This window comes from Streptomyces sp. NPDC005799 (genome assembly GCF_040630525.1).
Taxonomy (GTDB): domain Bacteria; phylum Actinomycetota; class Actinomycetes; order Streptomycetales; family Streptomycetaceae; genus Streptomyces; species Streptomyces griseorubiginosus_B.
Genome location: NZ_JBEXXQ010000067.1, coordinates 1 through 55784, shown reverse-complemented (window position 1 = coordinate 55784; position 55784 = coordinate 1). Strand labels below are relative to the sequence as shown.

General features: G+C 70.9%; 51 protein-coding genes and 1 riboswitch. Of the genes, 35 read left to right on the top strand and 16 right to left on the bottom strand.

The genetic code is table 11. The features are described from left to right. Positions 1-73: 73 nt before the first annotated feature. On the bottom strand, positions 74-304 hold the full coding sequence (locus ABZ453_RS43240; RefSeq protein ID WP_266961483.1) for a hypothetical protein: 231 nt from the start codon (positions 302-304) through the stop codon (positions 74-76). 442 nt (positions 305-746) lie between these two features. Here ABZ453_RS43240 and ABZ453_RS43235 point away from each other — a divergent pair, with 442 nt between their 5' ends. The 6 genes from ABZ453_RS43235 to ABZ453_RS43210 all read left to right on the top strand — a co-directional run bounded on the left by ABZ453_RS43235 (position 747) and on the right by ABZ453_RS43210 (position 8287). Beyond that, positions 747-2870, top strand: coding sequence for a DNA topoisomerase IV subunit B (locus ABZ453_RS43235; RefSeq protein WP_359024287.1), 2124 nt, complete (start codon positions 747-749; stop codon positions 2868-2870). Between the two features lie 852 nt (positions 2871-3722). Next, entirely contained in the window at positions 3723-4238 is a 516-nt protein-coding gene (locus ABZ453_RS43230) for a DUF1453 domain-containing protein (RefSeq protein ID WP_359024285.1), read from the top strand. Further along, positions 4235-5386, top strand: coding sequence for a histidine kinase (locus tag ABZ453_RS43225; protein ID WP_359024283.1), 1152 nt, complete (start codon positions 4235-4237; stop codon positions 5384-5386). The genes ABZ453_RS43230 and ABZ453_RS43225 overlap by 4 nt, the downstream gene beginning before the upstream one ends. After that, a complete protein-coding gene (locus tag ABZ453_RS43220; protein ID WP_359024281.1) occupies positions 5383-6066 on the top strand; it encodes a response regulator transcription factor in 684 nt (227 codons plus the stop codon). The genes ABZ453_RS43225 and ABZ453_RS43220 overlap by 4 nt, the downstream gene beginning before the upstream one ends. A 68-nt stretch (positions 6067-6134) precedes the next feature. Further along, on the top strand, positions 6135-6698 hold the full coding sequence (locus tag ABZ453_RS43215; protein WP_359024279.1) for a DUF485 domain-containing protein: 564 nt from the start codon (positions 6135-6137) through the stop codon (positions 6696-6698). Further along, on the top strand, positions 6695-8287 hold the full coding sequence (locus ABZ453_RS43210; protein ID WP_359024277.1) for a cation acetate symporter: 1593 nt from the start codon (positions 6695-6697) through the stop codon (positions 8285-8287). The genes ABZ453_RS43215 and ABZ453_RS43210 overlap by 4 nt, the downstream gene beginning before the upstream one ends. A 45-nt stretch (positions 8288-8332) precedes the next feature. On the opposite strand, the gene ABZ453_RS43205 is transcribed toward ABZ453_RS43210, so the two are convergent. Beyond that, a complete protein-coding gene (locus ABZ453_RS43205) occupies positions 8333-9025 on the bottom strand; it encodes a response regulator (RefSeq protein WP_359024275.1) in 693 nt (230 codons plus the stop codon). Positions 9026-9186: 161 nt separating this feature from the next. Between ABZ453_RS43205 and ABZ453_RS43200 the strand changes: the two genes are divergently transcribed. The 3 genes from ABZ453_RS43200 to ABZ453_RS43190 all read left to right on the top strand — a co-directional run bounded on the left by ABZ453_RS43200 (position 9187) and on the right by ABZ453_RS43190 (position 11981). After that, positions 9187-10002, top strand: a complete 816-nt coding sequence (locus tag ABZ453_RS43200; protein WP_359024273.1) for an ABC transporter ATP-binding protein — start codon at positions 9187-9189, stop codon at positions 10000-10002. Beyond that, positions 9992-10849: an ABC transporter permease gene (locus ABZ453_RS43195; protein WP_359024271.1), complete on the top strand. Its 858-nt coding sequence runs from the start codon at positions 9992-9994 to the stop codon at positions 10847-10849. The genes ABZ453_RS43200 and ABZ453_RS43195 overlap by 11 nt, the downstream gene beginning before the upstream one ends. Before the next feature lie 70 nt (positions 10850-10919). Beyond that, positions 10920-11981 carry an ABC transporter substrate-binding protein gene (locus tag ABZ453_RS43190; protein ID WP_359024269.1) on the top strand — a complete coding sequence of 354 codons (1062 nt, stop codon included), beginning with the start codon at positions 10920-10922 and terminating at the stop codon, positions 11979-11981. A 55-nt stretch (positions 11982-12036) separates the two neighbouring features. On the opposite strand, the gene ABZ453_RS43185 is transcribed toward ABZ453_RS43190, so the two are convergent. From ABZ453_RS43185 to ABZ453_RS43170, 4 genes are all read right to left on the bottom strand, one after another. After that, positions 12037-12717, bottom strand: a complete 681-nt coding sequence (locus ABZ453_RS43185) for a response regulator (protein ID WP_359024267.1) — start codon at positions 12715-12717, stop codon at positions 12037-12039. After that, positions 12714-14384 carry a sensor histidine kinase gene (locus ABZ453_RS43180; protein WP_359024265.1) on the bottom strand — a complete coding sequence of 557 codons (1671 nt, stop codon included), beginning with the start codon at positions 14382-14384 and terminating at the stop codon, positions 12714-12716. Before ABZ453_RS43180 ends, ABZ453_RS43185 begins: the two co-directional genes overlap by 4 nt. Positions 14385-14485: 101 nt before the next feature. After that, on the bottom strand, positions 14486-15430 hold the full coding sequence (locus tag ABZ453_RS43175; protein WP_359024263.1) for a sucrase ferredoxin: 945 nt from the start codon (positions 15428-15430) through the stop codon (positions 14486-14488). Positions 15431-15483: 53 nt separating this feature from the next. After that, positions 15484-16737, bottom strand: coding sequence for a citrate synthase (locus ABZ453_RS43170; RefSeq protein ID WP_359024261.1), 1254 nt, complete (start codon positions 16735-16737; stop codon positions 15484-15486). 141 nt (positions 16738-16878) lie between these two features. On the opposite strand from ABZ453_RS43170, the gene ABZ453_RS43165 reads away from it, so the two are divergent. Next, entirely contained in the window at positions 16879-18063 is a 1185-nt protein-coding gene (locus ABZ453_RS43165; protein WP_359024259.1) for a citrate synthase/methylcitrate synthase, read from the top strand. Positions 18064-18230: 167 nt separating this feature from the next. Here ABZ453_RS43165 and ABZ453_RS43160 read toward each other — a convergent pair whose 3' ends face one another. Then, positions 18231-18467 (bottom strand): hypothetical protein, encoded by a 237-nt coding sequence (locus ABZ453_RS43160; protein WP_359024257.1) that lies wholly within the window; start codon positions 18465-18467, stop codon positions 18231-18233. 135 nt (positions 18468-18602) lie between these two features. Continuing rightward, complete coding sequence (locus ABZ453_RS43155) at positions 18603-19172, bottom strand: DUF6082 family protein (protein WP_359024255.1); 570 nt, start codon at positions 19170-19172, stop codon at positions 18603-18605. Positions 19173-19494: 322 nt separating this feature from the next. On the opposite strand from ABZ453_RS43155, the gene ABZ453_RS43150 reads away from it, so the two are divergent. After that, positions 19495-20631 carry a GTP-binding protein gene (locus ABZ453_RS43150; protein WP_359024253.1) on the top strand — a complete coding sequence of 379 codons (1137 nt, stop codon included), beginning with the start codon at positions 19495-19497 and terminating at the stop codon, positions 20629-20631. Here ABZ453_RS43150 and ABZ453_RS43145 read toward each other — a convergent pair. Then, positions 20628-23084, bottom strand: a complete 2457-nt coding sequence (locus ABZ453_RS43145) for a DNA topoisomerase IV subunit A (RefSeq protein WP_359024251.1) — start codon at positions 23082-23084, stop codon at positions 20628-20630. The genes ABZ453_RS43150 and ABZ453_RS43145 overlap by 4 nt on opposite strands. Before the next feature lie 318 nt (positions 23085-23402). Here ABZ453_RS43145 and ABZ453_RS43140 point away from each other — a divergent pair, with 318 nt between their 5' ends. From ABZ453_RS43140 to ABZ453_RS43125, 4 genes are all read left to right on the top strand, one after another. Next, positions 23403-24797 (top strand): pitrilysin family protein, encoded by a 1395-nt coding sequence (locus ABZ453_RS43140; protein ID WP_359024249.1) that lies wholly within the window; start codon positions 23403-23405, stop codon positions 24795-24797. After that, on the top strand, positions 24794-26182 hold the full coding sequence (locus ABZ453_RS43135) for a pitrilysin family protein (protein WP_359024247.1): 1389 nt from the start codon (positions 24794-24796) through the stop codon (positions 26180-26182). Before ABZ453_RS43140 ends, ABZ453_RS43135 begins: the two co-directional genes overlap by 4 nt. A 203-nt stretch (positions 26183-26385) precedes the next feature. After that, positions 26386-26550: riboswitch (cyclic di-AMP (ydaO/yuaA leader) on the top strand. Between the two features lie 12 nt (positions 26551-26562). After that, positions 26563-27336, top strand: a complete 774-nt coding sequence (locus tag ABZ453_RS43130) for a M23 family metallopeptidase (RefSeq protein WP_359024245.1) — start codon at positions 26563-26565, stop codon at positions 27334-27336. A 188-nt stretch (positions 27337-27524) separates the two neighbouring features. Then, entirely contained in the window at positions 27525-28217 is a 693-nt protein-coding gene (locus tag ABZ453_RS43125; protein WP_133046128.1) for a GntR family transcriptional regulator, read from the top strand. Positions 28218-28356: 139 nt separating this feature from the next. Here ABZ453_RS43125 and ABZ453_RS43120 read toward each other — a convergent pair whose 3' ends face one another. Further along, positions 28357-28638: an HPr family phosphocarrier protein gene (locus tag ABZ453_RS43120; protein WP_016432192.1), complete on the bottom strand. Its 282-nt coding sequence runs from the start codon at positions 28636-28638 to the stop codon at positions 28357-28359. Between the two features lie 196 nt (positions 28639-28834). Here ABZ453_RS43120 and ABZ453_RS43115 point away from each other — a divergent pair, with 196 nt between their 5' ends. From ABZ453_RS43115 to ABZ453_RS43100, 4 genes are read left to right on the top strand one after another with little or no spacing between them, the layout of a single operon-like run. After that, positions 28835-31672, top strand: a complete 2838-nt coding sequence (locus ABZ453_RS43115; RefSeq protein WP_359024243.1) for a GNAT family N-acetyltransferase — start codon at positions 28835-28837, stop codon at positions 31670-31672. 43 nt (positions 31673-31715) lie between these two features. Continuing rightward, the gene (locus ABZ453_RS43110; RefSeq protein WP_359024289.1) at positions 31716-32312 is read left to right on the top strand and encodes a DUF5998 family protein; all 597 of its coding nucleotides are present in this window, start codon (positions 31716-31718) and stop codon (positions 32310-32312) included. 1 nt (position 32313) lies between these two features. Beyond that, entirely contained in the window at positions 32314-33504 is a 1191-nt protein-coding gene (locus ABZ453_RS43105; protein WP_359024241.1) for a nucleotide pyrophosphatase/phosphodiesterase family protein, read from the top strand. A 43-nt stretch (positions 33505-33547) separates the two neighbouring features. Further along, positions 33548-34195: a thymidine kinase gene (locus ABZ453_RS43100; protein ID WP_359024239.1), complete on the top strand. Its 648-nt coding sequence runs from the start codon at positions 33548-33550 to the stop codon at positions 34193-34195. 17 nt (positions 34196-34212) lie between these two features. Here the strand turns inward: ABZ453_RS43100 and ABZ453_RS43095 are convergent, their stop codons facing one another. Next, entirely contained in the window at positions 34213-34986 is a 774-nt protein-coding gene (locus tag ABZ453_RS43095) for a VOC family protein (RefSeq protein ID WP_359024237.1), read from the bottom strand. Positions 34987-35285: 299 nt separating this feature from the next. Here ABZ453_RS43095 and ABZ453_RS43090 point away from each other — a divergent pair, with 299 nt between their 5' ends. Beyond that, positions 35286-36137 (top strand): sulfurtransferase, encoded by an 852-nt coding sequence (locus ABZ453_RS43090; RefSeq protein ID WP_359024235.1) that lies wholly within the window; start codon positions 35286-35288, stop codon positions 36135-36137. Between the two features lie 57 nt (positions 36138-36194). Here the strand turns inward: ABZ453_RS43090 and sepH are convergent, their stop codons facing one another. The 3 genes from sepH to ABZ453_RS43075 form a co-directional block, all read right to left on the bottom strand. Then, positions 36195-37235, bottom strand: a complete 1041-nt coding sequence (sepH, locus tag ABZ453_RS43085) for a septation protein SepH (protein ID WP_133046123.1) — start codon at positions 37233-37235, stop codon at positions 36195-36197. A 413-nt stretch (positions 37236-37648) separates the two neighbouring features. Next, a complete protein-coding gene (locus tag ABZ453_RS43080; RefSeq protein WP_359024232.1) occupies positions 37649-38968 on the bottom strand; it encodes a D-arabinono-1,4-lactone oxidase in 1320 nt (439 codons plus the stop codon). Next, positions 38928-40166: an MFS transporter gene (locus ABZ453_RS43075; protein WP_359024230.1), complete on the bottom strand. Its 1239-nt coding sequence runs from the start codon at positions 40164-40166 to the stop codon at positions 38928-38930. The genes ABZ453_RS43080 and ABZ453_RS43075 overlap by 41 nt, the downstream gene beginning before the upstream one ends. Before the next feature lie 187 nt (positions 40167-40353). Between ABZ453_RS43075 and ABZ453_RS43070 the strand changes: the two genes are divergently transcribed. Together ABZ453_RS43070 and ABZ453_RS43065 are read left to right on the top strand one after the other, a co-directional pair. Beyond that, the gene (locus ABZ453_RS43070; RefSeq protein WP_359024228.1) at positions 40354-41481 is read left to right on the top strand and encodes a ferrochelatase; all 1128 of its coding nucleotides are present in this window, start codon (positions 40354-40356) and stop codon (positions 41479-41481) included. 8 nt (positions 41482-41489) lie between these two features. Next, positions 41490-42305: an inositol monophosphatase family protein gene (locus ABZ453_RS43065; RefSeq protein WP_359024226.1), complete on the top strand. Its 816-nt coding sequence runs from the start codon at positions 41490-41492 to the stop codon at positions 42303-42305. Between the two features lie 112 nt (positions 42306-42417). On the opposite strand, the gene ABZ453_RS43060 is transcribed toward ABZ453_RS43065, so the two are convergent. Beyond that, positions 42418-42582: a hypothetical protein gene (locus tag ABZ453_RS43060; protein ID WP_165954967.1), complete on the bottom strand. Its 165-nt coding sequence runs from the start codon at positions 42580-42582 to the stop codon at positions 42418-42420. A 452-nt stretch (positions 42583-43034) separates the two neighbouring features. Here ABZ453_RS43060 and ABZ453_RS43055 point away from each other — a divergent pair, with 452 nt between their 5' ends. The 4 genes from ABZ453_RS43055 to ABZ453_RS43040 all read left to right on the top strand — a co-directional run bounded on the left by ABZ453_RS43055 (position 43035) and on the right by ABZ453_RS43040 (position 46571). Then, positions 43035-43688, top strand: coding sequence for a response regulator transcription factor (locus ABZ453_RS43055; protein ID WP_003993508.1), 654 nt, complete (start codon positions 43035-43037; stop codon positions 43686-43688). A gap of 6 nt (positions 43689-43694) precedes the next feature. Next, entirely contained in the window at positions 43695-44933 is a 1239-nt protein-coding gene (locus ABZ453_RS43050) for a HAMP domain-containing sensor histidine kinase (protein ID WP_359024224.1), read from the top strand. A 395-nt stretch (positions 44934-45328) separates the two neighbouring features. Then, complete coding sequence (locus tag ABZ453_RS43045; protein WP_005481602.1) at positions 45329-45625, top strand: DUF4193 domain-containing protein; 297 nt, start codon at positions 45329-45331, stop codon at positions 45623-45625. 13 nt (positions 45626-45638) lie between these two features. Then, positions 45639-46571, top strand: a complete 933-nt coding sequence (locus ABZ453_RS43040) for a hypothetical protein (protein ID WP_359024222.1) — start codon at positions 45639-45641, stop codon at positions 46569-46571. 5 nt (positions 46572-46576) lie between these two features. On the opposite strand, the gene ABZ453_RS43035 is transcribed toward ABZ453_RS43040, so the two are convergent. Continuing rightward, positions 46577-47041 (bottom strand): DUF3093 domain-containing protein, encoded by a 465-nt coding sequence (locus ABZ453_RS43035; protein WP_359024220.1) that lies wholly within the window; start codon positions 47039-47041, stop codon positions 46577-46579. Positions 47042-47153: 112 nt separating this feature from the next. Here ABZ453_RS43035 and ABZ453_RS43030 point away from each other — a divergent pair, with 112 nt between their 5' ends. From ABZ453_RS43030 to ABZ453_RS42990, 9 genes are all read left to right on the top strand, one after another. Next, complete coding sequence (locus ABZ453_RS43030) at positions 47154-47738, top strand: PaaI family thioesterase (RefSeq protein ID WP_359024218.1); 585 nt, start codon at positions 47154-47156, stop codon at positions 47736-47738. Further along, positions 47735-48286: a dUTP diphosphatase gene (gene dut / locus ABZ453_RS43025; protein WP_359024216.1), complete on the top strand. Its 552-nt coding sequence runs from the start codon at positions 47735-47737 to the stop codon at positions 48284-48286. Before ABZ453_RS43030 ends, dut begins: the two co-directional genes overlap by 4 nt. Position 48287: 1 nt before the next feature. Further along, entirely contained in the window at positions 48288-49049 is a 762-nt protein-coding gene (locus ABZ453_RS43020; RefSeq protein ID WP_356761822.1) for a DUF3710 domain-containing protein, read from the top strand. 201 nt (positions 49050-49250) lie between these two features. Beyond that, positions 49251-50381 carry an alginate lyase family protein gene (locus ABZ453_RS43015; RefSeq protein WP_359024214.1) on the top strand — a complete coding sequence of 377 codons (1131 nt, stop codon included), beginning with the start codon at positions 49251-49253 and terminating at the stop codon, positions 50379-50381. A 59-nt stretch (positions 50382-50440) separates the two neighbouring features. After that, positions 50441-51166 carry an ABC transporter ATP-binding protein gene (locus tag ABZ453_RS43010; RefSeq protein WP_359024212.1) on the top strand — a complete coding sequence of 242 codons (726 nt, stop codon included), beginning with the start codon at positions 50441-50443 and terminating at the stop codon, positions 51164-51166. 114 nt (positions 51167-51280) lie between these two features. Then, the gene (locus tag ABZ453_RS43005; RefSeq protein WP_359024210.1) at positions 51281-53824 is read left to right on the top strand and encodes a sensor histidine kinase KdpD; all 2544 of its coding nucleotides are present in this window, start codon (positions 51281-51283) and stop codon (positions 53822-53824) included. Beyond that, on the top strand, positions 53821-54507 hold the full coding sequence (locus tag ABZ453_RS43000) for a response regulator (RefSeq protein ID WP_359024208.1): 687 nt from the start codon (positions 53821-53823) through the stop codon (positions 54505-54507). The genes ABZ453_RS43005 and ABZ453_RS43000 overlap by 4 nt, the downstream gene beginning before the upstream one ends. Positions 54508-54571: 64 nt before the next feature. Beyond that, positions 54572-54970 carry an OB-fold nucleic acid binding domain-containing protein gene (locus ABZ453_RS42995; protein WP_123997184.1) on the top strand — a complete coding sequence of 133 codons (399 nt, stop codon included), beginning with the start codon at positions 54572-54574 and terminating at the stop codon, positions 54968-54970. A 3-nt stretch (positions 54971-54973) separates the two neighbouring features. Beyond that, positions 54974-55741 carry a DUF3159 domain-containing protein gene (locus ABZ453_RS42990; RefSeq protein WP_359024205.1) on the top strand — a complete coding sequence of 256 codons (768 nt, stop codon included), beginning with the start codon at positions 54974-54976 and terminating at the stop codon, positions 55739-55741. Positions 55742-55784 lie beyond the last annotated feature (43 nt).

Here is a 55784-nt window from a genome sequence, read left to right as displayed (position 1 = left end):
GCCCCTGGAAGCAGGGGCCGCGCCGCCCGTATGCCGGCCTGTGCCGGAGCTGGCTCGTCGTGGACGCGAAGTGTCAGCGCTCTTCTTCGGACGCAGACGCGGGAGCGGAGGTCAGCCGCTCCGTCTCGTCCTGTATCTCAGCGGCGATCTTCTTGAGTTCCGGCTCGAACTTGCGCCCGTGGTGGGCGCAGAAGAGCAGTTCTCCGCCGCTGAGCAGGACAACGCGAACGTATGCCTGCGCACCGCAGCGGTCGCAGCGATCGGCGGCCGTCAGCGGGCTCGCGGGGGTCAGAACAGTAGTCACGTCGCCTCTTCTCTAGCTCGACGAGCTGTCGTACCAGGGTCAACATCCAACCAGCCCTAAAACGTTCCCGCCCCGGGCTTCTACTCGAAAAAATCTTTCGAGTCCGGCTGTCTGTTGCCGGTTGGCGGCGAATGTGCCGTATTGCGTGTCTGTGTGTCGTACGGTTTCGCGCTGTCGTTCGATGTCAGGTCCTCCCGGCTGGCTTGCCGGTTGTTCATGAGGACGTGCCCGGAGCCTAAATGGTTCATGCCTCGAAGGGAACGTGATATGTGCTTCACTCCAACGAGGGATCGAACATGCATGCGACTGTGGACTACCCTGTGTTTCGACGAAGGGTGGCGCTACAACGGCTCTACCAGGCCTCGGTACCCTCTTCACGGCAACAGAGGCCGCGCCCTTACCCAGAAGGGCCTCACCTGAAATTCAGCGAGGAGCGAACCGCGTGACCGCCGAAACGTCCGTGTCGTCCACAGCTCTGCTGGCAGGAGCAGAGCGGGACGGTTCCAACTACACCGCGCGGCACCTGCTCGTCCTCGAGGGGCTCGAGGCCGTACGCAAGCGCCCGGGCATGTACATCGGGTCCACCGACAGCCGCGGCTTGATGCACTGTCTGTGGGAGATCATCGACAACTCCGTGGACGAGGCCCTCGGAGGCTACTGCGACCACATCGAGGTGATCCTCCACGATGACGCCTCGGTGGAGGTCCGGGACAACGGCCGGGGCATCCCGGTCGACGTCGAGCCCAAGACCGGCCTCTCCGGTGTCGAGGTCGTCATGACCAAGCTGCACGCCGGCGGCAAGTTCGGCGGCGGCTCCTACGCGGCGTCCGGCGGTCTGCACGGCGTCGGTGCCTCCGTGGTGAACGCCCTCTCGGCGCGCCTGGACGTCGAGGTCGACCGCGGCGGCCACACGCACGCGATCAGCTTCCGCCGCGGCGTGCCCGGCGCCTTCGCCGGAGCCGGGCCGGACGCCAAGTTCGAGGCCGCCAGCGGCCTGCGCAGGGCCAAGAGGATCCCCAAGACCCGCAGCGGCACGCGCGTGCGTTACTGGGCCGACCGCCAGATCTTCCTCAAGGACGCCAAGCTCTCCCTCGAGAACCTCCATCAGCGCGCCCGTCAGACGGCCTTCCTGGTGCCCGGCCTGACCATCGTCGTCCGGGACCAGTTCGGCCTCGGCGAGGGCGGCAGCAAGGGCGAGGAGTCCTTCCGCTTCGACGGTGGCATCAGCGAGTTCTGCGAGTACCTGGCCACCGACAAGCCGGTCTGCGATGTCCTCCGCTTCTCCGGCCAGGGCACCTTCAAGGAGACCGTGCCGGTCCTCGACGAGCACGGTCAGATGACCCCGACCCAGGTCACCCGTGAACTCGACGTCGACGTGGCCATGCGGTGGGGCACGGGATACGACACGACCCTGAAGTCGTTCGTGAACATCATCGCCACCCCCAAGGGCGGTACCCACGTCGCCGGCTTCGAGACGGCCGTCAGCAGCACGCTCAACGAGGTCCTGCGCGCCAAGAAGCTGCTGCGCGTCGCCGAGGACGACATCGTCAAGGACGACGCCCTGGAAGGGCTCACCGCGGTCGTCACCGTCCGGTTGGCCGAGCCGCAGTTCGAGGGTCAGACCAAGGAGGTCCTCGGCACCTCGGCGGCCCGCCGCATCGTGAACACCGTGATCACCAGGGAGCTCAAGGCCTTCCTGACCTCCACCAAGCGGGACGCGGCCGCGCAGGCGCGCGTCGTGATGGAGAAGGTCGTCGCCGCCGCGCGTACGCGCATCGCGGCGCGCCAGCACAAGGACGCGCAGCGCCGCAAGACGGCCCTGGAGTCCTCCTCGTTGCCGGCCAAGCTCGCGGACTGCCGCAGCGACGACGTGGACCGCAGCGAACTGTTCATCGTCGAGGGAGACTCCGCGCTCGGTACCGCCAAGCTCGCCCGGAACTCCGAGTTCCAGGCGCTGCTGCCGATCCGCGGCAAGATCCTCAACGTTCAGAAGTCGTCCGTGACGGACATGCTGAAGAACGCCGAGTGCGGCGCGATCATCCAGGTCATAGGAGCGGGTTCCGGACGGACCTTCGACATCGACGCGGCCCGCTACGGCAAGATCATCATGATGACCGACGCCGACGTCGACGGCTCGCACATCCGGACCCTGCTGCTGACACTCTTCCACCGCTACATGCGGCCGATGGTCGAGGCGGGGCGGGTCTTCGCCGCGGTGCCGCCGCTGCACCGGATCGAGATCGTGCAGCCGAAGAAGGGGCAGGACAAGTACGTCTACACGTACTCCGACCGTGAGCTGCGCGACAAGCTCCTCGAGCTCCAGAGCAAGGGCATCCGGTACAAGGACTCCATCCAGCGCTACAAGGGTCTCGGTGAGATGGACGCCGACCAGCTGGCCGAGACGACGATGGACCCGCGCCACCGCACCCTGCGCCGGATCAACCTCTCCGACCTGGACTCGGCCGAGCAGGTCTTCGACCTGCTGATGGGCAATGACGTGGCACCGCGCAAGGAGTTCATCTCCAGCTCGGCGGCGACGCTGGACCGCTCCCGCATCGACGCGTAGCCGCTCAGCTCGGCTGGGCCGGATCGGGCGAGGGGCGATGGGGGATCGGCAGGTCCGGGTGGGGAGAGGGTGATGGGGAGGATCGCCAGATCGGGTCAGCGCGCTGGGAGTTCACCACGTCGGGGGGGCACGAGGTGCGACGGAGGTCTGGCTGGCCGAGGTCGGGCCAGTGGTGATGGGAGGGCTGGCCAGGCCGGGGCGAGCCGAGGGCTGATGGCATGTCTGCCCGGACCGGGGCAGGGCGGAGAGGTGCGGACAGGCGGGGCGAGGACGACGTCTGGTCCGGCCGGGCCGCAGCGAGCGGGGCCGATTGAGGGCCGGGTGCGGCGGGACGGGTGGGTGCGTGGGGTTCCGGTGGATCGCTCGCGGCATCCCTGGCCGGCGATGGGCGGGCAGTTCGGCAGGTCTGCGTCGCGCCGCCTGGCTCTGCAGGTCTGAGTCGGGCCATCCGGCCTCCCGGGAACCCCGGTCAGACCATCCCGCCTTCCGGCCAACCGCGCTGGTTTCCCACCTGCCGCCGGCCGGCGGGCCAGCCCGCCTCCGAGCCAACCGCGCCTGTTCCTCAACTTCCGAGCCAGCCCCGCCGGTTGCCTGCTTCCCATCCGACCCCGCCGGTTCCCCGCTGCCCGGCCAGCCTCTCGGGATTCGGCCTTGCCGGAACCGATGCCGTCGGGTCACCTGACCTACGGTCACCCCGTCGCGGTTCTCCACCCGTGGGTGGACACCGGGGCGGTTCACGGATCCACCCGGGGTCCACCCACGGTCCGATCTGGTGACCTGCGAGTTTCCGTAGTGTCGAAGGCGTCGGCAGCGCTCGCTGTCGTGACTCCCTTCCTCGCCGTGGAGGCTCAGATGTCCGGGTTCGTCAACGCGCTGATGATCGCGGCCGTGGTCGTCCTGGTGATCGTCCGCCAGTTCCGCGCACAGCGGACAGGCACGGGGCGGCGCTGGTGGCTCGTTCCCGTGATCCTCGCCGTCGTAGCGCTGCGTGAACCCGGCATCGTGGACGCCCATCACCGCACGGAGTCGATCGTCCTGCTCGGCGTCGAGCTCCTCATAGGCCTCGCCACGGGAGCGGGCTGGGCCTGGACCACCCGCGTCTGGGCGGAGCCGGACGGCGCGGTGTGGAGCAAGAGCACCAGGGCGAGCGTGACGGTGTGGATCATCGGTATCGCCCTGCGCGTCGGCCTCTTCGCGCTGGGCGCCGCGCTCGGCGTCCACCAGGACAGCTCCGCCCTGCTCGTCGCTCTCGCGGCCACCCTGCTCGTCCGCGGCGGGATCCTGGTCTGGCGGGCCCAGTCAGTCACGCCCGCCGTCTCCGCGGCCGCGGCGTACGGTGTCCGCCCCGCGCGGAAGGAGCGCGTGTGACGCAGAACGCCTGGATGCGCTGGCCGTCGCGGGAGGCGCTCGGGCGGCACGGCACCTCGCGGCCCCGGCGCCTGATCGCCTGGGTCGTGAGGGTGTTCGCCCTGGGAATCCTGCTGTGGGGAGCCTTCGACAGCAACCGTGCCCACGGGTGGGTGACGGTCGCCGGCGGGGTCGGAGTGGTCGTGGCCGCCGGACTGGCCTGGGCCCTGTACCGGACCACGTTCCAGCACCGGCTGTGGCCCTCCCTGGGCATCCTGCTCCTGCTCATGGGACTGGCCGTCGGGGCCGAGGCCCTGGGGTTCCGGGGGCCGGCCCTCGTCCTCTGGTGCGGCTGCGCCGTCAGCGCGCTGGAACGGCTGCCGCTGGCGGTCGCCCTGCCCACTACGTCCGTGGCCCTCGGGTCGTACGCCGCCGTCAACAACGACGTGTGGCTGACCACGGCGGCCACGGCGGCCGGACTGGCCCTCGCCGGTTATGTGTTGAGGCTCGACGCGGAGGCCCGCGGCAGCGCCCAGCGACTGCTGGCCCAGGAGCGAGCCGCACGGGCCGCCGAGGCGGAGTCGGCGGCGCTCGCCGAGCGGGCGAGGATCGCCCGTGAGATCCACGACGTACTGGCCCACAGCCTCTCGGCGCAGCTCGTGCACCTGGAGGCGGCCAGGCTGCTGATCGAGCGGGGTGCCGACCGGGAGCAGATACTGGAGCGGGTGGTGGCGGCGCGGGGCATGGCGCGCGACGGTCTTGACGAGACACGGCAGGCGTTGTCCGCGCTGCGGGGCGAGTTGACCCCGCTGGAGGACTTCCTGACGCAGCTCGTGGGCACGACGGCCGGTGCGGAGGTCACCGTGACGGGTGATCGGAAGCCGCTGCCCGCGGAGGCCTCGCAGGCGGTGCGGCGGGTCGCCCAGGAGGCCTTGACGAACGTGCGCAAGCACGCGCCGGGCGCCAAGGTGCGGGTGCGGCTGGACTACGCCGATCACCAAGTGACGCTGGACGTACGGGACTCGGGCGGACCGCCGGGAGATCTGGCCGGGGCGGGCGCCGGGTACGGTCTGCTGGGCATGCGCGAGCGTGCCGAGCTGCTGGGCGGCTCGCTGGACGCGGGGCCGGACGAGGAGGGGTTCGTGGTGACGCTGAGGGTGCCCGTATGACGGAAGGGGAGGGGAAGCGGCCCGCGCGCGTGGTGGTCGCGGACGACCAGACCGTCGTCCGTGAGGGCATCGTGATGCTGCTCGGACTGCTGCCCGGAGTCGAGGTCGTCGGTGCCGCGGGGGACGGTGAGGAAGCGGTGCAGCTCGTCGCCGAACTCGCCCCGGACGTCGTGCTGATGGACCTGCGCATGCCCCGCTGCGACGGCGTGGAGGCGACCCGGCGCATCCGCGCCGAGTACCCCGGGACCCAGGTCGTGGTGCTGACCACCTTCGCCGACGACGAGTCGCTGTTCCCGGCGCTGCGGGCAGGGGCGAGGGGATATCTCACCAAGGACGCGGGAGGGGACGAGATCGTACGGGCCGTGCACAGCGTGCTGTCCGGGGACGCGGGACTGTCGCCGAGCATCCAGCGGCGGCTGCTGGAGCGGCTGTCGGAGCCCGCGCCGCGGCCGACGGAACCGGCCGAGCCGCCCGACGGGCTCACCGCCCGGGAGATCGAGGTGCTGGAACTGATCTCCGAAGGGCTCAGCAACACGGAGATCGGCCGCAGGCTGCATGTGTCGACGGCGACCGTGAAGACCCACATCAACAACATCTTCACCAAGACCGGCCTCAAGGACCGTGCCCAGGCGGTGCGTTATGCCTACGCGAAGGGGATCGCCCGGCCACCAGCGGGATGAGTCACCTGATGGGGTGAAGAGTGCGGGGAAGAGAAGTCAGGATGTTCCCGTTCTGTCCATCCTTGAGCATGCAGTCAAGCAACAGTCGTCCTCGCGGAAGCGAGGGTGGTGCACACCGTTCGATCGAGCACCGTGAAAGGCATGTCCCGCGACCGGCCGAGGCGCCCGGGGGCCTGCGGTACGCCGACCCGTGGTACGACGCGCTGGCGTCCGGTTGGGGCGAGACGGATGGCGTCGGGGCGCCCGCGACCGGCGGCGGACCGGGCGGCCGGGGCGCGAAGGAGGAGGGGGTGTCGGCGGCGGGCGACATCTACATCGAAGTGCAACGCAGCGCGGCGTTCCAGGAAGTGCGCAGCCGCTACCGGCGGTTCGTGGTGCCGGGAGTTCTCCTCTTCCTCATCTGGTACGTGGGATACGTCGTGACGGCCACGACAGCGCCGGGACTGATGGCGCGGCCGGTGGCCGGAGCGGTGAACGTGGCGATGATCGCGGGGCTCGGGCAGTTCCTGACCACCTTCGTGCTCGCCTGGGCCTATGCACGGCATGCCCGGCTGCGCAGGGACCGGGCAGCGCTCGAACTGCGGTGGGACACACAGGAGCTGACCCGTTCGGCCCGGGGAGGTGTGTCATGACCGGGCACCATCAGACGCTGGCTTTGTTGCTGTTCAGCGGGTTCGTCGCGGTCACGCTGGCGATCACGACCTGGGTGAGCCGCAACAGGCGGGGTTCGGCGGAGGAGTTCTACGCGGGCGGACGTCTCTTCTCCCCGCTGGAAAATGGTTTTGCCATCGCCGGGGACTATGTGTCGGCCGCCTCCTTCCTGGGCGTCACGGGGCTGATCGCGCTGTACGGCTACGACGGGATGCTGTACGTGGTCGGCTTCTTCGTGGCCTGGCTGCTGGTGTTGTTCCTCGTTGCCGAACTGGTGCGCAACTGCGGTCGGTTCACGCTCGCCGACGTGGTGGTGGCGCGGATGAGTGAGCGGCCGGTGCGCATCGCGGCGGGAACTTCCTCGGTCACCGTGTCCGTTCTGTATCTGGTGGCGCAGATGGTGGGCGCGGGAAGCCTGGTGGCGCTGCTGCTCGGGGGGACGAGTGCGGCTGCGCGGGCCTGGACCGTCATCGGCGTCGGCGCGCTCATGGTGATCTATGTGTCGTTGGGAGGGATGCGGGCCACCACCTGGATCCAGATCGTCAAGGCGGTCCTGCTGCTGAGCGGTACGGTCGCGCTCACCGTGCTTGTCCTGCTGCGGTTCCACGGCGACTTCGACCGCCTGCTGCTGACGGCGGCCGAGCGCAGTGGACACGGCGACGGCTTCCTGGCACCGGGGCTGAAGTACGGCGGGGACTGGACGGCCCGGCTCGACTTCATCAGCCTGGGCCTGGCGCTGGTGCTGGGTACCGCGGGGCTGCCGCACATCCTGTCCCGCTTCTACACCGTGCCCACCGCCAGGGCGGCCCGGCGTTCGGTGCTCTGGTCGATCGGGCTGATCGGCGGGTTCTACCTGATGACGATCGTCCTCGGCTTCGCGGCGGCCGCGATCGTCGGGCCGGAGGCGGTGCGCGGGTCGAACGTGGCGGGGAACACGGCGATTCCGTTGCTGGCGCTCGACCTGGGAGGCGGAGCCGCCTCCACGGGAGGAACGGTTCTGTTCGCCGTGGTCGCCGCCGTCGCCTTCGCCACCATCCTCGCCGTGGTGGCCGGGATCACTCTCGCCTCCTCGGCCTCCGTGGCGCACGACCTGTACGCGTCGCTGCGGCGCAGCCATGCCAAGCCGCGCAGCGAGGTGACCGTCGCGCGCGTCGCCTCCGTCGGCATCGGCGTGGTGGCCATCGGCCTCGGGCTGCTGGCGCGTGACCTCAACGTCGCCTTCCTGGTGGGCCTCGCCTTCGCGGTCGCCGCCTCCGCCAACCTCCCCGTGCTGCTCTACTCACTGTTCTGGCGCGGCTTCACCACCCGCGGCGCGGTGTGGTCCGTGTACGGCGGGCTCGTCCCCGCACTGGTGCTCGTCGCGCTGTCGCCGGTGGTGTCGGGCAGCCCCGAATCGTTGTTCCCCGGCGTCGACTTCCAGTACTTCCCGCTGCAGAACCCAGGCATCGTCTCGATCCCGTTGGGCTTCCTCGCCGGCTGGCTCGGCACGGTCACCTCGGCCGAGGTGCCGGACGAGGCCAAGCACGCGGAGACCGAGGTTCGGTCGCTGACGGGAGCGGGGGCCGTATAGGAGGGGCGCCCCCGTCGTCGTACGACATCCGCGTGTGAGGGAGGCCTACGGCGCTACCCAGGCGTACAGGTGCTCCGGGCGGCCCGTGTCACCGTACTTGAGGGAGAGGCGCAGGCGGCCGGCCTGTTCGAGGTGGCGGAGGTAGCGCTGTGCCGTGGAGCGGCTCAGGCCGGTCTCGGCGGCCACCTCGTGGGCGGAGAGCGGGTGGTCGGCGTGGTGCAGGACGCGGCAGATGAGGTCGGTGGTCGGTTCCGAGTGACCGCTGGGCAGGCCCGGTGAGGACGGCGCCGGGGTAGTGCGCAGGGCGCCGAAGATTCGGTCGACCTGCTCCTGGCCGGCGACGCCACGGCCGCCTACCCGGTCGACCGTGCGGCGCAGGGCGGCGTAGGAGTCGAGGCGGGTGCGCAGGGCGGCGAAGGTGAACGGTTTCACCAGGTAGTGCAGCGCGCCGAGGCGCATCGCGGCCTGTACGGTCGCCACGTCTCCGGCCGCCGTGATCATGATGACGTCGGTACCCTGCCCCTGTTCCCGCATGCGGTGGACGAGTTCGAGGCCCGTCTGGTCGGGCAGGTAGTGGTCGAGCAGGACCAGATCGACGCCTCCGCGCTGCACGGCGGCCAGGGCCTGTGCGGCGTTGTGCGCGCGGGCGGTCACCCGGAAGCCGGGAACCTTTCCCACGTACTTGGCGTTGATCTCGGCGACGCGGAAATCGTCGTCCACGACCAGGACGTCTATCATCGGGCCTCTTTCTGTCAAGGCCAGGCGGGCGTTACACCCGTGTTTCGGCTCCGCAGTTGTAGCGCGCGCAAAATGAGCACAACAGGCTGTTGCAAGCAAAAGAACGGCATGCGCCCAGAAGGCTCCTGCTGTGGCCGGGACCACATCTACCGTCCCCGGCCATGAGCGCAGACACCAGCCCCGCCATCCAGTTGCGGGGCGCGAGCAAGATCTTCAGGACCCCGTCGGGGGGTCTGCACACGGCCGTCAGGGAACTCGACCTCACCGTCGGGCGCGGGGAGTTCGTGGCGGTCGTCGGCCCCACGGGCTGCGGCAAATCGACCACTCTGACCCTGGTCAGCGGGTTGGAGGAGCCCACGGAGGGCGACGTCCTGGTCGCCGGGGAGCCGGTGCGGGGCGTCGGCGACAAGGTCGGATTCGTCTTCCAGCAGGACGCCACCTTCCCCTGGCGCACCGTTCTGTCCAACGTCATGGCGGGCCCGCGCTTCCGCGGTGTGCCCAAGGCGGAGGCCAGGCAGAAGGCGCGCGAATGGCTGGCCCGCGTCGGGCTCGCCGCCTTCGAGGACCGCTATCCGCACCAGCTCTCCGGGGGCCAGCGCAAACGTGTCGCGCTCGCCGCGACCTTCGTCAACGACCCCGAGATCCTGCTGATGGACGAGCCGTTCTCGGCGCTCGACGTGCAGACCCGGGCACTGATGTCGGACGAGCTGCTGGAGCTGTGGGAGGGCACGGGCGCCTCCGTCGTGTTCGTCACCCATGACCTCGAGGAGTCCATCGCCCTGGCCGACAAGGTCGTCGTCATGACCGCCGGGCCAGCCACCGTCAAGCACGTCTTCGACATCGACCTGCCGCGGCCGCGCAAGGTCGAGTCCGTGCGCCTGGAGCCGCGGTTCATCGAGATCTACCGCGAGATCTGGGAGTCCCTCGGCGAAGAGGTCCGCATCACCCGTGAGAGGGGCGCCGCCCATGTCGCCTGAGGTACTCAGCACACCGGTCGTCGACACCGTCAAGACCCCGGACCGCACCCACTCACGCGCGCGTGCCGCCCGTAGGCGCAGGATCGTCGTCACGGCCACCCGTGTCCTGCTGCTGGTCGCCTTCCTCGGCCTGTGGGAGGTGTTCTCCCGCGCCAAGGTCATTGATCCGTTCAACTTCTCGATGCCGTCGAAGATCTGGGACCAGATCTGGACCTGGGTGACCCACGGGACCGCGCTCGGCTCCCTGGGCGAGCAGATCTGGTACACGCTCTACGAGGCGCTGCTCGGCTGGGTGCTCGGCGTGGTCGCCGGTGTCGTGCTCGGCATCGCCCTCGGGCGGATCCGCTTCCTCGCCGATGTCCTTGGTCCATACATCAAGGTGCTCAACTCGATGCCGAGGATCATCCTTGCCCCGATCTTCCTGATCTGGTTCGGCCTCGGCCCCGCCTCCAAGGTCGCCTCGGCCGTGGTCCTCGTCTTCTTCCCGGTCTTCTTCAACGCCTTCCAGGGCGCTCGCGAGGTCGACCGGAATCTGGTCGCCAACGCCCGCATCCTGGGGGCCGGCGACCGCCGGGTGACCCTTCAGGTGGTCATCCCGTCGGCCACCGCCTGGATCTTCACCAGCCTCCACGTCAGCTTCGGCTTCGCGCTCATCGGCGCCATCGTGGGCGAGTACATCGGCGCGACCAAGGGCATCGGCCTGCTCGTCGCGCAGTCCCAGAACACCTTCAACGCGGCCGGTGTCTACGCCGCCATGGTCATCCTCGCCGTCGTGGCGCTGGCGGCCGAAGGGCTGCTCACCTTCGTGGAGCGCCGCGTCTTCCGCTGGAAACCGGCGAACTCCTAGCCCCGGCCGCCCACTTGGGCCCGCCGTTTCCTCTTCTCCCGCACCGCCCCCTCCCAAGGACGTGAACCGCATGCGCAAGTCCGCCAGATACACCACGCTGGCCGCCGCCGGCCTGCTCGCCCTCTCCTCCCTCACCGCCTGCGCCAACGACGCCGCCTCCACCACCTCCACCGGTTCCGGCGGCAAGGGCGACGGCAAGGGTACGAAGGTCAAGATCATGGTCGGCGGTCTGGACAAGGTCATCTACCTGCCGGCGATGCTCACCCAGCGGCTCGGCTACTTCGACGCCGAGGGCCTCGACGTGGAGCTGCTGAGCGAGCCGGCCGGCGTCCAGGCCGAGACCGCGCTGGTCTCCGGGCAGGTGCAGGGGGCCGTCGGCTTCTACGATCACACGCTGGATCTGCAGACGAAGGGCAAGTCCGTGGAGTCCGTGGTGCAGTTCTCGCACGCGCCCGGCGAGGTCGAGATCGTCTCCAACAAGGCGTCCGGCGACATCACGTCCCCCAAGGACTTCAAGGGCAAGAAGCTCGGTGTCACCGGCCTCGGCTCCTCGACCGACTTCCTCACCAAGTACCTCGCCGTCAAGAACGGCGTGAAGGTCAGCGAGTTCACGCCGGTCGCCGTCGGCGCGGGACCGACCTTCATCGCGGCGCTGCAGAAAGGGGCCATCGACGGCGGTATGACGACCGACCCGACGGTGGCGACGATCCTGGACAAGAAGGCGGGCAAGGTTCTGCTGGACATGCGGACGCCGGAAGGGTCGCAGAAGGCGCTCGGCGGCCCGTACCCGTCGTCAAGCCTGTACATGCAGACGGACTGGGTCAACGGTCACAAGGAGACAGTGCAGAAGTTGGTCGATGCACTCGTCAAGACTCTCAAGTGGATGTCCACGCACAGCGCTTCCGAGATCGCCGCCAAGATGCCCGCCGACTACTCGCAGGGCAACAAGACGCTCTACACCGAGGCCATCAAGAGCACGCTGCCCATGTTCACCGACGACGGCGTCATGCCCACCAACGGCCCCGAGACGGTCGAGAAGGTGCTCAAGGCGTTCAACCCCAACATCAAGAACGCCTCGGTGGATCTGAGCAAGACGTTCACTACCGAGTTCGTGGAGAAGGCCGCGGGCTGAATCCGTATGTAGGTGGGGGTACGGCCTCTTCCCCCGCCCCCACCCGGCCGTGCCCTCAGGCGCGGGCCGCCCAGACGTAACGGTGTTCAGGGCGGCCCGCGTCGCCGTACTTCAGCGTGAGTCGGGCCCGTCCGGTGCGTTCCAGGAGCTTCAGATAGCGCTGGGCGGTCTGGCGGCTCACCCCGGTCCGGTCGGCGATCTCCTGGGCGGACAGCGGGCCTTCGGCGTTCATCAGGGAGCGGCGCACCAGTTCGGCGGTGGTGGGGGAGTGGCCCTTGGGCAGCCCCGGTTCCGACGGCGCGGACAGGGCGCCGAAGATACGGTCCACCTCCGCCTGTTCCGCCTCGCCGCCGCCGTCCAGCGTGCGGCGCAGTTCTGCGTACGCCTCCAGCTTGGCGCGCAGGCCCGCGAAGGCGAACGGCTTCACCAGGTACTGCAGCGCTCCGTGCCGCATGGCGGCCTGAACCGTCGTCACGTCCCGGGCAGCCGTCACCATGATCACGTCCGTCTGGTGGCCCCGCCTGCGCATCTCCTGGACGACCGCGAGGCCGGTGTCGTCCGGCAGATAGTGGTCCATGAGGACCAGGTCCAGCCGGGGCAGTTCCTCCAGCCGGTGCAGTGCCTCCGCCGCGCTGTGCGCCTCGCCCGCGACGTGGAAGCCCGGGACCTTCTCCACGTAGGCGGCGTTGACCTGCGCGACCCTGGTGTCGTCGTCCACGACCAGGACCTCGATCATCGGGACTCCTCCTTGACGGGCGTGTCCGTGGCCGTGCTCAGGACCGGCTCCGGTGCCGGCTCGGCGAGCGCCTCCGGCAGGACGACGGTGAACTCCGCGCCGCCACCGTTCGCCTCGCGCACGGTCGCGCTCCCTCCCTGCCGCTCGGCGAGCCTGCGCACCATGGACAGGCCGATGCCCCGCTTGCCGTGGGCGGGCGGCTCCTTGGTGGACCAGCCCTCGGTGAAGACCAACTCGCGCTGTTCCTCCGGTATCCCGGGCCCTGTGTCCCGCACTCTGAGGACCGCGGTACGTCCCTCGGCGCGCAACTCGACCTCCACGCGCGCGTGCGGCGTGGCCGCCACCGCGTCGAGCGCGTTGTCCACCAGGTTGCCGACGACGGTGACGAGCCCCCGCGGGTCGATCAGCCGGTCCGGCAACCGTGTGCGGTCCGACACCCACAGCGCGACGCCCCGCTCGGCGGCGACCGTTGCCTTGCCCACCAACAGGGCGGCCAGCAGCGGGTCGTGGATCTTCTCGGTGACCTGCTCGGCGGTGGCGCGGTGGTCGCCGACCACCTCACCGACGAACTCCACCGCGTCGTCGTACATCTCCAGTTCGAGCAGTCCCAGCAAGGTGTGCATACGGTTCGCGTGCTCGTGGTCCTGGGCGCGCAGGGCGTCGATCAGCCCACGGGTCGAGTCGAGTTCCCGGCCCAGCTGTTCCAGCTCGGTTCGGTCGCGCAGCGTGGCCACGGCGCCCCCGTCGTCGGTGGGCATGCGGTTGGCGACCAGGACACGCTGGCCGCGGACGGTGAGCAGGTCGGTGCCGGTCACCCGGCCGGCCAGGATGTCCGCCGTACGGCCGTCGCCGAGCGCCTCGTCGGGAGACATGCCGACGACCCCGTCGTCGATGCCGAGCAGGCGGTGCGCCTCGTCGTTGAGCAGGCGGATGCGGCCGGTGCGGTCGAGGGCGACCACCGCCTCCCTGATGCCGTGCAGCATGGCCTCGCGCTCTGCCAGCAGCGCCGAGATGTCCGAGAAGGCCAGGTCGCGGGTCTGCCGCTGGACCCGGCGGGAGACGAGCCACGCGGCCAGCGCGCCGACGGCCAGGGCGCCGCCGGCGTAGGCGAGCAGGCCCGGGACGGCGCTGATGAGCTCCGAGCGGACGCTGTCGTACTTGATGCCCACCGAGACCGCGCCGATGATCTTGCCGTGGACGTCGCGCAAAGGGACCTTGCCGCGGGCCGAGCGGCCCAGGGTGCCGCTGTCTATCTCCCTGACCTGCTTGCCGGCCAGGGCCTCCTTGGGGTTGGTCGAGACGACCTTGCCGATCTGCTGCACGTTGGTGTGCGACCAGCGCACACCGTGCCGGTTCATCACCACGATGTACTCGGCGTGGGTGGCCCCGCGGATCCGCTCCGCCTCCTTCTGGACCGGCCCGTCGGCGGTCGGGGCGGTGTGCTGGAGGTCCTTGGCGATCTGCGGCTGCTCCGCCGTGGTCTGGGCGATGGCCAGGGCGCGGTTCATCGCCTCGTCGTCCAGTTGTTTGCTCAGCGGGGCTAGGAACAGCCCGGTCGCGAGCACCGCGACCCCTGCCGCGATCGAGACCTGCATCAGCAGCACCTGCGAGAAGACACGCTTCGGCATGCCGAGACGCAGGCGACGTGCGGGGGGAGTGGGGCTCATACCCACGACCGTACGCGGACGTGCGGGAGCCGCCGTAGGGGGTGTGGCATGGATCTCTTGATCAATGCTGAAGGAGCAGGTTGACGGGTTGATCGTCCCGGTCAACTCGCGATGGCCGTCGCCGTCACCAGCTCGCGTACCTCGACGACGTCCATACGTGCCGGTGAGCCCAGGATCGACGAACCGCAGCTCTCCGGGCGGGGCGGGGCGGACGCGCCCTGGGCGACGACGACCCGCCAGCGGCGTCCGTCCGCGTGGGCGACGGTCACCTCCCAACGCGGGGCGGCGCCGTTCGTCGCCACGACGCTCAAGGCTTCCGCCGCGTACTCGCCGACCGCTGTACGCACGGCCAGTTCGGCCGCCTGACCGGGCCGTTCCCACGCGGAGTTACCGCGGCACCCCGCCACGACGATCCGTCCCTCCTTGACGCCGTGCAGGGCGTCCTTGACGGCATGGGCCTCGGCGCGGCCGTAGGCGTAGCCGTACGGCAGGACGAGCAGCGTGGGCGAGAAGCGATGTCCACCCAGATGGGTGACCTCCCAGACGCCTTCCACTCCGGAGGAGGCGAGCTCCGCGGCCAGCGGGCGGCCGAGCAGCGCGCAGCAGCGGTCGCGCTTGCCGTTGGTGCAGACGAGCGCGAGCGGGTCGTCCGTGTGCGGCCGGGCCCCGAGGACCGAGTCGAAGCCGCGGTGCTCGCCCCGGCCCAGTGCGCCGAAGTCGAGGCCCAGCAGGTCGCGCGGCTCGCTGACCGTGGCGGAACGCAGCCAGACCCGGCCCGGCACGGTGTGGGCGGCGTACACCTGCCGCACGGTGGGAGTGCCGCAGTCGGCATGGCGGCCGGGGCGGCGGATGAGCGCGACCCGCACGCCCGTGCCCATCGTGGCCGCCTCCAGGGCGCGGCCCACCGCCGGGTCCAGATGGCTCGCCGTGAGCGCCTTGGCGCCCCAGGGGCCCGGCTGCTCCAGCAGCAGCCAGGTCCGCGCGGTGGCCGCGGTTCCCGCCAGAGGCTCGTCCAGCTCCTGGGACGCGGTTGAGCACGTACTCACAGAGGTGAGCCTAACCTGACTTGACTGGGTGTGACGTCCGGGGGGCCCGCGACCTACTCCGGCAGGGGCTGCGGCGGTTTCGGACCCACGTAGTGCCCGCTCGGGCGCATGCGCAGCGGACGTTCGCCGTACTCCTCCAGCGCGTGCGCGATCCACCCTGCCGTACGGGCCACCGCGAAGATCGTCTCGCCCGCCGTCGCCTGCATGCCGCTGGAGGCCGTGAACACGGCGAGGGCCAGGTCGACGTTGGCGTGCAGCGGGGTGTGCCGGGCGGTGGTGGCCACGATGTCGCGTGCCGCCGCCAGGGCGGGAGCGGCCCGCGGGATGTCCTCCAGCAGACCGAACAGGACACGCGCGCGTGGGTCCTCGCCCGGATAGAGCCGGTGGCCGAGGCCCGGGATACGACGGCCGGCGCGCAGCTCGTCGGCGATCACGGGGGCCGCGTCACCCTCGTCGAGCACGTCCATCAGCAGCCGGTGGGCGACTCCGCTCGCCGCCCCGTGCAGCGGGCCCTCGAGCACGCCGAGCCCGGCGGAGACGGCCGCGTAGGCGTGGGCGCGGGCCGAGGCGGCGACGCGCACCGCGAGGGTCGAGGCGGCGAGGTCGTGGTCCACGAGCAGGGCGAGGGCGGTGTCCAGCACCCGCAGCGAGGCCTCGTCGGCGTCCCGCCCGGTCAGCCGGGCCCAGAGCCGGTGGGCCAGCGGGCCCTCGTCCCGGTGGCCGCGCCGGGTCGGCAGAGCGGCGACCAGCGTGGGGATGAGGGTGCGCGCGGTGCCCAGCACGGCGTCCTCGGAGAGGTCGAAGCGCAGCGGGTCCGCGACGGCGGCGGCGATCGCCGCCACCCGCAACCGGTCCGTGGGGCCGGTGTGTTCGGGCAGCGCGTCGACGGCGCGGCGGGCCGTGGCGACGGAGGACTCGGGGGCCGTGAAGGTGATGCCGTGGTGCAGAGTGCCGGTCCACAGCCACTCGGCGACCTCTTCGTAGGAGTGGCGGGTGGCCAGTTCGGTGGCGTCCACACCCCGGAAGTAGTACCGGTCCGACTCGATGAGTGTGATGCGGGTGCGCACGGACAGTTCGCCGCCGGAGGCCGGAGTCCCGCCGCTGTCCCGCCTGTTGCGCCGGGCGAGTGCCTCCACCTCCGCCGCCTCGAAGGTGCTGCCCCGGCCGCCGGGCACACGGCGGCTGCTGAGCTGGCCGCGGCTGACGTAGGCGTAGACCGTCTCGGGCTTCACGCCCAGCAGTTCGGCGGCTTCCTTGGTTGTCAGCCGTCGGTCGGCGTGCCCGGGGGAGGGCTCTTGATCGTGCATGGGGGTCACCGTATCGGCCTCGCGACGTGTGGCTTGATGCATTGCCTGAATTGATCTGTGTTGGAACCTAGATTGATTTAATCAATATTGACAGGGGTTGAGTCAAGCATGGACAGTCGAATCAAGTCCAGGGAGGAAATCATGTCCGTCAAGTCCGTCAAGTCCGTCAACAGGTCATCAGCGGCCACCGTCGACGTACCCCGCGGCCTCGCCGGCGTCGTCGTCACCGATACCGAGATCGGGGATGTCCGGGGCCTGGAGGGCTTCTACCACTACCGCCAATACTCGGCCGTCGAACTCGCGCAGACCCGCGGCTTCGAGGACGTCTGGCATCTCCTGGTCCACGGGGAACTGCCGGACGCGGCACGGCGTATGGCGTTCGCGGCCGAGACGGCGGCGCTGCGTCGGCTGCCCGACGAGGTGCGGGAGGTGCTGCCTGCGATCGCGGCCGCGAGCGGACGGTCCGGTCCGCTGGCCGGCATGCGTACCGCGCTGTCGCTGCTCGGGGCGGCGAAGGGGTTCCGGCCGGTGTACGACATCGACGCGGACGAGCGGCGGCGCGACACGCTGGCAGCGGCCGCCGCCGTACCGACCCTGCTGACGGCGCTCCACCGGCTGGGCCGGGGGCTGGAACCGGTGGAGCCGCGGGACGACCTGTCGTTCGCGGCGAACTACCTGTACATGCTGACGGGTTCGGAACCGGACGCGAGGCGGGCCCGGGCGGTCGAGCAATACCTGATCTCAACCATTGACCACGGTTTCAACGCGTCAACATTCACCGCGCGTGTCATCGCGTCCACGGGTGCGGACGTGGCGGCTTGCCTGGTCGGAGCGGTGGGGGCGCTCTCGGGGCCGCTCCACGGTGGTGCTCCCAGCCGGGCGCTCGACACACTGGACGCGATCGGCACGCCCGATCGTATCGATCCCTGGATCCGGGAACGGGTCCTCGTCGGCGACCGCATCATGGGTTTCGGGCACGCCGTGTATCGCACGGAGGACCCGCGCTCCCGGATGCTCCGCGAAGTGGCCCAAAGCTTCGGCGGTCCTCGCGTGGAATTCGCGGTGGAGGTCGAACGCCGGGTGGAGGCCATACTGGCGGAGCTGAAGCCCGGTCGCGAACTCCATACGAACGTCGAGTTCTACGCGGGCGTGGTCATGGAACTGTGCGGGCTGCCCCGCGAGATGTTCACACCGACCTTCGCGGCGGCGCGGGTGGTTGGCTGGAGCGCCAACATCCTCGAACAGGCCCAGGACCGAAAGATCATCAGGCCGACGGCGCGGTATGTGGGACCGGGGGCGCCGGTGAAGGTACCGGAGGCGGTCTGAGAGACACATGTGGCCTGGTGTCGTTCTGGCGCCAGGCCTCATCGGTGTCGATCGAGCAGGAGCGGGGTGCCGGACTACTCGCAGGATGGTTCCCGGCTCTGACCGTGGTTGCGAGCGGCCGGGGTCTCGAACGGGGCGGAGCTGGGTACAGGCGCCCGTGACGGAGATCAGGCGTCGGGGATGTCCGCCTTGGCGCGGATCAGAGTCTCCCGACTTACGATGACGATGTGCTCGTAGTCGGCTCGGGAGGCGTCTGCGGGCAATTCCCGCTCCAGCGCCTCGGTGGCCTCGGTGCCGATGACAGCGAAGTTGCCGTCGCTCAGTTCGAAGATGTCCGGGCAGTTCGCTCCTGAGGCACTGCCACGGGCACTCGGAGGCACACCGATGCGGCGCACGATCTTCAAGGGGTACCGGTCCTTACACAAGATGTGGGCAGAGTGGTGTGGAGCACGTTACTGGGACTGTCGATGCACGTGCGTCTGCATCGAGGAAAGTCACTCGAAGAGCGCTGGTGATTCGTGTGTTTACCGGTCCCCTGTTTACCGGTCCTCGGGAGATCCACCGGTCGGCGGGTCGCCGACCACCCACCATTCGTCAGTGTCGGAGTCTTCGATCTCCCTGACGAGATCGTCGACGATCCGCCCGAGCCTCGCCTCGTCCGAGGACGACTTCAAGGTTGCGCGCTGCCCCTGGGAAGCATCCCAGTACTCGCGCATCAGCGGGTTCTGGAACAGCTCGCGCGCGTGCCCGTAGAACTCCTGCTGGTCGACGATCCCCGCCCGGTACAGGTGGTACAGGTTGGTGTACCACGCATTGGCGTAGAAGTACTGACGTCGCTTCGCTTCCGGAATGTTCGCGTCGTAGGTGTCGATCACGGCGGCAAGGGAGGGATCATCGATCGCCCTGGACAGCAACTCCCAGTGCATGCGTTGCTGGTGGGCCAGGGCCCTTCTGCGAGCGGCCAGTTCCTCGAGCTCAAGGCGCTTCACCTGCAATTGCTCTGCTTCCAGTCGCCGTCGACCGGCGGCCAGAGTCAGCCCGGCGGTGGCGAGCATGAGGCTGGCCGCGGCGAGGCTCAGCCTCCTCGCGGCAGTGTTCCGTGTGGCCATGTCAACCCCCGAATCAGGCGGCCGTCCGCCGGTCGTCGGGGTGCGGGTCGACTGGAGGGGACCGGCGAGCGGTGGGCGGCGCTTGCCGTCTCCCAGGGTGCCGAGCGGCTCTGATCGGCGGGGGAGGCGGAGAGGAGGCGCATGGAGGGAAGCGAGGGTCGCACACTCCGGCGCCTTCCCCAACGTCTGCCCCGCAAGTGCTGCTAACAATCGTTCACTTCGCAGTGATTCTTCCGGCTCGTATCCTGGTCCGGCATTCAAACCTCGTACGTGCGCCGCCAGCGCGATCCGGCGCACACGGCAGTGTGAAAGAGGTCGTACGTTGCGTCAGCCGAGCCCCGGACATCGGCAGATCCCGGTCGTCGTACTCGCCGGATTCCTCGGCTCGGGGAAGACCACGCTCCTCAACCATCTGCTGCACCGCAGCGGAGGCAGTCGGATCGGGGCGATCGTCAACGACTTCGGGGCCATCGAGATCGACGCGATGGCCGTGGCCGGGGCCCTCGGCGACTCGACCGTCTCACTCGGCAACGGCTGCCTGTGCTGCGCGGTCGACGTCAGCGAACTCGACGGCTATCTCGACCGGCTGGCCGCGCCCTCCGCCGGTATCGACGTCATCGTCATCGAGGCAAGCGGGCTCGCCGAGCCCCAGGAGCTGGTGCGGATGGTGCTGGCCTCCGAACATCCGGGGATCGTGTACGGCGGGCTCGTCGAGGTCGTCGACGCCGCCGAGTTCGACGACACCCGCGCCAGGCATCCCGCGATCGACCGGCATCTCGCCCTCGCCGATCTCGTCGTCGTCAACAAGGTCGACCGGGCGGAGGAAGAGGGGCAGAGGGTTCTGCGGCTCGTTCGGTCGCTCGTCGATCGCGCCGCCGTCGTGGCGGCCACCTACGGCCGCGTCGACCCGGAGTTCCTCTTCGACTGCCGGCCGAGCGAGGAACGCGTCGGGCAGCTCTCCTTCGACGATCTGCACGGTCACGACGCGCACGGACATGACGAGGACGGACACGACGACCAAGGGCACGACGAACACGGACGCGGGGAGGACGGGCACGCCGAGGACGGGCACGCCGCGCATCCGCACGCCGGCTACGACAGCCTGTCCTTCGCCGTCGAAACGCCCATGAACCCACGCCGGTTGATGGCGTTCCTCGACAGCCGGCCTGCGGGGCTCTACCGGATCAAGGGGTACGTCGACTTCGGCGCGTACGACGTCCGCAACCGTTACGCCGTGCATGCCGTGGGGCGCTTCCTGCGGTTCTACCCGGAGCCGTGGCCGGCCGGCGCCCCACGCCTCACCCAGCTCGTCCTGATCGGCTCCGGCATCGACGCGCCCGCCCTCGGCAAGGAGCTGGAGGCCAGTACGAGCGACGCCCCGCACACCGCCGACGAGCACGGCATGTGGGGCGTCCTGCGGTACGTCCAGGATCCCGGCGAGCAGGACCCCGCGTTCTAGACCGGGCCCGCCACCACGGCCACCGTCTTCGGCAGGGACACGCCCGAGCCGTCGCGGCGCGGGTCGATCTCCGGCAGGTCGGCGGGGGTGCCGTTCTTCTGGGCCGCCTTGGCCGGCGTGGCGCCCGCCCAGGCCAGCGACAGGCAGTCCTCGCCCTTGAGGAACCGCTGGCAGCGGACACCGCCGGTGGCGCGGCCCTTGCGCGGGTACTGGTCGAACGGGGTCAGCTTGGCCGTCGTCTGGACCGAGTCGTCGAGCGTGCCGCGGGAGCCCGCCACCGTGAAGACCACCGCGTCCGCCGCCGGGTCCACCGCCGTGAAGCAGATGACCTTCGCTCCGTCGGCGAGCTTGATGCCCGTCATGCCGCCCGCCGGACGGCCCTGCGGACGCACCTGGGCGGCCTGGTAGCGCAGCAGCTGGGCGTCGTCCGTGATGAAGACCAGGTCCTCCTCGCCGGTACGCAGCTCCACCGCGCCGACGATCCGGTCGCCCTCCTTGAGGGTGATGACCTCCAGCTCCTCCTTGTTGGACGGGTAGTCGGGGACCACACGCTTGACGACGCCCTGCTCGGTGCCGAGGGCCAGACCGGGGGAGGACTCGTCGAGGGTGATCAGACAGACCACCGTCTCGTCGTCCTCCAGGGAGAGGAACTCCGCGAGGGGGGCTCCGCCCGCGAGGTTCGGGGCCGCCGCCGTCTCCGGCAACTGCGGGAGGTCGACGACGTTGATCCGCAGCAGGCGGCCGGTGGACGTCACGGCGCCGATCTCTCCGCGGGCCGTGGCCGGGACCGCGGAGACGATCACATCGTGCTTCACGCGCCTGCCGTCGGCGTCCTCCGGGAAGGGCTCACCGTTCGCCGTGCGGGCCAGCAGCCCGGTCGAGGAGAGCAGCACCCGGCACGGGTCGTCCGCGACCTGCAGCGGTACGGCGGAAGCCGTGGCGCCGGAGGACTCCAGCAGGACCGTACGGCGCTCGGTGCCGAACTTCTTCGCCACCTGCGCCAGTTCGTTGGAAACCAGCTTGCGCAGCTCCGCGTCCGAGTCCAGGATCCGGGTCAGCTCCGCGATCTCCGTGTTGAGCCGCTCCTTCTCCGACTCCAGCTCGATGCGGTCGTACTTGGTGAGGCGGCGCAGCGGCGTGTCGAGGATGTACTGGGTCTGGATCTCCGAGAGCGAGAAGCGCTCCATCAGGAGTTCCTTGGCCTGCGCGCTGTTCTCGCTGGAGCGGATCAGCCGGATGACCTCGTCGATGTCGACCAGGGCCGTGAGCAGCCCCTCCACCAGGTGCAGCCGGTCGCGGCGCTTGGTGCGGCGGAACTCGCTGCGGCGCCGGACGACGTCGAAGCGGTGGTCGAGGTAGACCTCCAGGAGCTCCTTGAGGCCGAGGGTGAGGGGCTGCCCGTCCACCAGGGCGACGTTGTTGATGCCGAAGGACTCCTCCATCGGCGTCAGCTTGTACAGCTGCTCCAGGACGGCCTCCGGCACGAAGCCGTTCTTGATCTCGATGACCAGGCGCAGGCCGTGCGCGCGGTCGGTGAGGTCCTTGACGTCGGCGATGCCCTGGATCTTCTTCGAGCCGACCAGGTCCTTGATCTTGGCGATCACCTTCTCCGGACCGACCGTGAAGGGCAGTTCGGTGACGATCAGGCCCTTGCGGCGGGCGGTGACGGTGTCGACCTCGACGGTGGCGCGCATCTTGAAGGTGCCGCGGCCCGTCTCGTACGCGTCCCGGATGCCGGCGAGCCCCACGATGCGGCCGCCGGTGGGCAGGTCGGGGCCCGGGACGTGCTTCATCAGGGTGTCCAGGTCCGCGTTCGGGTAGCGGATCAGGTGGCGGGCGGCCGCGATCACCTCGCCGAGGTTGTGCGGCGGCATGTTCGTCGCCATACCGACCGCGATGCCCGAGGCGCCGTTGACCAGCAGGTTCGGGAAGGCGGCGGGCAGGGCGACCGGCTCCTGCTCCTGGCCGTCGTAGTTCGGGGCGAAGTCGACCGTGTCCTCGTCGATCGACTCCGTCATCAGGCTCGTCGCCTGCGCCTGGCGGCACTCGGTGTACCGCATCGCGGCGGGCGGGTCGTCGTTGCCCAGCGAGCCGAAGTTGCCGTGGCCGTCGACGAGCGGCACGCGCATGGAGAAGGGCTGGGCCATGCGCACCAGGGCGTCGTAGATCGACGCGTCGCCGTGCGGGTGCAGCTTGCCCATGACCTCGCCGACCACGCGCGCGCACTTCACATAGCCGCGGTCCGGACGCAGGCCCATCTCGTTCATCTGGTAGACGATGCGCCGGTGCACCGGCTTGAGGCCGTCGCGGGCGTCGGGCAGGGCGCGGGAGTAGATGACCGAGTACGCGTACTCGAGGAAGGAGCCCTGCATCTCGTCGACGACGTCGATGTCGAGGATGCGCTCCTCGAACGAGTCGTCGGGCGGCGGGGTCTTCGTGCTGCGGCGGGCCATCGCTGCCGGCTCCTCTTTTCTGGTCGCTCGCCTACGGGTCGCTCACGGCCCCTTCGGCTCACGCTTGCTGAAGCATGAACGGGATCTGACGCCACCATTGTGGACCGCTGCACTGACAACGCGGGCCAGGACCCGGTGCGGGCGGTCCGGTCCGCCGGTGCGGGCACCATCGGGCGCGGCTGCCCGCAGGCTACGCGATCCGCTGTGGGCGTACGTCGTCCGGGAACTTCGCCGCGGCTCCGCACGCTTGCATACAGTGGCAGGACCGGCAGCAAAACCGCGGTGTCAGCCACCGCATCGGCGATCGAAGGGACGTACATGCCCATGGGTCACACGGCCACAGACCAGGCAGGCACCGGGGGCCTGACAGCGACCGAGCACCGCCTGGCCAACGGCCTGCGCGTGGTGCTCTCCGAGGACCACCTGACCCCGGTCGCGGCGGTGTGCCTCTGGTACGACGTCGGCTCGCGTCACGAAGTCAAGGGCCGAACCGGCCTTGCTCACCTTTTCGAGCACCTGATGTTCCAGGGCTCGGGACAGGTGAGGGGCAACGGCCACTTCGAGCTGGTGCAGGGGGCCGGCGGCTCGCTCAACGGCACCACCAGCTTCGAGCGCACCAACTACTTCGAGACCATGCCCGCCCACCAGCTGGAGCTCGCCCTCTGGCTGGAGGCCGACCGCATGGGCTCCCTGCTGGCCGCCCTGGACGACGAGTCCATGGAGAACCAGCGGGACGTCGTGAAGAACGAGCGCCGGCAGCGCTACGACAACGTCCCGTACGGCACCGCCTTCGAGAAGCTGACCGCCCTCGCCTACCCGGAGGGCCACCCCTACCACCACACCCCGATCGGCTCGATGGCCGACCTGGACGCGGCGACGCTGGAGGACGCGCGCGCGTTCTTCCGCACGTACTACGCGCCCAACAACGCCGTGCTGTCGGTCGTCGGCGACATCGACCCCGAGCAGACGCTCGCCTGGGTGGAGAAGTACTTCGGCTCCATCCCCTCCCACGACGGCAAGCCCGCCCCCCGGGACGGCACCCTGCCGGACGTGATCGGAGAGCAGCTGCGCGAGGTCGTCGAGGAGGAGGTGCCCGCGCGCGCGTTGATGGCCGCCTACCGGCTGCCGCACGACGGCACGCGCGCGTGCGACGCGGCCGACGTGGCGCTGACCGTCCTCGGCAGCGGCGAGTCCTCCCGCCTCTACAACCGGTTGGTACGGCGCGACCGTACGGCCGTCGCGGCCGGCTTCGGCCTGCTGCGGCTCGCCGGGGCGCCCTCCCTGGGCTGGCTGGACGTGAAGACCTCCGGGGACGTCGAGGTCCCGGTGATCGAGACCGCCATCGACGAGGAGCTCGCCCGGTTCGCCGAAGAGGGCCCGACGGCCGAGGAAATGGAGCGCGCGCAGGCCCAGTTGGAGCGCGAGTGGCTGGACCGGCTCGGCACGGTCGCGGGCCGCGCCGACGAACTGTGCCGTTACGCCGTCCTGTTCGGCGACCCGCAGCTCGCCCTGACCGCCGTCAAACGCGTCCTGGAGGTGACCCCGGAGGAGGTCCGCGAGGTCGCCGCGGCCCGCCTGCGCCCCGACAACCGCGCGGTGCTGGTGTACGAGCCGGTCTCCGCGGAGGTCGCCGAGGACGCCGATCCGCCCGAAGACCCCGAGGCCGAGGCCACCGTCGAAGCCGGCGACAAGAACGAGGAGGCGGCCAAGTGACCGAGCTCGCCGCGATGGAGTTCCACCCGCAGCCCCAGGCGGGCGAGGCCCGGCCCTGGGCGTTCCCGGCGCCGACACGCGGGGCGCTCGGCAACGGCCTGACCGTGCTGCGCTGCCACCGCCCCGGCCAGCAGGTCGTCGCCGTGGAGGTCCTGCTGGACGCGCCCCTGGAGGCCGAGCCGGCCGGCTTCGACGGCGTCGCCACGATCATGGCGCGCGCCTTCTCCGAGGGCACCGACAAGCACTCCGCCGAGGAGTTCGCCGCCGAACTGGAGCGCTGCGGCGCCACCCTCGACGCGCATGCCGACCACCCCGGCGTCCGGCTCAGCCTGGAGGTTCCGGCCTCCCGACTGGCCAAGGCGCTCGGTCTGCTCGCCGACGCCCTCAGGGCGCCCGCGTTCGCCGACAGCGAGGTCGAGCGGCTGGTCCGCAACCGCCTCGACGAGATCCCGCACGAGCTGGCCAACCCCTCCCGGCGTGCCGCCAAGGAGCTCTCCAAGGAGCTGTTCCCGGCCGGCGCGCGCATGTCGCGCCCGCGCCAGGGCACCGAGGAGACCGTCGAGAAGATCGACGCGGCGGCCGTGCGCGCCTTCTACGACCGTCACGTCCGGCCGGCCACGGCCACCGCGGTGGTCGTCGGCGACCTCACCGGGATCGACCTCGACGCCCTGCTCGGCGAGACCCTCGGGGCGTGGACGGGCTCCAGGGCCGAGCCCCGCCCGGTGCCACCGGTGACGGCCGACGACACCGGGCGCGTGGTCATCGTGGACCGTCCCGGCGCCGTCCAGACGCAGCTGCTCATCGGCCGCGTCGGGCCCGAGCGGCACGACCGCGTTTGGCCCGCGCAGGTCCTCGGCACGTACTGCCTGGGCGGCACCCTCACCTCCCGCCTGGACCGCGTCCTGCGCGAGGAGAAGGGCTACACCTACGGAGTGCGGGCCTTCGGCCAGGTCCTGCGCTCCGCCCCGGACGGCACGGGCGCGTCGATGCTCGCCATCAGCGGCTCCGTCGACACCCCGAACACCGGCCCGGCGCTCGACGACCTCTGGAAGGTGCTGCGCACGCTCGCCGAGGGCGGCCTCACGGACGCCGAGCGTGACGTCGCCGTGCAGAACCTCGTCGGGGTGGCGCCGCTGAAGTACGAGACGGCGGCGGCCGTGGCAGGCACGCTGGCCGACCAGGTCGAACAGCACCTGCCGGACGACTACCAGGCGACGCTGTACCAGCAGCTCGCCGCGACCGGCACCGTGGAGGCCACCGCGGCGGTCGTGAACGCCTTCCCCGTCGACCGGTTGGTGACCGTCCTGGTCGGGGACGCGGCGCAGATCAAGGGGCCCGTAGAGGCTTTGAACATCGGTGAAGTGACCGTGGTGTCCGCCGAGTAGCGGCACACGGGCGTGGCGGGGCCCTGGTGACGGAAGCGTCACCAGGGCCCTCTTATGTCCGAATTGAAGGAAGAATGAAGGAGAGTGGGCCGTTTGCTCTGTGGGATGCGCTACAAACACCCTGATCCGTTTGGGAATTGAAAGTGGCCCCGCTTAGCGTCGTCCGGGCTGTCCGTCAGGCAGTGCGCCGCACCCGCGGCACCGGACAGTCATCGCCGAGTCCCCGTACGGCGCGAGCCAGGGGAGCCGGGGACCCATCGCAGTCCCTGGGGTGAATCGGACGCCCACGCGCGTAGCGAGGGTGTCCGTAGGAGACCTTCCTGCTCCGAACCCGTCAGCTAACCCGGTAGGCGAGAGGGAAGGAAAGGAACAGCCTGTACATGGCGTTCATGTGCGCCACCGGGAAGCACCGTCGTCCCAGCCGGATCAAGCGCTCCACCGCCCAGGCCGCCGGCGTCGCGGCCCTCGCCACCACCGGTGTCATCGGTGCCCTCGCGGCCCCCGCGCTCGCCGCCGACAACGCGGCCGGCGCCGTCGAGCAGACCGGTCTCACCCCCGTCATCACCATCGGCGACTCGATCGCCGCCAAGATCGACGCGCAGGCCGACGCGCAGAAGCAGGCCGCCGAGATGGCCGCCCGCAAGAAGGCGGCCGAGGAGGCCGCGCGCAAGAAGGCCGAGGCGGAGGCGAAGAAGGCCCGCGAGGCCAAGGAGCGCGCCGCCCGCGAGGCCGAGCGCAAGCGCCTCAACACCTTCGTCGCCCCGATCTCGAACTCGTACGTCTCCACGGGCTACAAGGCCAGCAGTTCCCTGTGGTCCTCGGGCAGTCACACCGGCATCGACTTCCACGCCGCGACCGGCACCACCGTGCACGCCGTCGGCTACGGCACGGTCGTGCAGACCGGCTGGGGCGGTGCGTACGGCAACCAGATCGTGATCAAGATGAACGACGGCACGTACACCCAGTACGGCCACCTGTCGTCCATCGGTGTCTCCGTCGGCCAGAAGGTCGTCACCGGCCAGCAGATCGGCCTCTCCGGCTCGACCGGCAACACCACCGGGCCGCACCTGCACTTCGAGGCCCGTACGACGCCGGAGTACGGCTCCGACATCGACCCCGTCGCCTACCTCCGCTCGCACGGCGTGAACGTCTGACGGAGGATCGCGAGATCCCGCGAAGCCCCGGCTCCCCGAGCCGGGGCTTTCCGCGTTTCAGTCGTCCCGCTGTCCAAAAAATATCCATGGATTCCGGTCCGCCGTCGGAAATTCCCGCCCTTTGCAATAGAGTCACTGGACACACGTCCATGGTCGACGTTTCACGGGGATTAAGGCGGAGGTCGGACATGCGTATTCCGGCGCACTCGGTGTGCACGGCCATCCGGGACGACATCGTCGCGGGTGTCTACGAGCGCGGCAGCCGCCTCACCGAGGAACTCCTCGCCCGCCGCTACGGCGTCTCGCGCGTCCCCGTCCGCGAGGCCCTGCGCACCCTGGAGGCCGAGGGCTTCGTCGTCACCCGGCGGCACGCGGGCGCGTGCGTCGCGGAACCGACCGAGCAGGAGGCCTCCGACCTGCTGGAGATGCGCCTGCTGCTGGAGCCGCTCGGCGCCTCCCGGGCCGCCCAGCGCCGCACCGAGGCGCATCTGAAGGTGCTGCGCGGCCTGGTCAGACTGGGCCAGGAGCGGGCCAGAAGGGGCAACAGCGAGGATCTGCGCTCCCTGGGCGGCTGGTTCCACGAGACGCTCGCCCAGGCCTCCGGCAGCCCGGCCATGACCTCGACGCTGACCCAGCTGCGTCACAAGATCGCCTGGATGTACGCCGTGGAGGCGCCCGCCGATCCGGTGGAGTCCTGGGCCGAGCACGGGGCGATCGTCGACGCCGTGGCGCGTGGCGACGGCGAACGCGCGCGGGCGGTCACGGCACTGCACACCGAACGCTCGACCGCCGCGCACCGGCTGCGATTCGGGAGCCAGGAGCGGGCGAACGGTGTGAGGAACTCGCAACATGCCGTAAACATGCCGAGCCTGCGGCATTAACACGGACGCCGTATACAAAGAGGAAAGAATTCGCGGGGGCTATTTCACGCTGCCCGCCGCCGGGAATTCCGAACCCCCGGCCCAGAAAATGCGAAGGGCTCGCCCGGAAATTCGGACGAGCCCTTCCGTGGTGCCGTGGTCAGACGGTCTCGGGAAGCTCCTCGAGCCCCTCGGAGACCAGCTTGGCCAGACGGTCGAGGGCCGCGTCCGCGCCCTCGGCGTCGGAGGCGAGGACGATCTCCTCGCCGCCCTGGGCGCCCAGGCCCAGAACCGCCAGCATGGAGGCCGCGTTGACGGGGTTGCCGTCGGCCTTGGCGATCGTGACCGGGATACCTGCGGCCGTGGCGGCCCGGACGAAGATGGAAGCGGGGCGGGCGTGGAGGCCCTCGGCCCAGCCGACGTTGACGCGGCGCTCAGCCATGTGATGCTGCCCTTCGGTGTTCAGGGTTGTCTAGACCAGTTTCCCACAACGTGAGGCTGCTCCGGAGAGGCTCGCGCCCCTCCGGGGTGAGTCGTCGGGCCGCGGCCTCGGCCCGACGTCCGTCCCTCGCGCTGCTTGGTTGTCGTCCACAGACTGCCTCGCGCCGTTGTCGGACGCGAGCCGTACGCTGGGGCCCATGCAGACCTCGTCGGACCGGCACGAGTACCCCGCCCACTGGGAAGCCGACGTGGTGCTGCGCGACGGCGGCACCGCGCGCATCCGCCCCATCACCGTCGATGACGCGGAGCGCCTGGTCAGTTTCTACGAGCAGGTGTCGGACGAGTCGAAGTACTACCGCTTCTTCGCGCCCTACCCGCGACTGTCCGCGAAGGACGTCCACCGCTTCACGCACCACGACTTTGTGGACCGGGTGGGACTCGCGGCCACCGTCGGCGGCGAGTTCATCGCCACCGTACGCTACGACCGCATCGGCGCCGACGGAACGCCCGCGTCGGCGCCGGCCGACGAGGCCGAGGTCGCCTTCCTCGTCCAGGACGCCCACCAGGGCCGCGGCGTCGCCTCCGCCCTCCTGGAGCACATCGCCGCCGTCGCCCGCGAGCGCGGCATCCGCCGCTTCGCCGCCGAGGTGCTGCCCGCCAACACCAAGATGATCAAGGTGTTCACGGACGCCGGCTACACCCAGAAGCGCAGCTTCGAGGACGGCGTCGTCCGCCTCGAGTTCGACCTCGAACCCACCGACCGCTCCCTGGCCGTCCAACGCGCGCGGGAGCAGCGCGCCGAGGCCCGGTCCGTACGGCGGCTGCTCGCGCCCGGCTCGGTCGCCGTCGTCGGCACCGGCCGTACTCCCGGCGGCGTGGGCCGCGGCATCCTCGACAACATCCGGGACGCGGGCTACGCCGGACAGCTGTACGCCGTGAACAAGGCGTTCGGCGAGGACCTGAAGGAACTCGACGGCGTCCCCGCCCACCGCTCCGTGCGGGACATCGACGGACCCGTCGACCTCGCGGTCGTCGCCGTGCCGGCCGAGCACGTCCCCGAGGTCGTCACCGAGTGCGGCGAGCACGGCGTGCAGGGGCTGGTCGTCGTCTCCGCCGGCTACGCCGAGAGCGGGCCGGACGGACGCGAACGCCAGCGCGAACTCGTCCGGCACGCACGCGCGTACGGCATGCGGATCATCGGCCCGAACGCCTTCGGCGTCATCAACACCTCCCCGCAGGTACGGCTCAACGCCTCCCTCGCCCCCGAGATGCCCCGCGCCGGCCGCATCGGCCTGTTCGCCCAGTCCGGCGCCATCGGCATCGCCCTGCTGTCCCGGCTGCACCGGCGCGGCGGCGGCGTCACGGGCGTCACCGGGGTGTCCACCTTCGTCTCCTCCGGCAACCGCGCGGACGTCTCCGGCAACGACGTCATCCAGTACTGGTACGACGACCCGGACACCGACGTCGTCCTGATGTACCTGGAGTCCATCGGCAACCCCCGTAAGTTCACCCGCCTCGCCCGGCGCACGGCCGCCGCCAAGCCGCTGGTCGTCGTCCAGGGCGCCGGTTCCGCACCGCAGGGGCACGCCGTACGGGCGACGCGGCTGCCGCACGCGACCGTGTCCGTGCTGCTCAGGCAGGCCGGGGTGATCCGGGTCGACACCATCACCGAGCTGGTCGACGCGGGGCTGCTGCTCGCCCGCCAGCCGCTGCCGAGCGGACCCCGGGTGGCGATCCTGGGCAACTCCGAGTCCCTGGGGCTGCTGACGTACGACGCCTGTCTCTCCGAGGGCCTCCGGCCGCACCGCCCGCTCGACCTGACCACCGGTGCCACGGCCGGCGACTTCCACGCTGCGCTGCTGCGGGCCCTCGGGGACGACTCCTGCGACGCGGTGGTCGTGACCGCCATCCCGGCCATCGGCGAGGCCTCCGTGGCCGACGCGGAACTGGCCCAGGCGCTGCAGTCGGCCGCCGACCAGATCCCGGGCAAGCCGGTCCTCGTCGTGCATGTCGAGCTCGGCGGGCTCGCGCAGGCGCTGTCGGCGGCGGCCGGCACCGCGCCCGAGCCGGACGCCGCGGCCACCGGAGCCCGCAGGCTGCGCCCCTCGCAGCAGCTGCCCGCCCCGGTCCCCGCCCGGCAGCCCGCCGCCCCCGCCGCCCCCGACGCCACCCCCCGGCTCATCCCGGCCTACCCGGCCGCCGAACGCGCGGTGCGGGCCCTCGCGGAGGCCGTGAAGTACGCGCAGTGGCGGCGCGAGGCCGCCGAGCCCGGCAGGGTGCCCGAGTACGACGACATCGACGAGAAGGGCGCGGCCCGCCTCATCGACGGCATGCTCGCGCGCGGACAGGGCCTCACCCTGGGCACCGAGGAGACCTGCGAGCTGCTCGGGCGCTACGGAATCGCCGTCCGCCGGGCGACCCCCGCGTTCACCCCGGACGACGCCGTCCGGGCCGCCGGCGAGCTCGGCTACCCCGTCGCCCTGAAGGCCACTGCCCCGCACCTGCGCCACCGCGCCGACCTGGGCGGCGTCCGGCTGGACCTGGCGGACGAGGAGCAACTGCGCCGGGCGTACGCCGAGTTGACCGGCCTGTTCGGCAAGCCGGAGGAGCTGCGGCCGGTCGTGCAGTCGATGGCGCCCCGGGGCGTCGACACGGTCGTACGGGCCGTCATCGACCCGGCCGCCGGCGCCGTGCTGTCCTTCGGGCTGGCGGGGGCGGCCTCCCAGCTGCTCGGCGACATGGCGCACCGGCTGGTCCCGGTCACCGACCGCGACGCGACCTCTCTGATCCGGTCGATCCGGACGGCCCCGCTCCTGTTCGGCTGGCGCGGCTCGACCCCCGTCGACACGCCTGCGCTGGAGGAACTGCTGCTGCGCGTGTCCCGGCTCGTCGACGACCACCCCGAGGTCGTCGCGGTCACCCTGGAGCCGGTCGTCGTCGCCCCGCGTGGCCTGAGCGTTCTCGGCGCCTCCGTGCGCCTCGCGCCCCCGCCCGCCCGCGACGACCTCGGCCCGCGCACGCTTCCGGTGTACTGAACCACCCCTGAGCGGTGCCTCGCAGTCAGTGCGCCCCCGTAGGATGGACGCCATGGCCAAGACCAGTACGACGACCCAGGGGCTGCGTGCGGCGATCGAGCGCAGCGGCTACTACCCGGCCCTCGTGGCCGAGGCGGTGGAGGCCGCCGTGGGCGGCGAGCCCATCCGGTCGTACCTGGTCCACCAGGAGACGACGTTCGACCAGAACGAGGTGCGGCGGCACGTGACCGTGCTCGTCCTCACCGGCAACCGCTTCATCGTCAGCCACACCGACGAGCAGGCCGCCGACAGCACCTCCCCGACGCCGTACGCGACGACGTCGACGGAGTCGGTGAAGCTCGGCCGGATCTCGTCGGTCGTGGTCAGCCGGGTGGTCGCCAACCCCGAGCAGTACGCGCCGGGCGCCCTGCCCCGCGAGGTCGTGCTGACCATCGGCTGGGGCGCCGTCTCCCGTATCGACCTCGAGCCCGCCGCCTGCGGAGACCCCAACTGCGAGGCCGACCACGGCTACACCGGCAACTCCACCGCCGACGACCTCAGCCTGCGGGTCAGCGAGGCCGGGGACGGCCCGGAGACCGTGCGCCAGGCCCTCGCCTTCGCGCAGTCCCTCTCCGAGGCGACCGCGGACACCACCCGCTGAGATGGTCCACGCCCCCTGGGACGCCCACCCCGAGCCCCTCTCCGTCGATTCCGCGCCCCTGCCCGAGTACGGCAGCGGCTCCCTCGCCGACCTCCTGCCGACCCTGGCCGCCGGCATGGGCGTACCGGACACGAAGGCCGCGATCGCCGAGCTGACGCCCGCCGACCGGAACTGCGTGTTCCTGATCGACGGCCTCGGCTGGGAGCAGCTGAAGGCGCACCCGGACGAGGCGCCCTTCCTGACCTCGCTGCTCGGCAGCTCGCGCGGTGGCACCGGACGCCCCCTGACCACCGGCTACCCGGCGACCACCGCCACCTCCCTCGCCTCCGTCGGCACCGGCCTGCCGCCCGGCGCGCACGGTCTGCCCGGCTACACCGTGCGCGATCCGGCCACCGGCGAGCTGATGAACCAGCTGCGCTGGCAGCCCTGGACCGCACCGCAGGTCTGGCAGCCGTACCCCACTGTCTTCCAGCTGGCCCACCAGGCGGGCGTGCACGCGGCCCAGGTGTCCTCGCCGACCTTCGAGAGCACCCCGCTGACCAAGGTCGCGCTCAGCGGCGGAACGTTCCTCGGCAGGCTGTCCGGAGAGGACCGCATGGACGTCGCGGCCGAACAACTGGCCGCCGGCGACCGCTCGTTGGTCTACACGTACTACGCCGAACTGGACGGCGCGGGCCACCGCTACGGCGTCGACTCCGACACCTGGCGCGGCCAGCTCATGCACGTCGACCGGCTCGTCCAGCGCCTGGCCGAGCAACTCCCGCCGCGCAGCGCGCTGTACGTCACCGCCGACCACGGCATGGTCGACGTGCCCTTCGACGAGCAGCACCGCATCGACTTCGACGAGGACTGGGAGCTGCGCGCCGGAGTGGCCCTGCTCGGCGGCGAGGGCCGCGCACGGCACGTCTACGCCGTCCCCGGCGCCCAGAACGACGTCCTGACCTGCTGGCGCGAGGTGCTCGGCGAGCAGTTCTGGGTGGCCTCGCGCGACGAGGCCATCGCGGCGGGCTGGTTCGGACCACGGATCGACGAACGGGTGTACGCCCGCCTCGGTGACGTCGTCGCGGCCGCGCGGGACGATGTCCTGATCATCGCGTCCGAGCGGGAGCCGAAGGAGTCGGCGATGGTCGGCAACCACGGTTCGATGACCCCTGCCGAACAGCTGGTCCCCCTGCTCGAAGTACGCTCCTGAAGCCCGTACGCCGTCCCGTTCGCCGAAAGGTGCTCAACCACCCATGCCCGAGCTGGTGTTCTTCTCCGGAACGATGGACTGCGGGAAGTCGACCCTGGCTCTCCAGATCGAGCACAACCGCTCGGCGCGCGGCCTGGCCGGAATGATCTTCACTCGGGACGACCGCGCCGGCGAGGGAAAACTCTCCTCGCGGCTGGGCCTGGTGACGGACGCGGTTGAGGTCGAGAACGGACAGGACCTCTACGCCTACCTGGTCGACCATCTCTCCCAGGGCGGCCGCGCGGACTATGTCATCGCGGACGAGGCGCAGTTCCTGGCGCCGGAGCAGATCGACCAACTCGCGCGCGTGGTCGACGACCTGGGCCTCGACGTCTACGCCTTCGGCATCACGACGGACTTCCGCTCGAAGCTCTTCCCGGGCTCCCAGCGCCTCGTCGAGCTCGCCGACCGCGTCGAGGTCCTCCAGGTCGAGGCGCTGTGCTGGTGCGGTGCCCGCGCCACGCACAACGCCCGCACGATACGCGGGGAGATGGTCGTCGAGGGCGCCCAGGTGGTCGTCGGGGACGTCGACCGGTCCGACACCGTCGGTTACGAGGTCCTGTGCCGCCGGCACCACCGCCGCCGGATGACGGCGGCCACGGCCCGTGCGGCGGCCCTCTCTCCGGACGTGCTGCCGGTGTCGTCGGCCTGAGCGGCCGCCGACCGCGCTCAGTGCGCGCTCTGCACCAGGGAGAAGCGGGCGCCCTCCGGGTCCGACACCGTGGCCACACGGCCGTGGGGCGTGTCGTGCGGGGCCTTCAGGACGTGGCCGCCCAGGTCGGTCAGGCGGTCGGCCGCCTCGTGCGTGTCGGCCACCTCGAAGTACGTCAGCCAGTGGGGGCCCCGGTCGCGGGGGAGCGCGTGGCCGACGCCGTGGATGCCGGCCACCGGGCGGCCGTCGACGCGCAGGGTGACGTAGTCGGAGTCGGCGGAGACGACCGGCTCCTCCTCGAAGGCGAAGACGGTCTCGTAGAACTTGGCGACGCTCGCCGACTCGAAGGTGAGCAGTTCGTTCCAGGCGGGGGTGCCGGGGACGCCCGTGAGCGCCGTGCCGAGGTGCCGGGCGGCCTGCCAGACGCCGAAGACGGCGCCCGAGGGGTCGGAGCCGATGGCGAGACGTCCGGCCTCGTCGGCGTCCAGCGGCCCGACCCCGATCGTGCCGCCGCACAGCCGTACCGTCTCGGCGGTCAGGTCCACGTCGTCCGAGGCGAGATACGGCGTCCAGGCGATGGGCAGATGGCGGTCCGGGGGCAGTTGGCCGATGCCCGCCACCTCGTGGCCGTCGAGCAGGGCGCGGGAGTACGGGCCCAGTTGCCGGGGGCCGGGCTCGAACTCCCAGCCGAACAAGGAACCGTAGAAGTCCTGGGTGGCCGTCAAACCGTGCACCATCAGGCTCACCCAGCAGGGCGTACCGGGTGTTTGCCGAGCGTGCGTCTCGGTCATCGTCACTCTCTCCTCGACTCCTCGCGGTGGCCGTGTCGCTTCCGCTGTCCGGATCCCCGTGCCGATGCTCGCACCAGCCGTGCCACCGCGGGCTCCGGGCGCGCCGCGAGGCGCACGGCCCCGTGCCCGCAGAATGCCCGGTGTGCGGTGTCCCGTCCGGTCCCGGGCGATGGCCGACGGGTGTCGATCGGTTGTACGGCAAGTGCCCGAGCCCGTACGCCTCGTGATCGGGCCTGTCCGGCGGAGCAGAGTAGCCGGACATGGACGACGCGGCCACCCCGTGCGCGAGGATGGGGGCCATGAACGCCATCATCTCCGCAACCGAACTCGCGAGCGACCTGACCGGCCCGAACCCGCCGGTCCTGCTCGACGTCCGCTGGCAGCTCACCCTGGCCAAGGCGGCCGGCGAGCCGCCTTTCGACGGCCGTGCCGCGTACGCGGCCGGGCACATCCCCGGTGCGGTCTACGTCGACCTGGACACGGAACTCGCCTCCGCGCCCGGCGAGCGTGGCCGGCACCCGCTGCCCGACCTCGAGGTCTTCGGTGCCGCTGTGCGCGGGGCGGGCGTGTCGGCCGGGACGCCGGTGGTCGTTTACGACGGCGGGCAGGGCTGGGCGGCGGCGCGCGCGTGGTGGCTGCTGTGCTGGACGGGTCACCCGGACGTGCGGGTCCTCGACGGCGGCTTGCCGGCCTGGGAGGGGGCGCTGGAGACGTCGGCACCGACACCGGTCGAGGGTGACTTCGAGCCGGCGCCGGGCGACGCCGGGTTCCTGGACGCCGACGGGGCGGCCGCGCTGGCGCGGTCCGGCGTCCTGTTCGACGCGCGGGCGGGGGAGCGGTACCGGGGGGACGTGGAGCCGATCGACCGGGTCGGCGGACACATCCCGGGCGCGGTGTCGGCCCCGACGAACGAGAACGTCGGCCCCGACGGACGGTTCCTGCCGGCCGAGCAACTGGCCGAGCGCTTCAAGGCGCTGGGGGCGGGCGACGGTGCGGCCGTCGGCGTGTACTGCGGCTCGGGCGTCTCGGGGGCGCACGAGGTGCTCGCCCTGGCGGTCGCCGGGATTCCGGCGGCGCTGTACGTCGGGTCCTGGTCGGAATGGTCGTCGGACCCCTCGCGCCCGGTCGCCGTGGGACCCGATCCGCGATAGGGCCACGAAACAGAGGGCCGCGCCCGGACGGCGCGGCCCTCATGCTCGTACGACCGACTACTCCTGCTTCTTGCGCCGCGTCCCGAACACGATCTCGTCCCAGCTCGGGACCGCCGCCCGGCGGCCCGGGCGGACGCCGTCGGCCTCCGCCTGGCGGTCGGTGGCGCCGATGAGACGGTCGCGGTGACTGCCGACGGAGCGTGGCATCAGGACGTCCGCGTAGGCGGAACCGGCCGAGGCCGCCGGAGCCGGGGGCTCCTCCGCCTCGGGCTCGGCGACGGGCTCCTCCGGCGGCGGGGGCGTCTCGGACGGGCGCTCCGGGACCACCAGGTCGCCGCGGAAGCTCGGTACCGCCTCCAACAGGCTGGTCAGCGAGTCCCGTTCACCTGCCGTGCTCTCCTCCGCCGGTTCGGACGCCTGCGCGGGCAGGCTCGGGCGGTCGAGGGCGCGGTCCAGCGGGCGGTCGCGCGGCAGCCGGGCGATACGCGGGACGAAGGGGAAACTGGGCTCGGGCGCGGCGAGGTCCTCGGACTCGCCGATCAGCGAGCGCGCCTCCTCGTCGACGGCCTGGACGAGCCGCCGGGGCGGGTCGTACGTCCAGCTGGCCGAGTGCGGTTCGCCCGCGACCCGGTAGACCAGCAGGACCTCCCAGGTGCCGTCGTCGCGGCGCCACGAGTCCCACTGCACCGTGTCCTTCTCGGCGCCGCGCAGCAACAGACGCTCCTGGACGGCCTCGCCGAGCTGGGGCCCCGCGGCGTTCTCGCCGGGGCGGCGGACGGGGGTCTTGCGGGCCCGCTCGGCCATGAACGCGCGCTCGGCGAGGACGGGGCCCTCGAAGCGGCGTACCCGGTCGACGGGGATGCCCGCGAGCTGCGCGACTTCCTCCGCGGTGGCACCGGCGCGTATACGCGCCTGGATGTCGCGGGGACGGAGATGGCTTTCGACCTCGATCTCGATCTGACCGAGGCGGGGACGGTCGCCGCGGACTGCCGCACGCAGCCGTTCGTCGATCGGAAGCGTGTACTCCGTAGAGTCGGCAGCCTTCAGCACCAGCCGTGTGCCGTCATTGGAGACGGCCACGACACGCAGTTCGGGCATGGGGACCTCCCGGGTGGTGCCTGCCGACGTCACGTGCGTCGCTGCTTCCGCTAGTCGAGTGTGGCCTGCCCGGGTGCAGCCTGCCACAACCTTGCCGAGTTGCCCGGCGTGTCGGGCACGGGCCCGGGAACGCCGTTATGGCACGGTTACCTATTCGCAACGCTAAGTGACCAACTCCGTCACCCTGTGCAACGAGCCCCCTCCTGGCGGTCCAGCAAGGCTCCGGACGCCCTGGCGGGAGACCGGACCCAGGGCTCGCAACAGTACTCCATTTGGACCACGTGCGTGGATTGGCGCGCCACCCAATATCTGGCAAGGCGTGTGCCCCGGCCGCCTGTTGAGCGGTTCAGGGATCTTGGAAGTGGCGTACCTCACGCAACCGTCAGAAACGGAACCAATGACCGCGCACCGCTCTAGGCCCCCAACACCCGCCGCAGGTAGTCGTTCTGGAACCGGCGGTCCGGGTCGAGCCGGTCCCTCAAAGCGGTGAACTCGCCGAACCGCGGGTAGACGCCGGCGAAGTACTCGGCGTCCCGGGTGTGCACCTTGCCCCAGTGCGGGCGGCCCTCGTGGGCGGTGAGGATGCGCTCCGCGGCGGTGAAGTAGGCGTGGTACGGCGTGCCCTTGAACATGTGGACGGCGACATAGGCGCTGTCGCGGCCGGACGCGGTGGACAGGGTGATGTCGTCGGCGGGGGCGGTGCGCACCTCGACCGGGAAGCTGACCCGGAGGCCGGAGCGGTCGACCATCGCCTTCAGTTCGCGCAGCGTCTCGGCCAGGGCCGCGCGCGGGACGGCGTACTCCATCTCCACGAAGCGCACCCGGCGCGGCGACGTGTAGACCTTGTACGGGATGTCCGTGTACGTGCGCGCGGACAGGGCCTTGCTGGAGATCCGGGCGATCGTCGGGATCGACGCCGGGGCCGCGCGGCCGACCCACTGGGCCACCTGGAACACGCCGTTGGAGAGGAACTCGTCCTCGAACCAGCCCGACACCGGCGGCACCGGCTTCTCCGGGCCCGCGCTGCGGTTGTTGCGCTTGGTGTTGGTGTTGCCGGTGTGCGGGAACCAGTAGAACTCGAAGTGCTCGTTCTCGGCCCAGAGCTGGTCGAACTCGGCGAGCACCTTGTCGAAGGGCATCGGCTCCTCGCGGGCCGTGAGCAGGAAGACCGGCTCCACGGCGAAGGTGATCGCGGTGACGATGCCGAGGGCGCCCAGGCCGATCCGGGCGGCCGCGAAGACCTCCGGGTTCTCCTTCTCGGAGCAGGTGAGGACCGTGCCGTCAGCGGTGAGCAGCTCGAGTCCCTTGATCTGGGCGGCGATCGAGGCCGACTCACGGCCCGTGCCGTGGGTGCCGGTGCTGGTGGCACCGGAGACCGTCTGCTCCATGATGTCGCCCATGTTGGTCAGCGACAGGCCCTCGCGCGCGAGAGCCATGTTGAGCCTCTTGAGCGGGGTGCCGGCCTCCACCGTGACGGTCATGGCATCACGGTCGATATCGCGTATGCCGGTCAACAGTTGAGGGCGGATCAACACACCGTCGGTGGCCGCGATGGACGTGAAGGAGTGCCCGGTGCCGACCGCCTTGACGGTCAGCCCGTCCTCGGCCGCCCGGCGTACGGCCGCGGCCAGTTCCTCCACGGAGGCCGGCGTGACCTCCCGCGCGGGTCGGGCGGAGACGTTGCCGCCCCAGTTACGCCACGTGCCGTTCTTCCCGCTCGCTGTGCTGCTCAACGGTGCCTCCCCGACGCGGAGCCGGCCTGCTGAGCCGGCGGTACCCCAGGAAACCGACCGCGACCGCGACGGCCCCGGACACCGCCGGGACCCCGTACCCGGCTCGCGCCCCGGCCGCGTCGATGACCCAGCCGGCCACGGAGGAGCCGAGCGCGACGCCGACCGCGAGCCCGGTACTGATCCAGGTCATGCCCTCGGTCAACTGCGCGCGTGGTACGTGCTCTTCGATGAGGGACATCGTGGTGATCATCGTGGGTGCGATGGACAGGCCCGCGACGAAGAGCGCCACGGCCAGAAACGGCAAGTTTCCGACCAGTAGGAGGGGGATCATACTCACGGCCATCGCGCATATGCCCAGCAGCCAGCGGCGCTGCGGCGTCCCCGTGAAGCGCAGCAGCCCGAACACGATCCCGGCCGCGCAGGAACCGGCCGCGTACAGGGCCAGGACCACGCTCGCGGCCCCCTTGTGGCCGCGCTCGTCGGCGAAGGCCACGGTGACCACGTCCACCGCCCCGAAGATCGCCCCGGTCGCCACGAAGGTGGCCACCAGGACCTGCAGTCCCCGCGCGCGCAACGCCGAGCCGCCGCCCTGGTGCTCGCGCGGGTGCGGGGCGGGCTCGGTGGCCCGCTGGGATGTCAGCCAGAAGACGCCGACGGCGAGGAAACAGGCCGCGAGCAGCGGTCCCGCCTCCGGGAACCAGGCGGTCGACAGCCCGATGGAGACGATCGGCCCGAAGATGAAGCACACCTCGTCGACGACCGACTCGAACGAGTACGCGGTGTGCAGTTGCGGCGTCCCCCGGTACAGGGCGGCCCACCGCGCGCGGATCATCGCGCCGAGACTCGGTACGGACCCGACGCCGGCCGCGCACAGGAACAGCACCCAGTCCGGCCATCCGAAGCGCGCGGCGAGCAGCAGCCCGGTCGCCGAGGCGAGCGCCACGAGCGTGGCGGGCCGCAGCACGCGCCGTTGCCCGTGCTGGTCCACCAGCCGCGAGATCTGCGGCCCGATCGCCGCCGCGGCCAGCGCGATGGTGGCCGACAGGGCGCCCGCGAGGCCGTACCGCCCACTGATCTGGGAGATCATCGTGACCACGCCGATGCCCATCATCGACAGCGGCATCCGGCCGACGAACCCCGCGGCGGAGAAGCCCTTGGAGCCGGGGGCGGCGAACAGGGCGCGGTAGGGGCTGGGCACGGCGGGCTCCGGATCAGGAGAGGGACGGCGGCGCGGTAAGGCGCGAATGCGGCTGATACAGCTTACGAGTCGGGTCAACCCCATGCACCCGGCCGGAAAGCCCGCGCAACCGGGACGGACCGTGCGGGAACCCGGCCGGACACCCCGCCGTTTCCCGGCTGTCAGTACCGGATGACAGGATCGACCCATGCCAGACGCGCTCGACGCCACCCCCTACGACGCCCTGCTCCTGCTCTCCTTCGGAGGACCCGAGGGCCCCGACGACGTGATCCCCTTCCTGGAGAACGTCACGCGCGGGCGCGGGATCCCCAGGGAACGCCTCAAGGAAGTGGGCGAGCACTACTTCCTGTTCGGCGGGGTCAGCCCGATCAACGACCAGAACCGCGCCCTGCTCGACGCCCTGCGCAAGGACTTCGCGGACCACGGCCTGGACCTGCCGGTCTACTGGGGCAACCGCAACTGGGCCCCATACCTGACGGACACCCTGCGCGAGATGGCCGCCGACGGCCGCCGCCGGATCCTGGTGCTGGCCACCAGCGCCTACGCCTCGTACTCCGGCTGCCGCCAGTACCGCGAGAACCTCGCCGACTCCCTCGCCGCCCTTCGGGCCGAGGGCCTCGACCTGCCGAAGGTCGACAAGATCCGGCACTACTTCAACCACGAGGGCTTCGTCGAGCCCATGGTCGAGGGCGTGCTGAAGTCCCTCGCCGACCTGCCCGAGGACGTCCGGGACGGCGCCCACATCGCCTTCTCGACCCACTCCATCCCGGTCGCCTCCGCCGACACCTCCGGCCCGGTCGAGGACCACGGCGACGGCGGCGCGTACGTCGCCCAGCACCTGGACGTGGCGAAGCTGATCGCCGAGGCGGTCCGCGAGCGCACCGGCGTCGACCACCCCTGGCAGCTCGTCTACCAGTCCCGCTCCGGCGCCCCGCACATCCCGTGGCTGGAGCCGGACATCTGCGACCACCTCGCGGAGCGGCACGCGGCCGGTGTACCGGCGGTGGTGATCGCCCCCATCGGCTTCGTCTCCGACCACATGGAGGTCCTGTACGACCTCGACACGGAGGCCAAGGCCAAGGCGGAGGAGCTGGGCCTGCCCGTGCGCCGCTCGGCCACCGTGGGCGCCGACCCGCGCTTCGCCGCCGCGATCCGCGACCTCGTCCTGGAGCGCGCGGCCGTCGAGCGCGGCCAGGCCGTCACCCCCTGCGCCCTCGGCGCGCTCGGCGCGAGCCACGGCCTCTGCCCCGTCGGCTGCTGCCCCGCCCGCGCCCCGCACCCGGCCGCCGCGGGCGCCGACAGCCCCTACGCGTGAGGAGACCCGTGACCGACGCCCTGCACAGGGAACTGCTGGAACTGGCCCAGGAGGCCGCCCGCCGCGCCGGTGAGCTGCTGCGGGACGGCCGCCCGGCCGACCTGGCGGTGGCCGCGACCAAGTCGAGCCCCATCGACGTCGTGACCGAGATGGACATCGCGGCGGAGAAGCTGATCACGGACCTGATCTCCGCCCGCCGCCCCGACGACGGCTTCCTCGGCGAGGAGGGGGCCTGCGTCGAGGGCACCAGCGGCATCCGCTGGGTGGTCGACCCGCTCGACGGCACGGTCAACTACCTGTACGGGCTGCCGACCTGGTCGGTCTCCATCGCCGCCGAGCAGGACGGCGAGGCGGTCGTCGGAGTCGTCGCGGTACCGATGCGTGGCGAGACGTTCCACGCGGTCCGCGGCGGCGGGGCCTGGGCGACGGGCGCCTGGGAGGGCGAGCGCGCGCTGGCCGTCCGCCCCTCGCCGCCGCTCGACCAGGCCCTGGTCTCGACCGGCTTCAACTACGTCCTGGAGGTCCGCAAGCACCAGGCCGAGGTGGCCCACCGGCTGATCCCGCTGCTGCGGGACATCCGGCGCGGCGGCTCGGCCGCGGTGGACCTGTGCGACCTGGCGGCCGGCCGCCTGGACGGCTTCTACGAGCGCGGACTCAACGCCTGGGACCTCGCGGCCGGGGACCTCGTCGCCCGGGAGGCGGGCGCCCTGACCGGTGGACGCCCCGGAGAGCGCCCGGGACGCGATCTGGCGGTGGCCGGCAGTCCCGGGGTCTTCGAGCCCCTCCAGCGGCTGCTGGAGGATTTCGGCGCCTGGCACGACTGACGGGTCCGGCCACTGCGGCCGGTCCGACCCGGACATGCAGCGGGCCCCCGGCGCTGGATTCGCCGGGGGCCCGCTGTCGCTCGGGAGTGGATCGCTCCTGAGCGATCAGACGCTATGCGCCAACTTCCACACCGTGCTCGGCGGCAAGGCGGCGCAGGTCGTCGAGTTCGCCCTGCTCGACCTCGACGAGGAAGTCGTCGCCCTCGTCGCGAGCCCGCGTCAGGTCGGACTCGGTCGCCTTTATGCGCTGCAGAAGTCCTGCGGTGAATGCGTCCATGCTGCGCCCCCTCGTCCTGGGTCGTGGGTCGGTGGCACGGGGGTGTGCCGTTCGGAAGGGGCGATCACGTCTCCGGCAGATGCCCAGCGGCACTGCCCTGCTGGGCGGCGACGGTGCCGGGCACCCACACGCCCACTCTGCGGAAAGCGGATTGCGCCGTGCCGCATGGTGTTGCGGCACTAGCAGAGCGTGATCGCGGGGTATGAACCGTCCTCCCCCCGCTTCCTTCCACAGAAACCTCAACCGCCGGAGAAAATCTCGCATTCCCGGGCCTCACACCTGTTCTTCATGTCGAGACCACCTTGCCCTTGATGTTCCGTCCCCCGCCTTACCGCCGACTTACGGCCGAAAAGGGCAGGATGGAGGCACACACTCTTGAAGCACCCTGCCCACACCCCTGCCCGCCTGCCCGTCCGGCACTACGCGGGTGGACCTCAGGAAGGACAAGCGACGTGCGCGTACTCGTCGTCGAGGACGAGCAACTGCTCGCCGATGCGGTGGCCACCGGACTGCGCCGGGAGGCCATGGCCGTCGACGTCGTGTACGACGGTGCGGCCGCCCTGGAGCGCATCGGCGTCAACGACTACGACGTGGTCGTCCTCGACCGCGACCTCCCGCTCGTCCACGGCGACGACGTCTGCCGCAAGATCGTCGAGCTCGGCATGCCCACGCGCGTGCTGATGCTCACGGCCTCCGGCGACGTCAGCGACCGCGTGGAGGGCCTGGAGATCGGCGCCGACGACTATCTCCCCAAGCCCTTCGCGTTCAGCGAACTCATCGCCCGCGTGCGGGCCCTCGGCCGCCGCACCAGCGTGCCGCTGCCGCCGGTCCTGGAACGCGCCGGCATCAAGCTCGACCCCAACCGCCGCGAGGTCTTCCGCGACGGCAAGGAGGTCCAGCTCGCCCCCAAGGAGTTCGCGGTCCTGGAGGTGCTGATGCGTTCCGAGGGCGCCGTCGTCTCGGCTGAGCAGCTCCTGGAGAAGGCCTGGGACGAGAACACCGACCCGTTCACCAACGTCGTGCGCGTCACCGTGATGACCCTGCGGCGAAAGCTCGGCGAGCCGCCCGTCATCGTCACCGTCCCCGGCTCCGGCTACCGGATCTGATCCCCGATGGCCGCAACACCCGCTCTCCCCACGGCACCCCCCAAGCCCACCTGGGACCCCAGGAAGCCCGAACCTCCGTTCCCCTGGCTGCGCCCCACCATCCGCATACGCCTGACCCTGCTGTACGGCGGCATGTTCCTGATCGCCGGGATCCTGCTGCTGTCGATCATCTATCTGCTGGCGGCCCAGGCCCTCCACGAGGGCAGCGGCCAGTCGTTCTCGGTGTCCGGCGCCAATCTCGACATCACCAGTTCCACCTGTCCCGCCGTGAACTCGGCGCCGACGAGCGAGATCAACGCGATCCTCAAGCAGTGCGACGCCGTTCAGCGCCAGCACGCCCTCGACGACCTCCTCAGCCGCTCCCTGCTGGCCCTGCTCGGCCTCGCCGTGATCGCCTTCGCCTTCGGCTACGCGATGGCCGGCCGGGTCCTGGCGCCGCTGGGCCGCATCACCCGCACCGCGCGCGCGGTGGCGGGCTCGGACCTCTCCCGACGCATCGAGCTGGACGGCCCGGACGACGAGCTCAAGGAGCTCGCCGACACCTTCGACGACATGCTGGAGCGTCTGCAGCGGGCCTTCACCGCCCAGCAGCGCTTCGTCGGCAACGCCTCGCACGAGCTGCGCACCCCGCTCGCGATCAACCGCACGCTCCTGGAGGTCCACCTCTCCGACCCGAACGCCCCGGTGGAGCTCCAGCAGCTCGGCAAGACGCTGCTGGCCACCAACGAGCGCAGCGAGCAGCTGGTGGAGGGTCTGCTGCTGCTCGCCCGCAGCGACAACCAGATCGTCGAGCGCAAGCCCGTGGACCTCGCGGAGGTCGCCGAGCAGGCCGTCGACCAGGTGTACTCGGAGGCGGAGGCCAAGGGCGTGGTGATCCGCGGGGAGCAGAAGACCGCGGTCGTCCAGGGCAACGGCGTCCTGCTGGAGCGCATCGCGCTGAACCTCGTACAGAACGCCGTACGGTACAACGTGCCCGAGGACGGCTGGGTCGAGGTCACCACCGAGGTCCAGCACGGACAGGCGGTCCTGGTCGTCTCCAACACCGGGCCGGTCGTGCCGGCGTACGAGATCGACAATCTCTTCGAGCCCTTCCGGCGGCTGCGCACGGAGCGCACGGGCAGCGACAAGGGCGTAGGCCTGGGGCTGTCCATCGTGCGGTCCGTGGCGCGGGCGCACGGCGGACACATCTCGGCGCAGCCACGCGAAGGGGGTGGGCTGGTGATGCGGGTCGCTCTTCCCATCTGAGATCATGGCGCCGACACACGGAGCTTGTTCGCTTTGCGCGGAATTTCCCGGCCGCGCAGCCGGGCACCCCCTGTGTGATCGATCACATGGGCGATTTATCGGCCATCTACTCTCCGTGATCAAGGGGGCCGTCGGAAAGCCGGGAAAATCCTGGTTTTCGGGTGTCTTGATCACGGGAAGTACAGGTTGAGACGCCTTTGAAGAGCGGTAGGCGGACCGTGTACGGTCCCGTTCGCCATCCAAGCCGATCACTCTTGAGGAGTCCGGTTGGGTGTCGATTGAGTAACAGACCTTGATGTGAGGCAAAATCTCCGCCTCGAGGCGGGCACAAGTCCGGCCTCTCACGCGTTACGTGCGCTGGAGACACCCGCAGACACCCAGAGGGGGAGAGCGAAATGGCAACGGATTACGACACCCCACGCAAGACCGACGACGATGTGGACTCCGACAGCCTTGAAGAGCTGAAGGCCAGGAGGAACGACAAGTCCACCTCGGCGGTCGACGTAGACGAGTTCGAGGCCGCCGAAGGCCTGGAACTGCCCGGGGCCGACCTCTCCAATGAGGAGCTGGCCGTCCGGGTGCTGCCCAAGCAGCAGGACGAGTTCACCTGCATGAGCTGCTTCCTGGTGCACCACCGCAGCCAGCTGGCCCGGGAGAAGAACGGTCAGCCGATCTGCCGCGACTGCGACTGAGGACGGGTCGGCCGTGACTGGCTCGACCCCTCCCTGGAAGCGCCGCTCCCCCCTGCAGGGAGCGGACGAAGGGCCGCAGTACGGCCCTCACGGCGTGCGTGACGACGAGCGGGGCCCATCAGGTGCGACACCGGAGACCACGGGGTCCACGGGATCGGCCCCGCTCGAACCTGCGGCAGGCCGGGCCGACCTCCCGGTGCCGGCGCAGGGCGGGAATCCCGCGCCCGTCCCCAGGCGACGGGCCGCGGCGATCCGGGACAAGGCCAGGGAAGGCGTGCGCAAGGGCGGCAGCCGGGCCCGCGCCGGGCTGGCGTACCTCGCCGACCGGATCATCGAGATGGCCCCCCGGGTGCCCGTACGCGACCTCGCCGCCCTCCGCAGGCAGTTCCCGGGCCTCGGACCCGAGCAGATCGCCGACAAGCTCGTGGCGGGCGCCGCGAGCGCCACGGCCACGGTCGGGGCCGGCATCGGAGCGGCGGCCATGCTGCCCGTACCGCCCGCCATGCCGACCGAGCTGGCCGCGGAGATCACCGGCGTGGCCGCGATCGAGCTGAAGCTGATCGCCGAACTCCACGAGGTCTACGGACTGCGACCGCCCGGCAACCTCAAGGAACGCAGCACCGCGTACCTCAACTCGTGGTCGGGGGAGCGTGGCATCGAGGTGACCAAGCCGTCCACCTTCGGCGGGGCCGTCAACAGCCGGATGAAACAGCAGCTGCGCCAGCAGATCATGAAGCGCGTGGTGCGCGACCTGCCGAACCTGATGCCCTTCATGGTGGGCGCCGCGGTGGGCGCGGTCATGAACCGGCGGGACACCAAGAGGCTCGCCGAGCGCATCCGCAAGGACCTGCGCAAGGCCCAGGTGCCGTGGGAGGCGCTGCCCGAGCTGCCGCCCCTGGACCAGCCGGCCCACCCGCTGGAGCTGGAGGACGGCGCCGCGGGCTGAGCGCCCTACGCGACGGCCTCCCGGGCCGCCTTCAGGGCCTCCGCCAGCCGCTCCGGCTCCCGCGTCGACAGGTACAGGTACGGCGTCGGGTCCTCGGGGTCGGTCACGACCACCCGCAGCGCCGTGGGGATGTAGGAGCGCAGCAGCAGGAACGCGCGCGTGTCCGCCTTGTAGGTGCGCCAGGCCCGCGCCTCCTCGCCCTCCAGGACCTCCGTGTCCCCGAGCGCCGTCACCGGGATCCTCGCCTCGCCCGCGATCAGCGAGCCGCCCACCACCCTGATGCGGACCGAGCCGTACGAGCTCGCCATGACAGCCGCGACCGCCGTGCCGCCGACCAGGCCGCCGAGCAGCGGCAGGGTGCCGAAGGGCAGCAGGATCAGGGCGAAGGAGACGCCCACCAGGAAGGAGATCAGCCACCACGAGCGCGGGGCGGTGAGGCGTTCTTCGTAAGGGGCGGTGGAGAGCTGCATGCGGCCAAGCTTGGCATGGTGTCCGGATACGGCGCGGGTCAGGGGTGCCGGCGCGAAGCGCCGTCGAGCAGGGCGGTGGTGGGAGACGGACGGGCGGGTAAGGTCTGCGGCTGTGAGTGGTACTTCAGCAGCTCTCAAGCCTCCCGCCGACGCGGCGAAACCCGTGCGTCATCCTGACGCGCCCGCGCCCGGTGAGCTTCTGGGTGCCCACTACGAACAGTGTTTCGGATGTGGCGGCGGACAGGCTCACGGACTGCACCTACAGGCGCGGGCCGGCGACGGCGTCGGCATCACGGCCGAGTTCACCGTGCAGCCCGCGCACCAGGGCGCGCCCGGCCTCGCGCACGGGGGAGTGCTGGCGACCGCGCTGGACGAGACCCTCGGCTCGCTGAACTGGCTGCTGCGCACGATCGCGGTCACCGGACGCCTGGAGACCGACTTCGTCCGGCCGGTGCCGGTCGGGACGACCCTGTATCTGACGGCCGAGGTCACCGCGGTCGCGGGGCGCAAGATCTACTCCGCCGCCACCGGCCGGCTCGACGCCCCGGACGGTCCGGTCGCCGTGCGCGCCGACGCGCTCTTCATCGAGGTCGAGGTCGGCCACTTCATCGACAACGGCCGACCCGAGGACATCCAGGCCGCCATGAACGACCCGGACGAGGTCCGGCGGGCCCGCGCCTTCGAGGTGAACCCGTGAGCCGTGAGCCCCTGAACGTGCTGATGCGCCGCGTCGACCCCGACGTACCGCTTCCGTCGTACGCGCATCCCGGTGACGCGGGAGCCGATCTGCGCACCACCGAGGCGTGCGAACTGGGGCCCGGGGAAAGGGCCGTGCTGCCCACCGGGGTGGCTGTCGCCCTCCCCGAGGGGTACGCGGCCTTCGTGCATCCACGGTCCGGGCTCGCCGCCCGCTGCGGTGTCGCTCTGGTGAATGCCCCGGGGACCGTTGATGCCGGGTACCGTGGGGAGATCAAGGTGATCGTGGTGAATCTCGACCCGCGCGAGGTGGTGCGGTTCGAGCGCTTCGACCGGATCGCCCAACTGGTCGTCCAGCAGGTCGAGAAGGTCCGCTTCCAGGAGGTGGCGGAGCTTCCCGGCTCGGCACGGGCCGAAGGGGGCTTCGGGTCCACCGGAGGTCATGCCGCGGTGGCCGGAGAGAACAGCACAAGGGGTCAGGCCGCCGACGGCGGCACTACGGGTGGGAATCGATACGCTTCGGTCGTATCCGACCGGGAAGGACAGTGACGTGTTCGGACGTCGCAACAAGAAGGGTGCCGCCGAGGACGCGGCCGGCGAGGCCGAGCAGGTCGTCGACAGTGTCGACGCTGAGGCGGACGACGAAGAGGTCGAGCGCGAGCGGGTGAGGCTCGAGCCCGAGCCGCGGCCCGACGGGCCCTGGGACGACTCCGAGGTGCGCGACCCCGCGGAGGGCCGCGTGGACCTGGGCGGTCTCTTCGTGCCCGGGGTCGACGGCATGGAACTGCGGGTCGAGGTCGCGGGCGACGCGATCGTCGCGGCGACCGTCGTGCTGCGCGACAGCGCCATCCAGCTGCAGGCCTTCGCCGCGCCCAAGCGCGAGGGCATCTGGGGCGAGGTGCGTGAGGAGATCGGCGCCGGCATCACCCAGCAGGGTGGCATCGTCGACGAGGTCGAGGGCCCGCTCGGCTGGGAGCTGCGCGCCCAGGTGCCGGTGCAGCTGCCGGACGGCACGGGTGGTTTCCAGGTCGTGCGGTTCGTCGGCGTGGACGGTCCGCGCTGGTTCCTGCGCGGGGTGATCTCGGGCCAGGGCGCGGTGCAGCCGCAGGCGGCCGGCCTGCTCGAGCAGATCTTCCGGGACACGGTCGTGGTCCGCGGCGAGGGCCCGATGGCGCCCCGGGACCCGATCGTCCTGAAGCTGCCCAACGACGCCCAGATGGTCCCCGAGGGCGTCCAGCAGGAGGAGTCCTCGCGCTTCTCCGGCGGCATGGGCCAGCTGCAGCGCGGTCCGGAGATCACCGAGGTCCGTTAGACAACCGAGCGACAAGGGCCGTACCCCTCGCGGGGTACGGCCTTTTTCCTGCGCGGGCCCTTGACGGTGTATTGGTCCGTACCTATGGTCTCGGCCCAGCGCCTCTGTTCACGGGGGCGCTCGTCGTTCACATACGAGAACGGGGCCCCATTCATGCGTCGCACCGCACTGCTCGTAACCGTCTCCGTACTTGTCGTGGGCATGATGACTTGGCCTGCCCCCCGTCACGCCGAAGCCGCCCCCACCGCCTTCGCGCACCCCGGTGTCACCGTCTCCCGGGCCCAGCTGGACTTCACCCGCGGCAAGGTCGATGCCGGTGCCCAGCCCTGGAAAAGCGCCTTCGACCAGATGATGGCGAGCAAGTACGCCGACCTGAACCGCACACCGAAGCCACGGACGACGGTCGAGTGCGGCTCGTACTCGAATCCGAACAACGGTTGTACCGACGAGCGCCAGGACGCGCTCGCCGCCTACACCGACGCGCTCGCCTGGTACATCACCCGCGACGACCGGTACGCGAAGAAGTCGATCCAGCTCATGGACGCCTGGTCCGCCGTGATCAAGCAGCACACCAACAGCAACGCGCCCCTGCAGACCGGCTGGGCGGGCTCCTCCTGGCCGCGCGCCGCCGAGATCATCAAGTACACGTACACCGGCGGCTGGGCGAACTCAGGCCGCTTCGCGACCATGCTCCGCACCGTCTACCTGCCCGAGGTCATCGGCGGCTCCAACTCCAACGGCAACTGGGAGCTGTCGATGATGGAGGCCGCCGTCGGCATCTCCGTCTTCCTCGAGGACAAGTCGTCGTACGACAAGGCCATGGCGAGGTTCCGCACCCGCGCGGCCGCCTACGTCTACCTCGCCTCCGACGGTGATCTGCCGAAGACCGTGCCGAGCCAGAACCTCGACACCAGGGCGAAGATCGTCGGCTACTGGCAGGGGCAGTCCACCTTCGTCACCGGGCTCACCCAGGAGACCTGCCGCGACTTCACCCACACGGGGTACGGCCTCTCCGCGATGTCCCACGTCGCCGAGACCAGCCGCATCCAGGGCCAGGACCTGTACGGCACCGACGTCGGTGAACGGCTGCGCCAGGCGCTCGGATTCCAGGCCAAGTACCAGCTGGGCGCGGCCGTCCCGAGCCGGCTGTGCGGTGGCTCGCTGAAACTCGGGCTCGGACCGGTCACCGAGGTCGGCTACAACGCCCTGCACAACCGCCTCGGCATCGCGATGAGCAACACCCAGGCCCTGACCGAGCGGCAGCGGCCGGCCGGCTCCGACAACCTCTTCGTGGCCTGGGAGACCCTCACCCACGGCGACAACCCGAGCTGAACCGTTGATCGACCGGGCGCCGGCCGCGATACTGGCGCCCGGTCGACGGGGGAGGCGACATGAGCGGCCAGGTGGCCACCGAGACCATGGTGCGCGTCGAGGACGTCCACAGGTCCTACGGCCGGGGGGCGGCCGCCGTGCACGCCCTGCGCGGTGTCTCCTTCGAGATCCCGCGCGGTGAACTCGTCGCCCTCAAGGGGCGCTCCGGGTCGGGCAAGACGACGCTCCTCAACATCGTCGGAGGGCTCGACGCACCGGACCGCGGGCGGGTCACCGTGGACGGGCTGGATCTGTCGGAGCTCGGTGAGGAGGGGCTGCTGGCCCTGCGCCGCGACCGGGTCGGCTTCGTCTTCCAGTCCTTCGGGCTGATCCCGATCCTCACGGCCGCCGAGAACGTCGGCGTCCCGATGCGGCTGCGCCGGGCCGAGGTACGCGCGCGTGAGGAGCGCGTCGAGCTGCTGCTCGCGCTGGTGGGCCTCACCGACCACGCCGCCCAGCGGCCCGGCGAGCTCTCCGGCGGCCAGCAGCAGCGCGTCGCCATCGCCCGCGCCCTCGCCAACAGCCCCGCCCTGCTGATCGCCGACGAGCCGACCGGCCAGCTGGACGCCGAGACCGGCCACGCGGTCATGGAGCTGCTGCGGGCCGTCGTCCACAGCGAGCACTCCGCCACCCTGGGCTTCACCGACGGGCCTGCGTCCGTCCTCGTCGCCACTCATGACACGACCCTCCTCGACCTGGCCGACCGGGTGCTGGAGCTCAGCGACGGGGAGATCGTCGAGACGTGAGCGTCAGAGTTCCGTCAAAGACCGCTTCCGGCGCCTTCCGGGCACGATGAGTCGCGATTGTTGGCCGTAAGGTCGACGCTGCGTAGGCAGCAGTGACCGGAAGACAATGGGGCCATGGGACGCGGCAAGCTTCGGATCTACCTCGGCGCGGCACCGGGCGTCGGCAAGACGTACGCGATGCTCTCCGAGGCGCACCGGCGCGTGGAGCGGGGCACCGACTGCGTGGTGGCCTTCGTGGAGCACCACGACCGGCCGCGCACCGAGGTGATGCTGCACGGCCTGGAGCAGGTGCCGCGCCGCGAGCTGGAGTACCGGGACACGACGTTCACCGAGATGGACGTGGACGCCGTACTCACCCGGAACCCCGAGGTCGCCCTCGTGGACGAACTGGCCCACACCAACGTCCCCGGCTCCCGCAACGCCAAGCGCTGGCAGGACGTCGAGGAGCTGCTCGCGGCCGGCATCGACGTCGTGTCGACGGTCAACATCCAGCACCTGGAGTCCCTCGGCGACGTCGTCGAGTCGATCACCGGCGTACGGCAGCGGGAGACCGTGCCGGACGAAATGGTGCGGCGGGCCGACCAGATCGAGCTGGTCGACATGTCGCCGCAGGCCCTGCGCCGCCGGATGGCGCACGGCAACATCTACAAACCCGACAAGGTCGACGCGGCCCTGTCCAACTACTTCCGGCCGGGCAATCTCACCGCCCTGCGTGAACTGGCCCTGCTCTGGGTGGCCGACCGGGTCGACGAGTACCTGCAGCAGTACCGCAGCGAGCACCGCGTGTCGAAGATCTGGGGTTCGCGCGAGCGGATCGTGGTCGGGCTCACCGGCGGTCCCGAGGGGCGCACGCTGATCCGGCGCGCCGCGCGGCTCGCGGAGAAGGGCGCCGGCGGCGAGGTGCTGGCGGTCTACATAGCCAGCAGCGACGGGCTGACGGCCGCCTCCCCGAAGGAACTCGCCGTCCAGCGCACCCTCGTGGAGGACCTCGGCGGCACCTTCCACCACGTCGTCGGCGACGACATACCGGCCGCCCTGCTCGCCTTCGCACGCGGCGTCAACGCCACCCAGATCGTGCTCGGCGTCTCACGCCGAAAGAGCTGGCAGTACGTCTTCGGACCCGGCGTCGGCGCCACGGTCGCCCGGGACTCGGGGCCCGACCTCGACGTCCACCTGATCACGCACGACGAGGCCGGCAAGGGGCGCGGACTCCCGGTCGCCCGGGGCGCGCGTCTCGGCCGGTCCCGGATCATCTGGGGCTGGGTGATCGGGGTCGCCGGACCGGCGGTCCTGGCCGCGCTGCTCAACACCGTCCACCTCGGTCTCGCCAACGACATGCTGCTGTTCCTCGCGGTGACCGTCGCGGCCGCGCTGCTCGGCGGACTGCTTCCCGCGCTCGCCGCGGCCGCGGTCGGCTCCCTGCTGCTGAACTACTTCTACACACCGCCCCTGCACCGCTGGACCATCGCCGACCCCAGGAACATCGTCGCCATCGTGATCTTCGTCGGCGTGGGTGTCTCCGTGGCCTCCGTCGTCGACCTCGCGGCCCGCCGCACCCATCAGGCGGCCCGGCTGCGCGCCGAGTCGGAGATCCTGTCCTTCCTCGCGGGCAACGTGCTGCGCGGCGAGACCGGCCTGGAGGAACTGCTGGAGCGGGTCCGGGAGACCTTCGGCATGGAGTCGGCGGCCCTGCTGGAGCGGGCCGGTGACCACGACCCGTGGACGTGCGCGGGCCGCGCCGGGTTCGGCCCCGCCGTGGAGCGGCCGGAGGAGGCCGACGTGGACGTCCCGGTCGGCGACCACATGGCGCTCGCGCTGACCGGCCGGGTGCTGCCCGCCGAGGACCGCCGGGTGCTGGCCGCGTTCGCCGCGCAGGCCGCCGTGGTCCTGGACCGCCGGCGCCTGCGGGAGGAGGCCGACCAGGCCCGCGCGCTCGCCGAGGGCAACCGGATCCGTACGGCGCTGCTGGCCGCCGTCAGCCACGACCTGCGCACACCCCTGGCCGGCATCAAGGCGGCCGTCTCCTCCCTGCGCTCCGACGACGTGGCCTGGTCGGAGGAGGACCAGGCCGAGTTGCTCGAGGGCATCGAGGAGGGCGCCGACCGGCTCGACCACCTCGTCGGCAACCTCCTCGACATGTCCCGTCTGCAGACCGGCACGGTCACCCCGCTGATCCGCGAGGTCGACCTCGACGAGGTGGTGCCGATGGCGCTCGTCGGGGTTCCCGAGGACAGCGTCGAACTGGACGTCCCGGAGACTCTGCCCATGGTCGCCGTCGACCCGGGGCTGCTGGAGCGGTCGGTGGCCAACCTGGTCGAGAACGCCGTCAAGTACAGCCCGCCGGGCAGACCGGTGCTGGTCGGCGCCAGCGCCATCGCCGACCGCGTGGAGGTCCGGGTCGTGGACCGCGGCCCCGGCGTCCCCGACGACGGCAAGGAGCGCATCTTCGAGCCCTTCCAGCGCTACGGCGACGCCCCGCGCGGCGCCGGCGTGGGGCTCGGGCTCGCGGTGGCCCGCGGCTTCGCCGAGGCGATGGGCGGCACCCTCGCCGCCGAGGACACACCGGGCGGCGGCCTCACCATGGTGCTCACCCTGCGTGCGGAAGGATCGCACGCGGAGGTCCTCCCCTCGGTGGAACCCGAAAGGCAGGTCACATGACCCGGGTGCTCGTGATCGACGACGAGCCGCAGATCGTGCGCGCCCTCGTGATCAACCTGAAGGCGCGCAAGTACGAGGTCGACGCGGCCCACGACGGCACAACCGCCCTGCAGATCGCCGCCGCCCGCCACCCCGACGTCGTCGTCCTCGACCTGGGCCTGCCCGACATGGACGGCGTCGAGGTGATCCGCGGCCTGCGCGGCTGGACCCGGGTGCCGATCCTGGTGCTGTCCGCCCGGCACACCTCCGACGAGAAGGTCGAGGCCCTCGACGCGGGCGCCGACGACTACGTCACCAAGCCCTTCGGCATGGACGAGCTGCTCGCCCGGCTGCGGGCCGCCGTCCGGCGCGCCGAGCCCGTCGGGGCCGGGGAGGACGAGGTGACGACCGTGGAGACCGAGGAGTTCACCGTCGACCTGACCGCGAAGAAGGTCAACCGGGGTGGCCAGGACGTCCGGCTGACCCCCACCGAGTGGCATCTGCTGGAGGTGCTGGTCCGCAGCACGGGCCGGCTGGTCAGCCAGCGGCAGCTGCTGCAGGAGGTGTGGGGACCGTCGTACGGGACGGAGACCAACTACCTGCGCGTGTACATGGCGCAACTGCGCAGAAAGCTGGAGGCGGACCCGTCCCACCCGAAGCACTTCATCACCGAGCCCGGGATGGGCTATCGCTTCGAGAAGTGAGTATCGGTTCGAGCGTCAGGGCTGCGGGTACGAAGCTGTCAGTGCGCCCCGGTACGCTTCAGATATGAGTGCTGTTCCTCGTTCCGAAAAGCCGGTGGGCCGGTTCCGGCGCATGCTCGACCGGCTCTCCTCGTCGCAGGAGGACCTGGAGTCCGAGGAGCTGCGCGAGGACGCCGAGACGGCGGGCTGTGTGCGGATCGGCGACTGCCACGACCGACAGATCGTCACGGTTACTGGTACCTTGCGCACGGTCACCCTGCGGCCGCGTGCGGGCGTCCCGGCCCTGGAGGCCGAGCTGTTCGACGGCTCCGCCGCGCTGGACGTGGTGTGGCTCGGCCGGCGCTCCATAGTCGGGATAGAGCCGGGGCGCAGACTGATCGCATCGGGTCGGATCTCGATGAGCCGGGGCCGCCGGGTGCTGTTCAATCCGAAATACGAACTGAGACCCCTCGGACGGGAGTAGCCGGTGACGTCGCTCGACAAGCCGACAGAGGACACGTCTGCCGACGACGCACGGGCGGTGACCGAGGCCGCCCTGTTCGAGGCGTTCGGCGGCGTGCGGGGCATGGTCGAGACGGTGCTGCCCGGTCTCCTCTTCGTCACCATCTTCACGATCAACAAGGACCTGCACTGGTCGGCGATCGCCGCCCTCGCGGTGTCCCTGCTGCTGGTGGTGGTCCGGCTGGCCATGCGGACCACCGTCAAGCACGCGTTCAGCGGTGTCTTCGGTGTCGCCTTCGGTGTGGTCTTCGCCATGATGACCGGCAACGCCAAGGACTTCTACCTCCCCGGCATGCTCTACACGCTGGGCCTGGCGCTGGCGTACATCGTCACGACCCTGTGCGGTGTCCCGCTGATCGGCCTGATCCTCGGCCCGGTCTTCAAGGAGAACCTCTCCTGGCGCACCCGCAACCCCGGCCGCAAGAAGGTGTACGCGAAGGCCAGTTGGGCCTGGGGCCTGATCCTGCTGGCCAAGTGCGCGATCCTCTTCCCGCTGTACTGGTGGGCCAACACCGCGCAGCTGGGCTGGGTCCTGGTCGCGTTGAAGATCCCGCCGTTCCTGCTGGCGGTCTGGCTGACCTGGGTGTTCCTGGCGAAGGCACCGGCTCCGATCGACGTCTTCGCCGAGATGGAGGCCGAGGAGCAGGCCGAGAAGGAGCGCAAGGCGGCGCTGGCGGCCGAGCGCGCGGAGCAGGGTGAGGCGGCCGGCGGACGGCACCGTCGAGAGGCCTAGTCACCGGTACGACGACGAGGGGCGCCCCACGCGCCTGGGGCGC

What these genes read in the sequence shown, in the direction of transcription:
- ABZ453_RS43115 (WP_359024243.1), top strand. Translation starts at nt 28,835, where the DNA reads ATGCAGACCTCGTCGGACCGGCACGAGTACCCCGCCCACTGGGAAGCC.
- ABZ453_RS43230 (WP_359024285.1), top strand. Translation starts at nt 3,723, where the DNA reads ATGTCCGGGTTCGTCAACGCGCTGATGATCGCGGCCGTGGTCGTCCTG.
- ABZ453_RS43015 (WP_359024214.1), top strand. Translation starts at nt 49,251, where the DNA reads ATGATGACTTGGCCTGCCCCCCGTCACGCCGAAGCCGCCCCCACCGCC.
- ABZ453_RS43035 (WP_359024220.1), bottom strand. Translation starts at nt 47,041, where the DNA reads ATGCAGCTCTCCACCGCCCCTTACGAAGAACGCCTCACCGCCCCGCGC.
- ABZ453_RS43010 (WP_359024212.1), top strand. Translation starts at nt 50,441, where the DNA reads ATGAGCGGCCAGGTGGCCACCGAGACCATGGTGCGCGTCGAGGACGTC.
- ABZ453_RS43090 (WP_359024235.1), top strand. Translation starts at nt 35,286, where the DNA reads ATGAACGCCATCATCTCCGCAACCGAACTCGCGAGCGACCTGACCGGC.
- ABZ453_RS43170 (WP_359024261.1), bottom strand. Translation starts at nt 16,737, where the DNA reads ATGCACGATCAAGAGCCCTCCCCCGGGCACGCCGACCGACGGCTGACA.
- ABZ453_RS43205 (WP_359024275.1), bottom strand. Translation starts at nt 9,025, where the DNA reads ATGATAGACGTCCTGGTCGTGGACGACGATTTCCGCGTCGCCGAGATC.
- ABZ453_RS43155 (WP_359024255.1), bottom strand. Translation starts at nt 19,172, where the DNA reads ATGGCCACACGGAACACTGCCGCGAGGAGGCTGAGCCTCGCCGCGGCC.
- ABZ453_RS43185 (WP_359024267.1), bottom strand. Translation starts at nt 12,717, where the DNA reads ATGATCGAGGTCCTGGTCGTGGACGACGACACCAGGGTCGCGCAGGTC.
- ABZ453_RS43005 (WP_359024210.1), top strand. Translation starts at nt 51,281, where the DNA reads ATGGGACGCGGCAAGCTTCGGATCTACCTCGGCGCGGCACCGGGCGTC.
- ABZ453_RS43125 (WP_133046128.1), top strand. Translation starts at nt 27,525, where the DNA reads ATGCGTATTCCGGCGCACTCGGTGTGCACGGCCATCCGGGACGACATC.
- ABZ453_RS43130 (WP_359024245.1), top strand. Translation starts at nt 26,563, where the DNA reads ATGGCGTTCATGTGCGCCACCGGGAAGCACCGTCGTCCCAGCCGGATC.
- ABZ453_RS43140 (WP_359024249.1), top strand. Translation starts at nt 23,403, where the DNA reads ATGCCCATGGGTCACACGGCCACAGACCAGGCAGGCACCGGGGGCCTG.
- ABZ453_RS43050 (WP_359024224.1), top strand. Translation starts at nt 43,695, where the DNA reads ATGGCCGCAACACCCGCTCTCCCCACGGCACCCCCCAAGCCCACCTGG.
- ABZ453_RS43215 (WP_359024279.1), top strand. Translation starts at nt 6,135, where the DNA reads ATGCAGTCAAGCAACAGTCGTCCTCGCGGAAGCGAGGGTGGTGCACAC.
- ABZ453_RS43210 (WP_359024277.1), top strand. Translation starts at nt 6,695, where the DNA reads ATGACCGGGCACCATCAGACGCTGGCTTTGTTGCTGTTCAGCGGGTTC.
- ABZ453_RS43195 (WP_359024271.1), top strand. Translation starts at nt 9,992, where the DNA reads ATGTCGCCTGAGGTACTCAGCACACCGGTCGTCGACACCGTCAAGACC.
- ABZ453_RS43120 (WP_016432192.1), bottom strand. Translation starts at nt 28,638, where the DNA reads ATGGCTGAGCGCCGCGTCAACGTCGGCTGGGCCGAGGGCCTCCACGCC.
- ABZ453_RS43045 (WP_005481602.1), top strand. Translation starts at nt 45,329, where the DNA reads ATGGCAACGGATTACGACACCCCACGCAAGACCGACGACGATGTGGAC.
- ABZ453_RS42995 (WP_123997184.1), top strand. Translation starts at nt 54,572, where the DNA reads ATGAGTGCTGTTCCTCGTTCCGAAAAGCCGGTGGGCCGGTTCCGGCGC.
- ABZ453_RS43060 (WP_165954967.1), bottom strand. Translation starts at nt 42,582, where the DNA reads ATGGACGCATTCACCGCAGGACTTCTGCAGCGCATAAAGGCGACCGAG.
- ABZ453_RS43105 (WP_359024241.1), top strand. Translation starts at nt 32,314, where the DNA reads ATGGTCCACGCCCCCTGGGACGCCCACCCCGAGCCCCTCTCCGTCGAT.
- sepH (WP_133046123.1), bottom strand. Translation starts at nt 37,235, where the DNA reads ATGCCCGAACTGCGTGTCGTGGCCGTCTCCAATGACGGCACACGGCTG.
- ABZ453_RS43200 (WP_359024273.1), top strand. Translation starts at nt 9,187, where the DNA reads ATGAGCGCAGACACCAGCCCCGCCATCCAGTTGCGGGGCGCGAGCAAG.
- ABZ453_RS43165 (WP_359024259.1), top strand. Translation starts at nt 16,879, where the DNA reads ATGTCCGTCAAGTCCGTCAAGTCCGTCAACAGGTCATCAGCGGCCACC.
- ABZ453_RS43180 (WP_359024265.1), bottom strand. Translation starts at nt 14,384, where the DNA reads ATGAGCCCCACTCCCCCCGCACGTCGCCTGCGTCTCGGCATGCCGAAG.
- ABZ453_RS43070 (WP_359024228.1), top strand. Translation starts at nt 40,354, where the DNA reads ATGCCAGACGCGCTCGACGCCACCCCCTACGACGCCCTGCTCCTGCTC.
- ABZ453_RS43220 (WP_359024281.1), top strand. Translation starts at nt 5,383, where the DNA reads ATGACGGAAGGGGAGGGGAAGCGGCCCGCGCGCGTGGTGGTCGCGGAC.
- ABZ453_RS43110 (WP_359024289.1), top strand. Translation starts at nt 31,716, where the DNA reads ATGGACGCCATGGCCAAGACCAGTACGACGACCCAGGGGCTGCGTGCG.
- ABZ453_RS43145 (WP_359024251.1), bottom strand. Translation starts at nt 23,084, where the DNA reads ATGGCCCGCCGCAGCACGAAGACCCCGCCGCCCGACGACTCGTTCGAG.
- ABZ453_RS43095 (WP_359024237.1), bottom strand. Translation starts at nt 34,986, where the DNA reads ATGACCGAGACGCACGCTCGGCAAACACCCGGTACGCCCTGCTGGGTG.
- ABZ453_RS43000 (WP_359024208.1), top strand. Translation starts at nt 53,821, where the DNA reads ATGACCCGGGTGCTCGTGATCGACGACGAGCCGCAGATCGTGCGCGCC.
- ABZ453_RS43190 (WP_359024269.1), top strand. Translation starts at nt 10,920, where the DNA reads ATGCGCAAGTCCGCCAGATACACCACGCTGGCCGCCGCCGGCCTGCTC.
- ABZ453_RS43100 (WP_359024239.1), top strand. Translation starts at nt 33,548, where the DNA reads ATGCCCGAGCTGGTGTTCTTCTCCGGAACGATGGACTGCGGGAAGTCG.